Genomic DNA, 57,671 nt, shown 5'->3' on the forward strand with positions numbered 1-57,671 from the left:
AATCTTCGTGGCAAGTTAGATGAGATGCGTAAGCAACTAACTTTAATGAAGAATAAGCGTGAGACGTTAGTAGCTCGTTATAATGCGGCTAAAGCTCAAACTGAAATTAACAAAGCAATGACAGGCTTCAGTACGGATTCTGCAGCAAGTGGACTTAAACGTATGGAAGATAAGATGCTTCACATGGAAGCTCAAGCTGAAGCAAGCAATGAGTTAGCTTCTAGTGAGAAGTCCTTAGATGCTGAGTTTGAGAACCTAAGCAAAGATCAAGCTGTGGAAGACGAACTTGCAAACCTCTTGAAGCAATATGATAATAAGTAATACATTATAATTACAATTAAATAACTTGTTCTTAGCGAAGGAGACATCTTGTATTTCAGATCTCCTTCGCTTTTATATGACATGATGCTAACGCTAGGATGTAGTTCATGATGGGAGTGGAGGCAGGTAGATGGACTTTAATATTTTAGGTGTATTGGTCTGGACGGGTGTAGGTGCAGTTCTACTATTCATCCTCATGTTTGTAGATTCATTGTTTACGAGATACAAGGACTTTGAAGAAGTGAAAGCAGGCAACATGGCGGTTACCACCCGTATGGTCATGAAGCTGTTTGCTCAGGGATATATTTTATCAGTATCTATCTCCACCTCAAATGTGTTAATGGATGCCATAGTTGTATCTATCGTTTCTTTTATCTTACTTCTTATACTTGAAAGTATTGCACGGCTTATGCTTAGAGCATGGGCAAACTTAGAACTTGATATGGGCACACAACAAGGTAAAGTGGGTTATGGTCTATTTGCAGGCTCACTACATATTGTTGGAGCTCTTATTATCACAGCTTGTTTATAAGATGGATTGTTTAGCCCTATCGCACTTGGTTTGACAATCCGTCAATATCTAAAGTATGGTACGCGAGGAGTCATAGAGTATGAGTATATTCAAAAGAATTGGAAATTTATTCTCCAAACCAGAGCCTCCGATACAGGAGAAAAGCATGCTGAAACTCGCCGCTGGTGATATTTGTGAAGTTTCACTTGTTACTTATGAAGTGGTAGGAAGAGTGCATAACCGGGGCCGTAACGCTGTGGTGTTGACTTTGCAGGACGGACAACATATCGCCTATCTTCATATCGAGGAAAGAGAAAGAATACAGTATGCTCTATACACTCCCATAGACGGTAGATTGGATAATCCCGCGGAGGTTCCATCTATTTTAGATTTAGATGACAAGTCTTATCACTTAGAGGAAGAGTATGAAGGGAACGTCCTTGTGAAAGGAAGAGTACCCTTCTTGCAAGATGGAGAGCAGCATGTATGGCAGTATCAGTCCGATGATAATTTTCTCTTGCGGATCGAATGGCAGAATGGCCGGTTCATGATGTATGAAGGTGAAGATGTGATACCAGCAGATGTCAAAGTCATTCGAGCAACTTAGGAGTGAACCAAGTGAAGAAATCTTCTTTTCTTACAATTAAGCTGTTATTGGTACTGAGCTTGCTGGGCTCACTACTGAGTGGATGTGGGGCACCGAATGTTAAAGATACTTATCCGCTTGAATCCGTAAATCAGGATGGAAGTGCAACATCGTATGTGTATCGTGCAGCAGGTCAGACAGTACCTGAGGTAGCTAAGGCGCTATCTGACGAGAAGACACCGGATCAGGTTTCTAAGGAAGATTCTGAGCGGATGTTCCTAGTGTATAGCGACAAATGGTATCACTTGCAACAAGACCCGGATAACAAAGAAGATACACTGATCGAAGTGGATTCGAAGGAATATGTTCAGCAAAATTATAGTTCTAGCTTCTTACAGGGATATATTACGGCAAGTATATTAGGTAGTTTATTCGATTCTTTTGGAGGCTCGGGTTCTTATCGTGGATATTCTAGTAAAGATGTCTACAAGCCAAAGCAGGGATCATATCGTGCACCTACGGTAAGTGATAAGAAAATAGCACCACCCTTGACGGTTGAGAAGAAAGGATTGATTACACGACGTGGGAAGAGCAATAGCTCCGATAGTGCCGGATCAGGTGGAAGTATATTTAGCAGGAACTCAAATAGTTCCGATTCTAAAGGCGGAAGTATAACAAGAGGTAGTAAGGATGATTCTATATTTAGCTCTCCGAAGAGGTCGATTACGAAGCCTAAGACTCGTTCAGGTTCAGGTAGGATCAGCAGACGAGGTCGACGATAAAGGATCACCATAAACAAGAGCAGTGTGCGAAGGTTCGTAACTTTCGTACACTGCTCTTTATTCTGTACAGTGAATGGGAATGGTCACGGTAGGTTGCCATTGTATACGGTTATTGCTATAAATGAAGTAGAAACTTTATGGAAAATAAGGACGCTTTAACAATCTTAGGAGGTTACGACTTGGAACATTCATTAGATCATTCTAAATTTCAACGTAAAGCGATACAAGTGAATGAGGCACAGAACAGGATTGCTTCTTACATTCATCCTATAGATATTGAAAGTGTAGATTTGCAAGCGAGCCATGGTAGAACATTGGCCCAGACGATTACGGCCCCCCATCCTTATCCATCTTTTCGTCGTTCGAGTATGGATGGTTATGCGATTTGCTCCACGGATACTATTCAATGCAGCTCTGAAGCTGAAATAACTATATGGCTTGAAGTGATTGATGATATTCCTTGTGGATTAGTATCAAGTAAGACGATTATACCTGGAACAACAGCACGCATTATGACAGGAGCGCAAGTGCCCGAAGGAGCGGATGCGGTAGTCATGTTCGAGATGGTTGAACTTCGTGAGGAGAATGGGATAAAGTTGGCTGGACTCAGAAGACATATAGAGCAGGGGAAGAACATTACCCCGATAGGATTGGAACTACAGGCTGAGGAAGAAGTTCTGAAGCAAGGGGTTACAATTGCGGCTGGTGAAATATCTGTCTTGGCAACGTTCGGCATTCATAGCGTACAGGTATATAGACGTCCACGGGTCGCTATTTTCTCAACTGGATCTGAGCTATTGAAGATAGATGAACCGCTCCAATCGGGTAAAATCCGCAATAGTAATACATATATGATTGCTTCTCAGGTGCTAGAGGCAGGAGGGGAACCCGTGATTCTGGATGCTATTATGGATGATCTCTCCTTAGCCCAAAGAAAAGTAGAAGAAGCGCTCGCGCAGTATGATATGGTCGTAACGAGTGGGGGGGTATCGGTTGGTGATTATGATATTATGGGAGATTTAGTGCGTTCGGATCGCGTGACGATGCTGTATAACAAAGTAACCATGCGCCCAGGTAGCGTATCCACTGCAGCAGTTAAAGATAACAAATGTTTATTTGCTCTGTCGGGTAATCCCGGGGCTTGTTTTGTTGGGTTTGAATTGTTTGTCAGACCGAGTATTCGGATGATGATGTTAGATCCTAACCCTTACTTACCGGAATGGACAGCTACTTTAGGGGCAGATTATGATAAGGTTAACAACTTCACAAGATTCGTGCGTGCTAAGATACAAATTAAAGAGGGTGTAGTGTATGCTACTCCAACGGGTGTAGATGAATCTGGTGTTATGATTACCATTAAAGATAGTGACTGTTTAATTATTGTTCCACCAAGTCAAGAAGGTCTCCAAGCAGGTGTGAAGGTAAAGATTATGGTGTTAAAGAACTTTATTCATCCATTCTAAGCGAATCTAGCATCCCATTAAGGCTCATTACGTCGTTCAATGGCTTCAGACATCGTCTTGTCTGTAAGGTGAGCATAGACTTCAGTTGTTTCTGTGGAGGCGTGTCCTAACTGCTCCTTGGTCTTGTAGATATCATTCTGTAAATAATAATCGGTGGCAAAAGAATGACGCAGCTTATGAACGGTAAGAAAAGGCTTGCCGAACCGTTGGGCATATTTAATAATCATCGCTTGGATAGCACGTTTGGTCATACGCTTTCCTTCCTGCTGACCGTTAGGGATCGTTAAGAAGAGAGCTTTTTCTTTCTTTGGAGCTTTATATCTTGTTTGTCTTAGGCTAAGGTATAAGGTTACATCATCCTTCGCTTGTTCACGGAAATAGACAGGTGATTTGTAAGTTTCATCATTATTACCTTTACGGAAGATGTACAATAGCTTGTTGTTATAGTCTAAATCCTCTAGGTTCAAATTAATGATCTCAGAGACGCGCAGACCCGAATTCAATATGAGACTCGCAATACATGCATCACGTTCCTTATTCTGTTCGTAGGAATACAAAGCTTGTTTATTGCTTGCGACGTCAACTCCATAACCTTCGTAGATGTAGGCTATAAATTCAAATATCTCTTCATCCTCTAGTATTTTACCTTTTAGCTTGGCTGCTGTATCCTTAGGCTTATGTGTGCGTTTGACTTCCACTTTGGCCATAATATTGCGCTTAAGAAGAGGGTAGAAGTCTTCATCTTCCGCAATTTGACTCAAATAATGAAATAAGGAACGAAGTGAAGATAACTTGCGAGATAAGGTTACTCTACTGTTGGCCCCTTCACGACGAGTTGTTAAATAGAGCCTATAGCTCACGATATTCTCCATACGTAACATTTCGAGTTCTTGAAGCGTGATTTTGGTATTGTGATCTGCTTCGGACAGTAATTCTCCTCGTAACCAATTGAAGAAGGTTTGATAATCTCTTATATACTCAAGCAAGGTAGATGGAGATAGGTCAGGTAATTTATAATCAATAAATTGTTGTACAAACCAAGGCATGTCAAGTACCTTTTCATCTAGTTTTACGCGATCGCTTTCTTTCTGAATATTCATGGGTATCACCTCTTGATGGTTAGGATTCTACAACCATTCTACCATATTGAGGGAGAGACTGCCCTGTGTAGTACAGTAAAGTGTACGTATACATTAAGGTGAGTAAGATAAAGTTATATAATGAAATCAAGATAAGAAATAAAGAGGTGGTAAATATGGAAATGAGGCTAGATAGAGTTCCACTGGAACACAGAGAGGTCATTGATCATTTGATGCAGTTCTACTTGTATGATTTCACACAGTATCTTCAAATTGAGGTTAATGATAATGGGCTATTCCCAGCCTATCCTGAGCTAGATTCTTACTGGAGTAGCGGGAACGACAAGGTAGCATTTCTAATTAAGGTATCTAATAGACCTGCAGGGTTCGCATTAGTTGATCAATTGCACAACAGCTCGGAAGGCGAATATTATATGACGGAGTTTTTTATTATGAAGAAATATCGGCGTGGTGGAGTTGGAACATGGGCGGCGCATGAGCTTTTTCGTCAGTTCAAGGGGAGCTGGAAGGTGACTCAAGTGAAGAGTAATGCGCCGGCGCAAGTCTTTTGGCAGAAAGTGATTAGAGCTTACACCGACGGGAAATTTAGACAGAAAGTTCATCCAGAGCAGGGTAACTTGAGTCAATATTTCAATTCTTAAGTAGTCTGGATTATAGGCTCCTGTGTGAGAAAGATAACATCGGGCTCGCCACGATCTTGTGGAACAGACAGAATATCGACACTTTGAAAATGACGCTTCAATCTATCCACGAAGTCTGGGGATGAAGTAGCACTCCAAAAAGACAGATATCCACCCGGTTGCAAATGCCGAGCAAGTAGGGCAAGGCCATAATCGCTGTAGAGTGACTCGTTATCAGCATATACATTCCAATCAGGACCATTATCTATGTCTAAGCATATAAGGTCGAACTTATCATCATGCTCTGCTAACCAAACAAGGCAATCGGCATGTACGATGTTGCTTTTAGGATGGAACGAAGCTTCTTCCGATACCGCAGATAAAATAGTTCTATTCCATTCAATAATGACTTCTTCGATTTCAAGGACAGTTACCTGTTCTATACGAGAGTCTTTCAGTGCTTCTTGTAAGCTGAACCCTACACCAAGTCCTCCAATGAGAATATGACTAGGATGATGGTTACGTTTCAATGGCTCGCTAATGAGGAGCCTCTCAGATTCACCATTATATGTTGCCATAAGAAACGTCCCATTACTGATGATCTCATAATATGAACCTCTACGCTGTAATTGAATTACACCACGGGGTGTAGAATGCTTTTCAATGACTTCTGGGGGTAAATGATGATCGTTCAATAATATCCACTCCTTATAAATTGTAATCATAACGCTTTCTAAGTCGCATGTAATACAGCCATGTTCTGACCGAGAACGAACCCAAGGTAAGGATAACAAGCCCAACTGAAATGGTGTTCATCATTTGAATTTTATCTATGTTGTTAGTGAACATCCATTCTGTACTTGATCTTATATTTATAATATTAAGGATGACCAAAGGAAGAAAAAGACATGAGTAGGTAATTGCTAGGCGTCTTGCATGTTTTAAATGATGTGATTTGTCACTGTAGATCTGTGGTCGTTCTTCGCCCTCTGAATATTCCCGGCTCCATAAGGTCCATTTTTGAAAAGATGAATTGGAAATAAAAGCACTCTTCCAGCCGGAATCCCTGTGTATATCATTGTAGCTTTCATCTGCCATATTTTGAAAATCAGCACAATAACTTATCTTGCGTGGGCGACTCTTTAAGAAATAGAAAACGGTTCCCGTTTTACTTATACGATAAAGATGATGACCTTGTTCTTCCATGGTTTCGAGCCACTTTTCAAGCTTATCCGGAGCATACATCCATCCAAACTTTCGTTTAACAACCATTTGACCTGAGTGCTTCAACTTCTTTTCTGCATTCTTACTTAGTCTTTCCTCATCATGATCCACTCTGTGTAGTTTGTTTTGTTGTATGTTTTCATTGATCAATTTCTTGTTCGATTTATTAACTTTGATAACAGAATAGATAGACATAACTAATAGGACTAATAGAGCACTTATATAAATGTAAGTTAAAATCCAATAGGGGCTTTCAATAACTCTAAACGGTTCATCTTGAGAAAACGCAACCAAGCTAATTATGGTGCCAAATAAGATAGACATCGTTGTCAAATATATTAAAATACTACCAAAAATGTACATAATCACTCTATTATGTTTGATAATGCCTTCACGAACGGGGGAGGTTTTTATTTGTTCATGAGGATTCTCATTCGACAGTACATACCAATGCCTGCTTTGCAGAACCTTGGTCCAACCATCATGTAATAAAGCTTTTGACAGTGAATTTTCATGCATTTTATTGAACCCTATACGATACGTTATTCTCTTAGAATCGCCTTTTTCAAAGAAAAAATAACGTGTTCCTCGGTTCAATTTCACTAAATAATAACCCTTTTCCGCCATAGACGAGAGCCATTCTTCTGTTTTGTGCACATCGTAGCTCCAAAATGGCCTAAATACTTTTTTAAGCATAAAAATCCCCCTCGTATTTTAGTGCATTTTGGTGCAGCTCTTTGAGTCTGTGTATCTCAGCAGTAATTAATTTCTTGCCTATTTCAGTAATTTCATAAACTGTTCTTCTCTCTTCATCGGCAAATACAGTGATAATCCCATCTTTCTGCATTTTAGTTAGCGTTCCGTAAACTGTACCCGATCCTAATCGAATTCGTGATCCTGAAATTTCCTCTACATGTTTAACAATGCCATATCCGTGACGCGGTATTGTTAAGGACAGAAGTATATAGAATGCCGTTTCTGTCATGGGTACATACTTTTTCAGCACCTTTTCAATCATGTATAACCACCTCTCATGTAATACTATCATGTTGACTTTTTAAAATGATCGCAATGCAGAGCTATATCGTAATTAGATATGTCATGATATGACTATATCAAGTCGTGACCTATTAGTCAAAAATTACAAAGTGAAAGGAGGGGAAAGAAAATACCTTTTCCATACTTACAGTGTTAAAAACTCATCATATGAAAAATTCACAACAATAAAATAAGTGGAATCTACCCATTTTCATGATAATCATCATACTGAGGAATTTTGTTGTCACAAAGTGAAGTTACTTCCCTTCAAGATATAATAAAGATATGTATTTTAGTTTACATAATTAATGTTATGTAAACTAAAAGTGTGATATACAGGAGTTTCAGAAGTTTGAGTTACAAAAGAGGTAAAGTAAATTGTAGCGAGAGTCGTTGTATACGGGGAGTATCTTGATCCAAGAGTAAAAAAGTGTTCGAGATCGTAAGTAACGTTAATTATGGCGAGGGTAAATTACTTTAAAGTAGAAAAGGAACTACAGTAGACGAGGGGAAGAGGCGTGCTGAGTGACATCAAATCTTTCCGATTTTCGATTGTTAGGGCGGAAACATGCGTGTGGTCGTGGTAAACTAAGGTATAGTTGGTGATCATAAATATAAATAAGGGAGGTTCGTTCATGACCATAGGTTCTCAGAAGGATATCGATAGCCTTAAGGAAATCGGCAATATTGTGGCTTCAACGATTAAAGAAATGAAACGTAATGTACGTGTTGGAATGACAACACAGGAATTGGATGAGTTGGGAGGATTATTTTTGAAGAGCCGTGGTGCTATATCTGCACCCAAAAAAGCATTAAACTTTCCAGGCAACACTTGCATTAGTATTAACCAAGAAGTAGCTCACGGTATACCGAGTGACAGAAAAATTCAAGAGGGTGACTTAATAAACATCGATGTTTGTGCTGAAAAGGATGGCTATATTGCGGATACGGGGCACTCTTTTCAAATACCTCCATACAACATGTCTTTAACTCGTCTCTGCCAATACACTCATGATACGATGATGAAAGTCATATCCTCACTTAAACACGGAGTAAAGTTGAACGAAATTGGTAGGATCATTCAACTTGAAGCTGAAAAAGGAGGCTATAGGGTTGTTAAAAATTTGTGTAGTCATGGTGTAGGAAGATCTATACACGAATCACCAGAAATTCTTCCCTTTTATAACAAACATGATAAACGCATATTGAAAGAAGGTTTAGTCATTACGATTGAGCCATTCCTATCAACCGGTGCTGAGTATGCTGTTGAGCAGAATGATGGATGGACGTTAAGTGTTCCTGACAATAGTTATGTAGCACAGCATGAGCACACCATAATTATTACAAAAAACCAGCCCATCATCGTGACGGTTGCCTAAATAAAACGTTAAATAACCAGTACAGCAGTCTAAACCTTTGTTATAGGTTGTAGGCTGTTTTTGGTTATTTCGAATACAACCGCTGTAGACAATATATCATCATATGAAAAATTCACAATAGAAAAATAAATATGTATCTAGACATTACCAACATTTGCAACATATTATCGTATCAAAATTGAACAATGGAAGCTTCTAACACCTACATGAGAAAAAGGCAATCACTTCCGAAAATTTTCGGAAGTGATTGCCTCTGTTGTTCATTACTTTACTTTCGTTTAATAGGTATCTTGATCTAATAATACACGATACAGAATTATTGCTGCTTCTGCCCGTGTTAAAGTTCCCTTAGGGTTAAAAGAATGATTAGGATTTCCTTTCAAGTAACCTTTACTTACAACGAAGGCTACAGCGACACGAGCATCAGGGGAAATCGTTGCCTGATCATTGAAATCAAGCTGTTTAGTTACTTCCGATACGGTCTGACCAAGTGCTTTGTTTAACAGGACGGCTACTTGCTCACGAGTAAGTTCATCTCTTGCTCCTGACTCAGCCATACGCTGATCCCATGTCATGTTTGAAGAGAGTAGACGGTCAAGAAGAGTATTGAATTCCGCTTGATTTACATTGTCTTTAGGTCTAAATGTTGTGCCAGACGTCTTACCCGTTACTAAGAAGTGAGCTGCCAATACTTCAACCTCATGTTTAGCCCAGTGATTAGAAGTATCTGTGAAGCTCTTTAACGTTTCAATAGCGGTAAACGATCCTGGTGCAGATGTAGAGAATTGAACCGTGTTATTCTTACTGTTGGGACTCGGAATTCCGAAGTAAGACCACTGACTATCCTTGGATTGACTGTATATTCCCACTTTTAGTATATCTGTAACACCTGAAGTGCTCAGATTTAGCTTGATTTGAATAGGTGTCTTGAATTCCTTCGTCTGTCCATGAACGGTAAGGGTTGGTGCTGCAAATTTCGCTGATGCTCCTTCTGGAGCTTGAATCGCTCCGATGCTTTTAGACTCCGTCAATGGAATAAGGAATCCATCTTTTGTTACAAAGTCAACAATGGATTGTGAAGGGATACGTATTTCAAAGTTTAATCCAACAAGGACTAAATCTTTCTTAGATTGTTGCAGTTTCTCTGCTAATGCACTAGATATCGAAATATTCAAGGGATCAAAGGTATCAATGGATATATCCGATAAATCTAGCGTCACTGCCTTCGTATTAGTATTTGTGATTTGTTCTGTTAATAATGAAGGAGTAATAGTCAATATTCCAGTAAGTTTATCGTTGAGTTTAGATTCAATGATGGATCCAGCCTTGAATTTTTTTGAATTATCTTTAGGTGTAGATGTAGGATTACTACTATAAGATCCAGAATAAGATGGACCTGTACTAGGATTTGGCCCAGGTCCTGGATCTAGAGGAGTCGTAACCTTAACCGTTATAGGAGACATCCCATATACAGGAATCGAAGTGCCTTTTTTGTTCAATAATTTTACTTTTGAAATATTAATTGGATAGGAGCCCGCTTCTGTAGCTGTGAAATTAAATGATGCTAATGTACCTTTCAGTCTTCCTTCTGGAAGGGTGAGAGTATAATCCACTTGTTTCAGGCCGTTAGCAAGATCAGTAATAATAAGTTCTGGGTTGATCGTATTTAGACGTAGTTTCGTAGGATACGTTAAGCTGAAGGATGCAGAATAAACATCTTCAGTGACCGAATAGTTAACTCCTACATCGAATGCTTCACCCGCTAATACCTGAGATTTAGAGGAGGAGAGATTAACTTGGCTGCTATCAGGGTTATAATTGTAGTGAATGATTTTAGCAGGTATCTGTTTACCGTTGCCTACAGAATCGTAAGCAAATATATAGTAAGTATTCTCACCTTTATGAATAGGAACGTTTAGAGTAAAATGACCTGTCTTATCAAGGGTTCCATCAAATTGCTGAAGTCCCTGATCCGATTGTACGAGACCACTGATACCTATGAGTTCATTTAGGTTCGTACCATCATCCAAATAATCCAGATGTAAATCACTCGTGATGTCGCCTGTTATAGTACCTACCCCAGGTTGATCTTGGTGAAGAATCAAGCTCTCACTATCTAGAGAAATTTCAGGTGCTTGAAGATCCACCAAGAATGATTTGGCAGATTTCTCTAGAACTTCATTCGTATCAAGAATGACAGGAGCCATCACGTAAATACCATCTGTTAACGTGATCTCACTGTCCTCTGTAATCACAGTCCCATCCCACGTATAGTTATAATAGTTCTTGTCGTGGAGGGGTTTTACAGTTATTGAATCATAAGTGTATCCAATAGGGGCTCCAGTTATACCATCAAAAATGAAGAAGAGAAAGCTTTCTAGGTCTTGATTTACTGCGAAAGATACATCCATGGTATCAGATACTTCATCACCATTCGGAGAGAATACAGTCGATGAGAAATCAAGATCAGTGATTGGAGTCAAGTTGAAGCTCTCACCTACAAAAACACTGAAAGGAACTCTAAGTTCGTGTGAGGTTGTTGCTTCAGTGAGTACAATTTGACCATCATACATCCCATCAGGGGTTCCTTCAGGAATTGTTAAATTGACTGGAAATACAGTGTTTGGTGTTCCTTCATAAACATAAACCGTATCTATATTAGGCTGGATCGTAAGACCACTGTTACTATACCAATCTACAGAAGCGTGATAGATTTGGTTAGAATTACTGATATTATCGATAGTGATTTGTTTAGATACTTTCGTGTTAGCTCTTTGTTGTCCATAAGACAAGCTGCTAGTGTAGTAGTCAGAAGTTGTTTGGTTATTTATCTGAGTCGGGATAGGCTCCTTAACTTTGATAATCGAGTCAGCTTCAATACTTTTGACTAAGTCAACGCGACCGGCTCCTTGTTGGTTAACAGAATAAGGTCTGCCTTGTCGGTCACTGAGAGGAACCGAGTTATTACTTAAGATCGATTTAAGTTGATATGGATCTAAGTCAAGATTAGATTGTTTGGTTTGTTCAAGAATTAAAGCAACTGCCCCTGCAATATGTGGAGCTGCCATACTCGTACCATTTAAATTCTCGTATGCATTACTATAATCTCCATTATATGCAGGAATAGAAGAACGAATTCCCACACCAGGAGCTGAGAAATCAGGTTTAATAGAGTAGTTCGGAAGTGCAGGTCCTCTTGAGCTAAAGTCAGCTAACAGATCCTGCTCCTCAATAAGGGAGAAGGTGATTGTAGAATGACCTTGTTCTATTTTATTTTTTAATGTGAGGCCATCTTCCTGAGTAATAGTATAGGTAGGTACATAATTTCCTGGCTCACCTAAAGTCGCACCAAATTCTCCAGTCGTATTGTTGTGAATAATAAGTGCTTTTGCTCCAGCAGCTGTTGCATTGATGGATTTTTCTCCGAAACTCAGAACACCTCGAGAGACAACAACGATTTTACCGCTTACATCTAGATTGCTATAATCGCTCACTTGTCCAAAGTTAGCATAAACAAGATCAAGCTCTTGATTCGATTCACCCAGCTCAGGTGAGAACGTCGCTAGTTGAGCAAAAATATCACCTATCTCAGAAGATGAGAAGAGGGGGGTATGAGCTGGAGGAGTAGAGGCTCCTACAGAGATGGATAACTGCGATGCAGCAGGACTTCCAACGGTTTGATCATTTGGACCTTCATTTCCATTAGCTAATACAACGGTGACTCCAGCAAGTGTGGCATTATCTGCAGCAATGGAGTCAGGGCTATACTCATTGTTCAGACCTGAACCGAGAGATAGATTGATTACATCAAGTCCATCCGTTACACCAAGCTCAATTGCTGCGATAACATTCTCAGAATTCCCGCGCCCATATGGACCAAGAACACGGTAGACATATAAGTCAGCACCAGGAGCGACCCCTCTAACCCAACCTTTTCCATCGTGTGGATGTTTTGGATCACCTTGCCCAACCACGGTTCCTGAAACATGCGTCCCATGAGAGGTGTCATACGGTTTACCATCCTTTATAGGCTTTGTAGGATCGGGTAATGTTTCCATAGGATCAGAGTCGTTATCTACGAAATCGTAGCCGCCTTTATAAGCTCCTTTGAGACTAGGGTGATTATAATCAATACCGGTATCAATGACCCCCACTTTAATGCCAGCACCGGTGTACCCAGATTCCCAGAGCTTGTCAGCTCCAATGAAAGGTGCACTCACATCCATATAAGGTATGAAGCCTTCAGACATGGCATCTATTTCTAAAGCTTTATATTCGATATTAGGATATATTGCTTTAACCCCAGGTAACAACAGAAGTTGATCTACCTCATCAGCAGGTAGTGTAACGGAGTAACCATTAAATACTTCTGAGTACTCACGATTAATCGTTGCCCCAGAGTTAAGGATTGCAGCAGATTTGAATGTTGAATGTTCCTGACGAAGCGTATTACTATAACTGTTAATACTTGATTTCATACTAAATGGAGCAGTAGCCTCAAATACTTTGAGAGGATCGGAGGCCAACTCTACGATAACTGTAATAGGTTCATTACTGTCACTAGGTTCGACGAAGTTCTCAGCTTGCACAGAAGACTTCATACGCTTAGTATCCATTGATTGTTTTCCATGAATTTCAGGAAGTTGGAGCTTGGGAATTGGATGTTGTTGGAGTAAATCAGAATCGCTAAGAGGTTTAAGTTTCGATTGAATCTCAAGGGGTGGATTTGTTGATTCCTCAATAGCAGCATAGGACTGTGGTACGGCAATCCCTATCGCAAGAATAAAGCTTAGCAAAACAATAAAATAACTACGAATTATACGTATACGTTTCTCCAAAATACCGCCTCCTAGACCTAATATTAGATGAAACTAGCAATCCTAAATCTCTAATCTCTCAATCCTCCTTTGATAGTTATGTAAAAATTGAACACTAGTCAAATACACCTTCTATTTTACATTTTTAACATTATTTTGATATGAGACATAGAGACTAGCTATTTCAATTTGTTGTTTAGTGAATTAAGTCGAAAACTTATGTCGGATTGCGGGGAGGGGGAGTACATGCAAGGGGAATCTCGCGTTAAATATCGTTTCATCGTTTAATGGAAGTGCTTGATTAGCTCTTAATCGAAATATCCATAGGTATAACTACATAGTTTGAACGAATTATTAATAGTTTTAGTATAAATAGAAGTGAGGAAAAATTATGAAATAAAGCAGTATGGTTTTTATAATTGTGGGTAATAAAGATTTGATCTAGATACAATTTCCATATGTAGGTTGCCATTAATTTTAAATCTATAATGAAATCGTAAGGAGTGTTGGAGATTTATGTCTCAACGTATTGTGCTAACACCAGAACAACTTGAAGAAATATCTAGGAAATTCGGACATCATCCGAATCGAATTACATGCTATATCAGTTCAGTGGCATCTGTTAAGGACTGGAATCTGAAAGTTGGCGCGAAAGCTTCACTTAACAAATATGAGGGGGGGATCGATATTCCATTACCCTTTACGGATAAAGACCTTAATGTTGGTGGGTCTGCTTCTCTCGGAGTAGTCGGTGCATCTGCTGAAGTGGGTAAAGATGGTTTGAAATTCCATGTTCATTTCGATTATTTTCTCAGTCACAGAATAGCTTATTTCTATGAGATTAGGAATCACTGTCCCTAGCACGCCAATAACTGCTATGATGATCATGATCCTTTTAAACTTACTCAATTGACCCATACCCCTCTCGATTTAACAGATGTAGATCCTCCGACTCCAAATAAGCTTACTCCTGCAGTATAATAGTTCAATTACTGATGAAGGAGCAATAACTGTGTTTCTCGTAAGTTTTGCCTCAACGAGCGCGTTGCGAAACACAACCTATAGTTAAAAATACTAAAATAATTAAGGAGTTTATCTTATGGATATACATTATGTTACAGATTTATCATCAGAAGATTGTATATATGAATTATATGAGAATCTTGATTGGAATAAGTATTTACAACTAAACAAAGATCAGTTAATCACCGCTATGAGACAAAGTTGGTGTGTTATCTATGCGTATCACGAACATCGCTTAGTGGGTACTGGGAGAATAGTGTCTGATGGGATCATGAATGCTTATTTGTGCGGATTGGGGGTTCACTCCGATTTTAGAAGTAAAGGAATAGGATCTGAAATTACCCGTTTACTAGTGGAGCTTAGCCAAAAGCGTAACTTGCATCTGCAGCTATTTTGTGAAGAAGAATTAGTGCCGTACTATGAAGGTTTGAACTTTAATGTATTTGCAGTTGGAATGAGAAGTTAACAAGATCAGTTTTTATGAATCTTATGGGTACAACAGATAAACAATAATAATAGGGCGGCAGCTCAAAATGAAGTAACCCATGACGACTGTTAAAGATGATTGTATCGTGGTAGCAAAACCTACTTCAGGGAGAATAAGTTTCACACGAAGATGGGGCAGTCGATTATGGGTCGCAGCAGACGATAACTCAGCAAGAAGCGGCTGCAGTTGGGTCGCTTCTGATTCAGTTTATGCTGAAGGGAATGTGACAACGTATATAGTGCTGTTTTAGATAGCGGCCGTGTGCGATCTTTTTTTTGTCTAGTATCACAATCTGCCTCCCGTTGCTTGTACGAGATAAGACAAGGCGACAGGGCTAGGAGTTGCTGAAAAACTTGATATGCAAAAGTCAAGATTGCCCTCGGATCAGATGGACGAATCTTTAACTACGGCCTGAAATAAAGTTCTGATTTTTGGCGCCTAGGGGGCATGACCGCCGAGCCGTACATCAGCACTTGACACTGCCTCTCGGGGCAGTGTTTTTTTATATGAATATGAGGGAGAGAGGGAGAGATACATATGAGTTTCAGTCTATTTGAAGCGAGCAATGAAGAAAATCAAGCAGAATGGTTCGGTCTCAATGTACGTGAAGATCAACAAAAGTTCGTAACACCTATTGTATTGGATTTGAATTAAGATTTCTTCTGAAGAAGGGTAACTAAACGTAAAAAAAAGAATGGATGGAGAATCAGATAATATCTGACATCTCTATCCATTCTTTTTAGGCAGTTTATCTCACGGTCGCGGCTTTCATGCGAGGTTCTTTGGCTACTTCTGCTGCAAAATAATTTTGTAATTCTGCTAGTTTTCGAGGATCTGTAAAAGATATTTTGTCTGTAAGATAGTGCTCAAGAAGAAACTCCCAATTAGGCGTTATTTTTTGAGCTATCATGTTTCGGATTGCATTCTTCACCATTCGCCGTTCCTTGGCATTGGAGTACACATCTATATATTGTTGAATACGTTCGAAATCTAACGCCTCGAAGATCGTTCTAAATACTTCTGAGGTCATCTGAGCGTCATCTAATGCTCTATGTGCTGTCCCTGTCGCCGTTATATTGAGATCTATTAAGGCAGCTTCCACACTTACATCATTGGTTACATTTTTATAGCGTACAAAGCCCTTTAATAAATCAAAATAGTTCGCTGCCATCCACAATGAATCATCAAGCTTGTGCATCCGGGTATCGTACACGATACGTTTTAAATCTTCTCCGCCCCAAGTAACAAGTAGGAATTCTTCACTTTGATTGAGCCAACTTTGGAAATCTGTAATGACTTTGCGAAAACCTTCGGCTTGATCAATCCCTTCTTGAGGGATTCCAGTTTTTTTCTTAATAAAGCTATTTAGCTTAGAGAAATATACAGGTTTAATCAGGGATGAGAAGCTATCAATTTGACGCAAAGAAGAATCTAACTTCACAGCTCCGATCTCGATAACTTCCATAGGTAAATCACTGGCAAATTTGCGGCCGTTGAATTCAATATCTAGAATAATATAGTCCATAGTCATGGCCCTCCGTTCTGTAACATGTTCTATTCTAACAGAAAAAGCAAGTTTAGTAGAGTTTTACACTTCGTTAATAATAGCTACATTACTTATACGATGTTGATTTTATGAAGAATAAAAAGATAACTGCTGGGAATATCCTTTGGTTGAATCCTAGAATCTAAATTTTGTGAATGATTTTTACAATTAAGGTCATAATAAACATTGAAGTATATAAACAAAGGAGAGATATTAGTGGGAATATTAGATGGTAATCCAAAAGATGAACCTTTACATTATGGGGAGATCTATGAAGTTTGGTTATTTTCAATGAAAGCAAAAGGCTGCATCTCAGCATACCGGGCTTATCAGTATCATGCTGGAGATAAGGATCTTAGAAAATTATTAGGTGACGTAATTGATCAAGCTGAGCTGGAAGTCAGTGAATGTGATAAAGTTCTTACTCATAATGGAATCGTAACGTCACCTAAACTCCCTGAAAGACCAGAAGTTAAATTAGAGGATATTCCTGTAGGTGTAAGATTTACTGATCAAGAAATTGCTGCAATGGTTGCTGCAGATACCTCATTAGGATTAGTCTCATGTAGTGCGATTATGGGTAATTCAATAAGAGAAGATCTGGGTGCTTTGTTTGCGAAATATCATGTTACAAAAGCTGCTCTAGGGTTAAAGGTTCTTAAAATGACCAAGGAAAAAGGGTGGCTTATACCTCCTCCACTTCAAGTAAAGCGTGCTGATAAAGAAGTATAAAAAGTATATTTATTGATTTAAATAAAAAGCAGAAACTTCGATTTATGGAGATTCTGCTTTTTATTATTTCTTGTTTATTAAATAACCGAACTGCTACTGTTTTTATGAGTTGGTTCTAGGGTACGGCTTTGATTGAATAGAATGATACGAGCGTCCGTATTATTATTTAATTTAGAAAGATGGTGCTAGAACTTGGGCATACTATTCGGTTATATATTTTTGGGAATATCTTTATCAGCACCCATCGGGCCCATTAATGCGGCACAATTAGATGCAGGTATTAAAAAGGGATTCGGACATGCATGGTTAGTGGGATTAGGGGCAATGGTTGCCGATATCCTCTATATGATAATGGTGTATATGGGGCTTGTTCATTTCATATCCGTACCGTTCATACAAACTTTTCTGTGGCTTTTCGGCAGTTTTGTACTTATTTATACCGGGATTGAAAGTTTGATGGGAATTGGACAAGTTGTGGACAATAGGCAAAACAATAGGGACACCCGCTTTAAATCATTTTCCTATGGTTTCTTGATGTCATTAACTAATCCGTTAACTATCCTATTCTGGCTTGGAATTTATGGATCGGTACTAGTAGAGACAGCATCAAAATATGATGCTAAACATTTATTATTATATAGTTTTGCCATTATTTTTGGTATTTTTATTTGGGATCTTATCATGGCGAGCGTGGCCAGTTCTGCTCGAAAGTGGTTTACAGAAAATACCCTTAAAGTTATTTCAGCCATATCAGGTTTGTCATTACTCGGTTTTGGGGTTTATTTTGGATATAAAGCCGTTAAAATTCTATTTTTCCATTGAAGGTTATTCCTTTATGTTTTTCTTCCATTTTCTCCTTATTAGTAGCGTAACAATCGTAATTAGGAGAAGAAAGCCGAGACTTACAAAGAAACCAGGACGACTAGTATGGTGAAACAATGAACCACTAATAGCGGTAAGGAGTATGAGCATACCGAGAAACCGTTTCATTTTGCCCCACTTCGTCAATTGTAATATGCTACCTGATGTGATGAGAATGAAAAACCAGTTGTAAAGCAACATTAAACCAGCAGCAGTCGTGATATACACATACACTTTTCCAGGCAACAGCATAGCACATACAATCGATAGGATTAGCGCAGCGGTTGTTAATCCAATAGCAAAGAGAGGACGATTCTTCGTTTTCTTAGCAAAGAGTGAGGGAGCGTCATCATCTTCCGCTAATGTAACGAGCATGCTGGTTACGGCAAATAGAGAAGCGACCATGGTAGAGAACCCAGCAATGATCAGAATTCCAATAAAAAGATGTGGCACAAAAGGTAGTTCATATTGATGGAGAGCTTGCAGAAATGGGCTTTCTTTCGTGTTTAGGGTTTTCCATGAAATCATAATAATCGTGAGTGTAAGTGAAACTACATAAATAATGGCGATTAAACTTAACATAACTCTTCCTGATTTTGGAGCGTCTTTGGGCTCTTGAAGGCGGATAGCCATGATACCCATAATCTCAATTCCTCCAAAAGCATAAAAAGCAAAGAGCAGGGATGACCATAATCCGATGAACCCTTTTTCAAAAAATGTGTCGAACGGAAATGAAGGGTTAGACTTACCTTGTCCCAGAACACCACATAAAGCGAGCACGCCGAGCACGATAAACATGATGATAGCGGACACTTTGATGATGGCAAATACATTCTCCATACGTTCGAAACCTTTCGTACCTGCGAATATGATCGCTAACCCTAAAATGGCAAATACAGAGGCCAAAACCCACATCGGAATGTTTGGGAACCAAAAGCGAGAAAACAAGGATAAGGCAGTTAATTGACTGCCCGTTATCAATAATTCGGAGGACCAATAAACCCATCCGCTACTAAAGCCAGCCCAACGGCCATAAGCTTGTTTAGCATATGAACGAAAAGATCCCTTAACTGGATGTTCAGCAGTCATTTGTGCAAGAACGTCGAAGACGAGATAAGTGCCAATTGCAGCTATAACGAAAGAAATCAATACGGAAGGCCCACCAATTGTGATTGCTAACCCTGCCCCTAAGAAATAACCTGTTCCAATGGTACAAGCAACACCGAGAAGAGATAATTGCCACCAACGAAGTTTGTTTTCATGATCACTAGATGTTTGATTGTTATGTGGATTGTTATTCCTGGGCATTTACATAGTTCTCCTTTAGGTTAGAAAAACACACCTTCCATCATGCAAGTTACAGCTTATTTTAATTTGCTCTTAATGGTGAGAAATATACAGGATCAACAAAATGACGGTGCTCGGGGATTGGAACCAGAGTATATTCATTCATGATAAGGCAAGCGCTAGCATAGGCACATTGAATTCGTTATATGGGGATAAGGTCACTGAGACTTTCATATTAACGCGAAGCTATCGCTCGGCACGGCAAATAGTCGAGTTTACGCATGCATTAATCGAAGGAGGGGAGACGATTGAACCGTTCAACCGAGAAGGCAAAAAAGCAACCTTAAAGCAATTAGCCGATACAACGGAACTTGTATGCAAAGTTGCAGAAAGCGTTCAAGACTTTCAGGTGGAAGGGTATAGGACGATTGCGGTTATATGCAAAACAGCGAATGAGAGCAAAGAAGCTTACGAAGCATTGAAGGACATGATTAAGGTGAGGCTGATTGGGAAAGAAACGGATTCCTTTCAGGCAGGTATACTGCTATCTAGCCAAAGGAATAGAATTTGATGCTGTTGTTATTTTTAACGCTTCTCAAACGCATCTAATGAATGTTAATTGTAATTTAGTTTACATAAAAATAATTATGTAAACTCATGTTCGCTAGAATCTTTTTTTGAGATAACTCAGAGCAACGTCTAACACTAAAGGGTATCCTCCATTAATGGAAGATACCCTTTAGTGTTGTTATCAAAATTATCCACTTACCTCTTTATCTTTAGGTAGAAATATCGCTAAAATACCGAGTAACGGTAGGTAGGCTGAGAGATTCATAATAAAATCGATACTTGTCTGATCTGCTACCTTACCCATGACGGCGGAACCTAGTCCACCAAGACCGAAGGCTAATCCGAAAAATAGTCCCGAAATTAAACCGATTTTATTAGGTAATAGTTCCTGAGCATAGACTACAATAATCGAAAAAGCTGACGATAATACAAAGCCTGCACAAATACTAAGCAAGGTAACGTAGACTAAGGAAACATGTGGCAGTAAAAGAGAGAAGGGGGCAGTTCCTAAGATAGACAACCAAATAATATTACGTCGCCCGAATCGATCAGATAATGGGCCTCCTATAAAGGTACCTGCTGCTGATGCTGCTAGAAAGGCGAATAAAAACCACTGTGCGTGCTGTACCGTCATCCCGAATTTATCAATTAAGAAGAATGTGTAATAGGAAGAAATACTCGATATGTACACATGCTTGGAGAAAACAAGAAATACAAGGATGACGATAGCCCATATGACTTGTGAGCGACTTAATCCCGTCTTAGAGGTTTCTGTCGTTTTAGTCTTTTTGATGGAGCGTGTGATCACAGGTTGAATACTATACCATTTCGCAACGTAATATTGGATCGCAATGGCAGCAACGGCAGCTATCGTAAACCAAATCACGCCGAACTGTCCTAAATGGACAAAAATGAGTGCCGTCATGATGGGGCCTAACGAAGATCCAATATTTCCCCCAACTTGGAAAATCGACTGTGATAGACCTCTTCTGCCTCCACTAGCTAAATAGGCAACACGAGATGATTCTGGGTGAAAAATAGCTGAGCCAATACCCATCGCAATGACTGCAAGCACAACAATGAGGAAATTAGGAGCTACGGATAAAGCTATGATTCCGAGTAAGGTAAAGCATACGCCAAAAGGTAATATGTAAGGTCGCGGTCGAATGTCTGAATATATCCCTACAACAGGTTGCAACATAGACGCTGTAATATTCATAGCGAATGCAATTAAACCGATTTGACTGAACGTTAAGTTCATGGAATCTTTAATGATGGGAAATAGGGCAGAGACGGTTGATTGCATAGAGTCATTCAATAAATGAACAATACTGATAGCAAACAGAATCGGATATACGGTTGTTGAAGGTGAAGCAATAGGTGCTGTCTGTGTGTCTGATCTGGCCAAAACGAATACCTCCTGAATGATGTTACATTTACCTATTATCCTTAAAATCGTTGTTTTTGTCACTCATTATATTTAGTGATATACGAATTTCATAAGTTAAAAAACAGCGTATAACATAAATTATACGCTGTTTCGATTGTGAGCAATCAGAATGCTCATCGTCGGACAAGAGATAAGCTTATTCGGTGCAAAAATAAGTATATAAATACAAATACTAGATGTATAAATTGATGGCTATTTTCTTTGATTAAAATTGGAGATAAGAAAGTGGGTTAGAGATTCAAAATATCGAAAAGACTTAATAGAGAATTTCAGATTAGGGGGAACGAGAAGAAGGGGTAGCGAAGATGAGAAGTTCTGAATTTTAGGAATAAAAGGAAGTCGTATATTCTCATAAGTCATTCGTAATAATTTTGAGCATATAAGTAAAACGAACAACATAAAGTTTACATAATATATATTATGTAAACTTTATGTTGTTCCGATCTCAATTTATAGGGATGATCAAAGAAATTCGGGAAAAGTCCGCTGTTGTTTTGCTTGTTCCAGATCATGTCCAAAGAAAATAAGTGAAGGTCGTATCTCTTGTGCTTTTTGTTTCATATTACGGATCGACTGTATTGCCAATTCAAAATCAGACGAAGCGAAGGGGACTAGATGTTCATAATTTTCTTGGGTATAGGCGAGATCAATCGTAAGTAATACCGGACCGGACTTCTCTGTAGTGACAAGTACAGACTGGTGTCCTGGCGAATGGCCTGGAGTAAATAATAACTGGATACCTGGCGCAACTTCATAATCTCCTTCAATTGGATGATATTGCAAATCCGGTTGAATACACTCAGGTGGAGCATAGTTTGGATTATTAATAGCTGCTTCCAGCTCTGCTTTTTGCACATAAATAGGTGTATTCGGAAAATAAGGGTTGCCTCCTGCGTGATCCATATGTAGATGAGAATTAATCACGGCTTGAATATCACTAATCTCGTAACCGGCCTTTTTGATGAGGTTTCTTATATGATCTTTTTGCTCCATTTCGGGAAGGAATTGGCCTTCTAAGGGAGTTCCATTAAAATAATCCGGATTCCCAATAAACGAATCTGGCATTCCAGTATCGACTATAATGGGTCCATCCTTAGTCTCAAGCAGAAAGGACCAGATCGGGAGTTTGACCATCCTACCGGGTGAAAGATTCACATTTAGCGCAGAGTGATCTAAAAATAGATATCCTGACGGTAACCAGTGCAATTTTTTTATCATTGGATATTCACTGCCTTTCTTGGAATGATGATTAGGGTACTTCATTTACCTATATTTAGTATGTTAATTAATTACATAATAACATACTTTTATTGTAAATGATCGTTTATTGGATGTCATTGGCTGGAATCAATTTTCTGCATATTACATCGGTTAATTCTAAAATTTGTCACATTATAAAACCGCTGAATTCTCTTGAATGAGTGTAGAAAATCTAACAGTTGCATATGTGAATTAAGAAGTAAGCAAACAACCACAATAGACCTTGTCTTTCAAGGAACTTCGTGCGGTTGGTTGGCGTTTATCTACTTTCCTTGTCATTTGTTCTAGAGTATCAGATAATAGATTCATTGAAAAAATAGAATGATCGGAATCATATCCATACGATAAACCGATGATCTTTCCTAATTAGGAGGTCCATACTCGGTACATAGGTTGTCATAAACTAGGGGAGGGGCGATGGCGTGAACGATCTGAATGAAGACTACGACGAAGAACTGGATGCTTTTCTGATCTGGATGAAGGATGCCGGCTACACCTCCTATACGCAGAAGTCCTATCTGGCTGACGTGAGGCAGTTTCTGGAAAGCCTGAATGGCAAGAAGCTGGAAGCTGTTAAAAAGCTGCATGTGGTATCTTTTCTTTCCTCTGTACGTGAGCGTGGGGTAAGCGACACTACACGTAACCGTAAACATGCTTCAGTTAGCTGTTTCTTCAAAGCGCTGATTGAACTAGAGCTCCATACAGGGAATCCTGCGGAAGGAATTAAGAAGTCGAAGACTGATAAGAACCGTGCCCCTGTGTTTCTCGATGAAAGTGACTTAGCTAACTTTATACATTCTATTGAAGGAAAGTACAAGCTGAGGAATACAGCTATTTTTCTCCTTATGGGTTATATGGGGCTTCGTGTAGGTGAAGTGAATGCCTTGAATGTCAATGATTTCAATCCAGAGAGAAGCACGCTTGCCGTATTTGGTAAAGGGCGTAAGTGGCGAACACTTCCAGTTCCTGAATTTGTGAACAATATATTGCAACAAGCTTTAGCGGAGAGGTTAGAACCATGGCGAGCGAAGGAAGATGGAATGTTCGTATCCCAAAAAGGGCGGAGACTTTCCATACGTAATATTCAGCAGATTGCTGCTGACTCTTTTGACCATTTTCAAAGTGGAACGCCTCAATTTCAAAGAATCCCTTATTCGAGCCATAAGCTACGACATTCTTTTGCCACTATGTTACTACGTAAAGGTGCTGACCTGCGCACGGTGCAGGAGTTACTTGGGCATTCCTCAATTCAAACAACGACTGTGTATACACATATTACGAGTCGTGAGAAGGAAGAGGCCATGGCTAGATTGAGCGTAGAGCTTCCTATATTACAGTCTAATCATTCTAATAAATAGTTTGGTTAGAGTCATGGTTAACATAACTAATATTATGTAATCTTAAAATCGTGCGCTAATTCTTTTCGCTCAATAGAAAGGCGGAATTCCGTGCTAAGGGATTTCTGTGAAATACGGTTTTTCAACGTCGAATTATTCAGAAAAGGGAGGCGTTCATAGTTATGAAGGACACGGATAAAATTTACAATACCGCCGTTGAGGTGACACTAGAGGTCATCGGTGGGAAATGGAAGCGTAGATTGCAATAACCATGGCAAGATTCATTGGATTACCAAGAGAGAAGCCGCATACGACAGAGGGACGGAGCGCAGACCACGTCCAGGTTTTTCCTTTTTGCCGTTTTTCTAGAAAATTTTGCTGATCGACATTAAATTCGGGTGGCATATGGTGAGCATCTGTCTCACGGGCCGGAGTCTTGAATGGACCTAGATGTGCGCCGTACACCTTGTAACCTTGCATCAGACTGATATGTTTCAGACCAGGTGGATCGCTTCGACTACGTTCACTAGCATGGCTAGATTGGGTGGAACAAGTTCTGCCCAAGTGGGTCGGTCCTGGTAGGCGGCATAGAAGATATGTGTAACTTCAGTTAGATTACTTAATTTTTTGATACTATCTTCTTTATCGAGTAGATCGACCACGACATATCGGATACGGTCTTTGGACTCTCCGCTACGACGCGATATGCCGATTACGTCCCAAATCGTTAAGAGTTGCAAGGTGTTCGATGAGGTTGCGACCAATAACGCCATTGGCGCCAACGACCAATGCAACTTTCCTAGTTGCTGTGTTGTCATTATTCATAGTGCTTCAACTCCTTATGTGAGTAGTTGGGAAGTAAGCACTTTGAAGTACTATAGGCACCTTTAGGTAATCCAACACAGTTTAATGAAACATACTATCTACTATATTAATCATTGGAATCGTGGCAAACATATTGTAAAAAAAGTTTGCGGTTTATCAGTGGATGAAATATGCTGTAATACTAAAGTATGATCGAACGCGAGTAAAAGGAGTTTTTGGGATGAAATTTGATGTGCAATATTTATCTTTTTTTGTAATAAAGGTAGAAAGTAAGGAAGGGCAGACTGATAAATCTTATAAGCATTATCAGACCATGGATGGATATGAATATCTAGACAGCGATATTAAGAAGTTTTTGGATGGTGAGTTTACTAGGATTAGTAAGCGTAAGGTAGAGAAGAACCCGAATACGGAACAATCTCCTACCAAAATTGGCCGTTTCATCGTTGAACCTGGTCATGAACTCACCAGTAATCCGAACTTTAATATGTTGGTTCGTCTGCGCACAGTAGATGACAAAGATGATTACAAGAATGCCTGTGATGATCTAGTGAGAATTTATTTGGATACCAGCTCCGTACGAGGTGGCGCTTTAATTATCGTTCAAGCGGCGCTGACAACTCATCCGGAAGATCCTTTTATTTTCGTACTAAAATGTGATTTCGAGAATAAAATCGCTAGGATATCTGAGAAAAATCTAGTTAGAGAAATTGAGATGGCTATTAGTGCACGTAATATGAAATCTATTCAATATCCATATATGCCTGAAGAAGGATTGTTTGAGGAATGGGAATTGAAGATCCATCAGTCATCTCATGCTAGATACTTTGAAGAATTTTTGAAATTTATCACCTACGAGCAATCCATTCCTGAAATTGTGAATGAGCATGTGATGGAATTTGTACAGACGTATGTAGAGAACAAATGGCCTGATGCTAGTCATGAAGAGCGCCATCAAGAAGAGCGAGAGCTAGAACTGTGGGCAGCAAGTGACAAACGGACGTTGCAGGAAAAATGGGAGCCAGATCAAGTCGTAGAGGCTGCTAGCCGAATTGTTGACATTAAACCCGAAATTGAAATCAAATTTAAGCTGGGAGATACTTATATCAAAGGATTTCTAGCGGATTATGGCAATAAAATTCATCTCACGAAATTACGTGATGGGTATGCGGTTGTGATTGAAGGCGATGCCTTCACCTTCGATAAAAGCTATTCACCTGTAGAATTACTTCAACCTGAGAGCTTCCGGTCAGTAGCTGAAAGATTGCTTCAATCTCAGAATGAAGAATTACATGAAGAAGATGATCAATAGACTCAAATGGTATTCTGTAACCAAGGAATAATAATTTAATATCAGCTCATTAATACCTCTTATTTGCTCTGTTTAAGAGGTATTTGGTGATAGCATTGAACAATGACTTTGTTTTGTTATTATTTCAATGTATAATCAACTATATGTAATTATTTATATCATCATTATTAAAAGGAGAAGATGTAGTAGTGGATAGTGACAGGACAGGCTTAGGTACAGGAATGAGTTTATTTTTAATCGCTATTTTGATAGCTTTAACAGCTTTTTTCGTAGCGGTAGAATTTGCAATGGTGAGGCTTCGTTCTAGCCGAGTAGATCAGATGATCAGTGAAGGTCGGAAGAACTCGCTTGCAGTGAAGAAGGTTATAACCAATCTTGATGGTTACTTATCCGCATGTCAGCTTGGGATAACGATAACTTCGCTAGGATTAGGGTGGCTTGGGGAGCCAACGGTAGAACATATTCTCCATCCGTTATTTGTGAAAATGCAAATATCAGAATCTATCAATAGTTTTCTTTCATTCATCATTGCATTTGTAGCTATTACTTACTTACATGTTGTAGTAGGTGAATTGGCACCTAAAACAGTAGCTATTCGTAAAACAGAGGCCATTGCGCTCATGACTGCGCACCCGATTATATGGTTTGACAAGGTAATGAGACCTTTTATATGGACACTTAATGGTTCAGCAAATCAGTTAGTTAAGTTATTCGGTATCAAACCTGCCTCAGAACATGAAGAGGCTCATACGGAAGAAGAAATTCACTTTATCATAAATGAGAGTTATGAAAGTGGCAAAATCAACAAAAATGAATATGGTTATGTAAACCGCATTTTTGCTTTTGATAATTTGCTGGCCAAGGATATCCTTGTCCCTCGTACTGATATGGTGTGCCTATACAGTGATAAATCGCAGCAAGAGAACATGGAGATTATAAAGACAGAACAATATACAAGATTCCCTATTGCGCTTGAAGACAAAGATAACATTATAGGGACAATTAATACGAAGCAATTCTTTTTAGCTTATAATGATAATCCAGATGTAGAAGTTGAATCTTTGATTCAACCTGTGATGTCAGTACCTGAGACGACACCGGTTGATGCTTTATTGAAGAAGATGCAGAAGGAAAGTACACATATAGCAATTCTAGTAGATGAATATGGGGGTACCTCGGGTATGGTGACCATCGAAGATATCTTGGAGCAGATTGTGGGCGAGATCCGAGATGAATTCGATAGTGACGAGGAACAAGAAATTGTTCGTATCGCAAGTAACCATATTGTTGCTGATGGCAAAGCATCATTGATGCATATCAACAATATGCTTCCCTTTGATTTCGAGACAGAGGAATGGGATTCAATCGGTGGTTGGTTATATGGCCATCATTCCGAATTAGAGCAAGGTGAACAATGGCAATACGATAATATAACTTTTACTCTTCTTGAGAAAGATAAGAATCGGTATTGTAAAGTTGAAATCATTGTTAATTAAGTGAAAAGTTAATAGCCTTAAAAAACAAAAACAGTCGAGATTCGACTGTTTTTGTTTTTTACGCTACTATCATTATGATATAATGGTTACTTTATAGGGATCGTATAGATTAGGAGGACTATATTTGACAATAAGACAGGCATATCTATGGATCATATTCTTAGTAAGTATCATTCTAAGTTCTTGCTCTTCCCCTTCCTCGAATATTGGAGCTAACACCACGCCAGAACAAGTGGATGACTTGGGTGAACAAGGACAGGTACTGAATGTAGTTACACCGGATACAATTACTTCTAAAAGCGATAATGTTACTAAAAAATATCAAATTCAGACACGCCTGACTGATTTCCACATGATTAACGGAACTACAGGTCTTGCTTGGGGCTTAACAAAGAACGCTCTGCGGATGTATCAGACAAAGGATAACGGAAAGTCATGGATTAATATCTCACCTGCTGCAAATGTTAAATTTGGTGCGAATATTAAATATGGATCTAATGTTTTTTTCATAGATTCACAGAATGGCTGGATTATTCGTAATGCTCAAGGAAAAACAGAGACGGTGTTATTACGTACAGTAAATGGGGGACGTAATTGGAAAATCTCCTCTATTACAGGTGTGGAGAACATTGTTGATATTTACTTCACCTCTATAGATCGTGGTTGGATTATGACTTCGACTCAAACATCGATGGGGAAGGAAGAAAAGGCATTATTCCATACAGACGATGGTGGAGATAAATGGAAAAAGGTTATGCAAAATGCTGGAACGAAAGCTACTGCTAACAATATGCGTGAATCTATACCTCATAGGGGTTATGTTATGGGTATGGATTTCATAGATTCTACGAATGGGTTTATAACGACGAAAGATCTTGGTATCCCTAAGTTATACAGAACAGAGGATGCGGGTACGACTTGGTCTGATGAATCCAAATTCTTCGATAGAAATAAATTTGGAAATTGCAGCAACTATTTTACAGAGGGACCTCAATTTTTTGCAGGTGATAGCTCAAAAGGTTGGATGTCTATAGGCTGTACTCTAGGTAGCAGTTCTAAATTTAATGGCTATTTCACAATAGATGGTGGACATAGCTGGGAATTCACGCCGTTTAATCTGAAGTGGTCTAAAGGTGTGAATCAATTCCTTCAACCTGTATTTATTAATGAAAACGAAGGTTGGATATTACAAGACGTTTCTTTATTCCATACGTATAACCGAGGAAAGTCATGGAGTAAATTACCTCGAAGCCCTATACTTGAGGAGCAGCTAGCGATCCATCCTGTAGTCGTTAAATTAGAATTTATCAATTCATATATGGGTTGGATTTTATTAGAGAATAGTGATACCAAACGTTCCCTTTTACTACAAACCATTGATGGAGGAAGTAGTTGGAAGGTACTGTGAATACGACAAAGGCAGTGTGTATTTTAGGAACACTGCCTAAACACTAAAATAGAATATTGAAAATAATTAAATAAAAATTAAAACTTTTCATTATAATGTGAAATTAATCACAATCATTGTTTGGAATGTATGGTATCTTTAGAGTGTAAAGAAGAAGTGTACACAAGATTGAAACTAAGAGGGAGTGTTACAGATGACAACTTTCGATAATAACGTAGACTTAACTAGTAAAAAACTACTTCAATTTTGCTATACATGTGAAGATGCTCATGCTTGTGATTCTGAAGAGAAATGCAAAAGTTGTTGGGAAGAACATGGAATGCTAACAGAGCAAGAAGCTAACGTGACTGAGACTCAGAAATTTCTACAAATGATGCATGCTTAATGGATTGTATATAAGAAACTATTTATTAAATAGATCGTATTAAGAAGAGGCAAAGGGAAATATTTCCTAGTCTCTTCTTTTGTTATCTATACATACATAAGAAGTATTCAATTTTCAGTACAAGTGGCATATACATTGAGAAGAGACAAGGACAGAAGCTTATCTAAAGTATGTGTACAAGGGAGAAAGGGGGATATCAACTTGGGGATGGATTCATTTTGGATGTTTGATTTCGTTGGAACGGTGATACCGATCTTTGTCGTTGTTTTTATTGGAATTATCTTATTAAGTATCGGTAAGGGTGTGAGACAGTGGGGTCGGAATAACAAACAGCCAATACTTACCGTAGGCTCTCAAATTGTGAGTAAAAGGAATGAAGTGAGGCACCATCAACGGTCGAATGATCAAATGTCCAGCTATACCCGTACTTCTTATTATATAACGTTCGAGGTAGAAAGCGGTGATCGGATAGAGTTCACCGTAGATGGTGAAGAATACGGGATGTGTGCGGAAGGAGATACGGGACGCTTAACCTTCCAAGGGACGCGATACATGGGGTTTCAGAGGAAACCCAAATTCACACCACAAGAGGATGCTTAATCATTTTCATTCGTCACAGGTACTTATCTCGTTCTAGATGGGGGTATGACGCGTTAAATGATTTATGAGGAATAAAACCCCGATGACCACCGCAATTGCGTGATCATCGGGGTTAAGAATGTAATTTTTCCTTACTATTTGCTAACCGTCTGATTATATTCTTGAATTTTAAGTGTAATCTCCTTGGCAGCGTTATCTAGCGCTTGTTCGGGAGATTTATTATTGTTAAGCACTTCTTCAATGGCCGTCTCTGTTAATTGACGAGCTTCAGGAAAGACCCCCATGACGGCTCCTTGTGTAGCTTGACTTGGGATGGTATTATGCAACTGATCTACAGCTGTTTGAAATTGTGGATACTTCGTAAGATTATCTTTCACAATCTGCTCGTCATAAGCTTTTAATGTGATGGGGAAGTAGCCTGTGTTTACATGCCAGTAAGCTTGAGTTGTAGGATTAGCTAGAAATTTAATGAATTCCCAAGCTCCCTGTTGTTCTGATTCTGAACGATTGTTCAGAATCCATAAGCTTGCTCCTCCGACGATTACTCCGCCTTTCTTACCTGCTTCTGGTCTTGGCAGAGTGGTCGTTCCGACTTCGAATTTACCTTCCGCTGCCGTTACAATTCCACGGAGAGATGCTGTTGAATCAAGCGTCATGGCGATTTGACCTGCTGCAAAAGCCTTCTTCGTATCGTCTGTTTTACGCCCCAGATTAATGAGTGACTTATCATCTAACATTTGCTTCCACCACTTTAGTGTGCTAACTCCTGTCTCGTTATTCAACAAGGAAGAGGTAGCTGGACTTGTTCTGCCGTTCCCATTGTCAAGAAGGTCTTGCCCTTGATTCGCGAATAATTGTTCCATGAACCATCCATAAATGGCGAAGGAGGCTCCTGATTGGCCCTTTTTCGTAAGTTTCTTAGCTGCTACAGCTACTTCTTCATAAGTTGTAGGCGGATTCTCTGGATCAAGTCCTGCATCTTTGAATGCATCCTTGTTGTAGTAAAGAATTGGGTTAGAGGTATTGAATGGCATCGAATACAACTGTTTGTCAAAAGTATAGTAGTTCAGTATATTCTGTTCCAGACCAGATATATCATATTGTTCCTTATCTATGAACGTTTGTATTGGAGTAATAGCTTTCGTATCGATCATGTAACGACTACCAATTTCGTAGACTTGCATTAGCGTTGGACTACTCTCGGAATCCATGGATGCTTTGAGCTTGTTTAAGCTCTCATCATAAGTTCCTTGAAAGACCGCTTCAACCTGTACTTTTTCTTGAGAAGCGTTAAAATCAGAGACGAGCTTTTTGAGTGTAGTTTCCAATTCACCACTCATCGAATGCCACCAGATAATTTTAACAGGTTCTACAGGTACTATCCCTGATTCGGTAGAAGCTAATGCTGCTTCACCCTTAACCTCATTATTACCAGCTGATCCACAGGCAGAGACAATCAGCATTACCCAAATGAATACTAATAGTACTAGTGGTTGCTTACGCATTGATTTCAATTCCATGATTTCACAATCTCTCCCTTTTTGAATCATATTTATCTGAAATCAGAAGCAGTCAGGTTCAAAAGCTTCTAATATCGGAACAAGTTGAAGCATGAGTGGATTCTCGTCTAACTTCCTTCTATTTAACTCATGAACAGAACCAAGTAATGCTATATCTAACCTTTAAGTGCTCCAGCCGTAATTCCTCGTACGAGCGGTTTCAGTCCAAGGACAAGCAGTAGCAGGGACGGGAGAAGAACCATAATGATGCCGGCAAAGACTAGATTCCACGCTGTCATCTCTTCAAATTGAAGCATGCTAATGCCAATTTGGACGGTTCTCATCTCCTCTTTATTCGTAATCAACAGTGGCCATAGATACATATTCCAATGATTTAAGAATGAATATACGCCAAGTGTAGCAAGCATAGGAGTGGATAAAGGAAGAACTAAGGATGCAAAGATACGGATATGTCCGCATCCATCGATTTTGGCTGCTTCAAATAGTTCACTAGGTAATTGTAAGAAGGATTGTCGCAGCAAGAATGTTCCAAATGCAGAAGCAAGGAAAGGTAAAATTAATCCAGTATAACTATCTAGCAGATTCCAATTTTTAATCGTTAGATAGTTAGGGATCATCGTCACTTCCCAAGGAATCATCATCGTAGATAGAAAAATAGAGAATAGGACAGTCTTACCTGGAAACCGTAAAAAGGCGAAAGCGTAAGCGGCAGTACTTGCTGTAAGGAGTTGTCCAAACATAATGAGTGATGAGACAACGAAGCTATTCTGAATGAAACGCATGATGGGTATCGTGTTCAGTACCTGACTATAGTTCTCAAAGCGTAGTACCTCAGGGAATAGCCTTGGAGGATAGGCTGCTGATTCGTTACTTGTCATGAATGAGGATGTTAATGTATATAGCAACGGGAACAGTAATAGGCATGAAGCAATAATGAGGATGAAATATAGGAGACTTTGGTTCATTCTGTTCATCCTCATTGATAATGCACCTTCTTCTCAAGGAATTTAAATTGAAACAGAGTAAGCACAAGAATAATGAAGAATAGAATAAGTGCTTGTGCACTTCCAATGCCAAATCTGTAATTTACAAATGCATCCTGATAAATGTTATAGACCATAACATCGGTGCTATTCATAGGACCACCCTTCGTTAGAATGTTGATCTGTCCGAATGACTGAAATGCTCCAATGATAGATACAACAAAGACAAAGAAGAGGGAAGGTGTAATGAGGGGTAAGGTCAAGCTAATAAAAGTACGAATGGGACGGGCTCCGTCTATTTGAGCACTATCATAAATATCTTGGGGCACACTTTGCATCCCGCTCAGTAATACAATAAATTGGAACCCAATATTCATCCAGATGGTCATAAGAGCGATTGATATAAGGGCCCAATTGGGGTCAGTTAACCACTGAATAGGCTCAATACTCAGTAGTCCTAGAATATAGTTAAGCATCCCTAAAGTCGGATGATATAGGATCATCCAGATAATAGAGCCTGTACCAACAGAGATAGCCATGGGCAATGAGAAGATGAAGCGAAAGATCCTGATCCCACGTAATTTGCTTTGAGCCAGACCTGCAAGGAGCAAGGCAAGGAGGATTCCTGTTGGCACGGTATAAAGAATGAATAGTAAGGTGACTTGAATACTTTTGTAAAATAGTTCAGATGTTAATAGGTTCGTGAAATTATCTAAACCTACATACTGAGCGACCCGGCCTCGCGGATCTGTTAGATACAAACTCAAATATAGAGATTTTACAAGCGGGTAGAAAAGGAAAATTCCGAATAAGAGAAGAGAAGGGGCTAGAAATAAGTATGCAAGTAGACGTTCAAACCACATCAAACGACGTAGAGACTTCTTATTAACTTTGTGCTTAACAGAGGGTGTGAAGGTAGGATTTAGGGTGACCTCTTTATTCATGAATAATGTTACCTCGCTTTCGGCTGTTCATTCTTATGAAGAGTATAAAATTTACATGTTAGAGGGGATTACCCTTTTTGTTAAATGATTGTTTATTTATGAAAAAGTCACCTTACTGGGCGAATGAACATAAGATGGGGTTAAGAATGAGAAATACTTGTTGGTAGGGGAGGCGGAGCGGAAGATGGCTGTTATTAAAACAAACTCAGAAGAGGCTAGGTTATTAGGTAGGTTAATGAGAGCCGAAGCTGAGGGAGAAGGAGAGCAGGGCATGTTAATGGTTGGAAACGTAGGCGTTAATCGTGTATTAGGAGATTGTTTGGACTTTCCAAGTATTCGCACGATTACGCAAATGGTATACCAAAGCCCTGGAGGATTTGAGGCAACGCAAAAAGGATATTTTTATCAAAAGGCACGAGAAAGAGATGTTAGGTTAGCTACACGAGTCATTAATGGTGAACGAATATGGCCTGCTAGTAATGCTCTTTGGTTTTTCAGGCCTGAAGGAGCTTGCCCAAGTACATGGTACAATCAACAAAATACAGGTAGGTTCAAATCGCATTGTTTCTTTAGCCCAACGGCAGGGGATTGCCCTACAGTGTATTAAAGATGAACTGAAATGAACTCTTATAAGTATAGAATTAAATCTGCTTGTATTATAAGGAGGAAATATATAACGTGATTACACAACAACCTTATCAACCCCAACTGGTAAATTATAGAATTGGAAATGGTAATGATCGTGGACTGCATAATAATAATATGCCTTATATGGGAATGGGATCGGGCATGATGCCTCCCCAATCAGGTGGGATGCCACCTCAATCGAGCATGATGCCTCCCCAAGTCCCTAGTGGGAGTCCTATGACACCGTCAGGAACTATAGCGAGTACGACTCCACCGCCGGTCTTTGAGCAATCCTATGTTGAGAACATTTTACGTGCAAACTTAGGGAAAACAGGAACATTCTACATGACATACGAGAACAATTCGGAATGGAATGCCAAGATATTCAAAGGGGTCGTCGAAGCTGCTGGTCGTGACCATATTATTATTAGTGACCGGGCTACGGGTAAGAGGTTTCTACTTTTAACTCTCAACTTAGATTACGTAACATTTGATGAGCCTCTTAATTATTCATATCCTGGAGTGATTGGTACTTCAGGCCAAGGTAGTAGATAACATTTCAATATTTAATATCAAGTAGGGGACGCTCTTTTCTTCGCAAATGACGAAGGCGTCCCTTTAGGCGTGTTAAATCGCTGTTTTTCCATGAAAACTCATTGTTTCTGTATGATATAGTCATACGTCGACGTTTGACTGTGTATTGTAGAACTATATAATTAAATGAATAAGTTAAAATCATACTGAATGGAGATGAGTCGCTTGGGAAGTTGATGCTGTCTAAACAATCCATGGATATGAACAATCAAATTACTCTAAGAATACGAAGGAGGTGTACCTATTCGTCAAAGAAGGATATCGACGAATAGGAATAAGATTGGATGACCCTTTACCGAGTTTATTTTATTTATTATGGTTATTTATTTTAGTTGTATTGAATGGATTTTTTGTATCCGCTGAATATGCTATGGTTAACGCAAGAAGTAATCGAATCGAAACATTAGTTGCAGAGGGACGGAGAGGTGCATTATTTGCACAGAAAATTACCAACAACCTGGATGCTTATCTTTCTGCTTGCCAGCTTGGTATTACACTCGCCTCTATAGGATTGGGTTGGATTGGCGAAATTGCAATTTCAGGGTGGATAAGGCCTGTATTGAGTATTTTAGGGTTCAACAATACGATAGTAACGGTGGTTTCTATTGCGCTTGCTTTTCTATTTGTCACGATCGTGCACATCGTTCTAGGTGAATTAGCACCCAAAACATTCGCGATTCGGAAATCAGATACGGTAACTTTATTATCAGCAGCACCGATGACTTTATTCTATACGATCATGTACCCGCTTATATGGTTATCCAACAGACTGGCTAATGGTCTAATGAGAATGCTACACATCGAACCAGTATCAGAGCAGGACTCAGCTCATACGGAGCAAGAAATACGCATTTTGATGAAAGAAAGCAATAAAAGTGGACTTATTAACAATACAGAACTTGCGCTTGTCGATAATATATTTGGCTTTGCGGAGACGACTGCAAGGGAGATCATGATCCCTAGAACGGAAATGATCTGTTTATACAATCATATTCCAAGAGAAGAGAACCTGGAAATCGCATACGATGGAATGCGAACACGCTATCCGATATGTGAGGGAGATAAAGATAATATCATCGGATTTATTCATATCAAAGACTTGCTTAGAGCTAATGACATCGAATATCCTCACATCGTCCGCCCAATTATAACGGTTCCAGAATCGATTCAGATCAGTGAATTACTTAAGCTGATGCAACGTGGTAAGACTCAGATCGCCATATTAATTGATGAATATGGGGGTACTTCAGGACTTGTAACGTTGGAAGATATTATGGAGGAGATCGTTGGGGAGATTCAAGACGAATTCGATGAAGAACGACCCGGTATAGAGAATATAAGAGATGACGAATATTCCATTGATGGATTAATGCTCATTGATGAAATTAATGAACGTTTTGGATTAGATATGGACACCACCGATTACGATACTATAGGTGGCTGGCTCTATTCACGACTTGAAACGATCCCTCCTCAGAAGGGCCAATCAGTGGAATTCGACAACTATATATATATAGTGGAAGAGACGGACAACAAGCGGATCGCAAGAATACAACTGCTTAAGAAACAATTCATGGTGGAAGAAGCAGGAGCATAACTTAAAGGCACGTATAAAAAGACAAGGTGAGATCGAGCACCTTGTCTTTTTGTGTGAACATTATAGCGGCAGGAATCGGATGGTACAGCTGTTTGATTAAATATTGCGCGTGACGTCTCTTATTTCCCAATCTGTACATAATAATTTCTTGATGCGCTCTCTAATGCGAAATAGTCTTTGTTTGATAATTTCTTCACGAGTGTTGAGTAGCACAGACATTTCCTTGTATGACAATCCGTATTTCCATCGATACTCAATGATAGCTTTAGATTCGGGTTTGAGTGTATTGATGTATCTTATAATGGAGTCCTCCATCATTTTCGTTTCAACAATATGTTCAACAGATATTGGGGAAACGGACAGTTCTTCTAAACAGATGGAGTCACTGCTTAGGGTTATTTGATTCTGAAGATGTTTTTTGTTTTTTCGTAAATAATTCATACAGGTATTTCTTGTCACTACTTTTAGCCAAGCTCTTAACTTCACTTCATTCTCAAATTTTGGCTTGTTCTCAATGATTTTAATGAATGATTCTTGAATGATATCTTCTGTAGAAGAACGATCTTTGACAATACAGTAAACTAAACCATAAACATATTCATAGTATTCATAATAAACTTTTTGTTGGATGGATTGACTAAGTATATTGAAATTTGCTGTCACCAACAATTGAAGCGTATTCGACATGGTACTTCCCTCTCAATCTATCATCTTACTATGTCACCATAAAAGAGTACTTATGTATACCCATCTATATTACCATTTAATTCATGAATGAACTTAACTATTTCATATTTGGATATTTAATGTGGAAATGGACATCTAGAAGGTTAAGGCAATCTCTCTGACATCGCCCCTTTGGAATGTATATGGCATGATATGATATGATATAAATGAATGAATTTAAGCGATTTCACAGGAGGAAGTAATGGATAATCCAAATGCAGCATTTGAAACTAATTTTCAAGGAGAAACCGCCATATGGCTTACGCATGGGCGCTATGAGGCAGCCGTGCTGCCTGAAATGGGCGCTAATCTAATTCTATTTAGAGATAAGGAGAAGGGTTACCACTTCTTGCGTGAACCGAAGGCAGAAGAAATGGATGATTTCAAGGCAAGTCCCGGAATCTATGGGATTCCTGTGTTATTCCCACCGAACCGCTATGAAGATGGTAAATTTCCTTGGGATGGGCAAGTCTATCAATTGCCAGTGAATGAGCCTGTTACAGGTAATCATTTACACGGTTATATGCATACGCTACCATGGACTGTAGAACGTTATACATCGGATGTATTGGAAAGTGTGGTCATTCTTTCACAGAGAGTAAGCGAGGGGCATCTGTACAAACAATACTTTCCTTTCGACTTCACCATTAGACTGCGTTATACCTTGAGTGATGCGGGCCTTCAGCAACAGGTTACAGTAATCAATGAAGGTACGCAGCGTATGCCGAATCTAATTGCATTCCATACGGCTATCCATGCTCCGTTTGCACCTGATAGTAAAGCTTCTGATTACCGTGTTAAGATCACCATCGGTGAACGTGTTGAACTGAACGAGCGCAATTTGCCAACAGGTCAATTCCAGCCCTTATCGCCTGATGAAGTACTAATGAAGGGGGATGGGGTGAATCCTTATTTTGCAGGGATGGATAACCATTACACGGCAATGCCTCAAAATGGGCGTAATCATATGGAGTTGACGGATACTCGGACAGGCGACAAGCTCATTTATGATGTAGGTACGTCATATAAGTATTGGATGATTTGGAACAATGGTGCAAATGGCCGATACTTCTGTCCTGAACCGCAAATGAACTTAGTGAATGCGCCTAATATAAGTGGCAAGGACGCTGAGGAGATCGGGTTAATCGGAATAGAACCAGGAGAGATCTGGGAACAAACCAGTCGTTTATACGGCATTAATAATTAATTTCATTAATTAAATGAATTAGGTTGAACTAACAATAAAAAGCACATATCTTTATCGTAGATATGTGCTTTCATATACTTGGTTCCAATAGTCGGGTTAGTTAAGTTGTTGACCACAGTTACGACAGTATTGGTCTGCTGTAGCTGATGCTGTGCCGCAATGTGTACAGTGATTGCTCTTTACTTCGGTATTGTATGGAGAGGCGATAGGGACTGTTTTCACCTTCATGAGATGGAATTGCTGCCCACAGAATGGACAATATGTTGCATCAGTAGGGAGCATTTTGCCACAACCACATTCTTTGAGATTTTGACTATGTTGGAGTTTGCGCTGCATTTGTTCAATTTCATGTTCTAATCGCTGAATAGCTTGTTGATATTTCTGTAAAGATACAGTTGGAATTACACTCTCCTTGCGCTTCACACAGGCATAGATAACCCGTCCAATGTCGGTGTAATTCTTTTCTATTTCTCTTTCTTTCGTAGTTAATTGAATTTTTAATGTTGTAGTTTCAACGGTATTGTGTGCTTTTTTGCTAACGTCAGAGACACCTTGTTTCAGTTTAAAGAAGAACTGGGACATACATTTCCTCCTTCATGGGTTGTACCTTGGAGGGTTACTCCATGATTTTTGCAGTCAATATAAAGATTCTACTTATAGTGTATGGTCTTACACGGTTGTGTATGACCTTGGTTAGATTTATAACAATCCTACAATTAAACCTTTTTAAGGGGTGAACTTATGGCGAATCTAGATCACAAAGAAATCATTATACATACTTATGATGAAGCAGTTAAGCTTATCGAGCAGATAGGTATTTTACCACTCGCTTCCATGATTCCAGGGCATCCTTCGCTTGTTAGTGTGACAGCTCCTAATCAGTGGCATTCAGACACAGACAATGACCCATGGAAATGGCGGACGCGATTTCCTGGAGATGGAGCCGCAGCATATGGAAAAATGATGAAGAAGAAAGCCGTCCTGATCTCGCGCGAATGGTTCCCTTATGTGCTAAAAGTAGTTAGTCACACCGATGATCCAAATACTCGTTATCACAACGGATTAATGTCTAAAGCAGCCGTTGAGGTCTATCGATGCATTCAGGAGCAAGAAGGTATTGATACACGAGCGTTAAGAGGACGTGCTGGGATGAAAGCCAAAGAAATGAAAACTGCTTTTGATAACGCAGTACTTGAGCTTCAAGGAAATCTAGATATTGTGATCTCGGGCGTTAAGGAGAAAGTAAATGAACTTGGAGAACAGAATGGCTGGAACAGCACTTCTTATGAAACGGTAGGCCATTGGATGGAGGGGGCAGGCATGAAGACACTAACACTTAGTCGTGAAGAGGCCAGCTTTGAATTAAGTGATAGACTTGAAAGCGTCTGTAGTGCCGAGGCTGTTCTATTTCTACGTAAACAGTTTCAAATGAAATCCTTCCAATAATATAATAGGGTATGATATGTATTTGAGAAGAGGGGCAAGAGATGGTAGAAATATATGCAATGTCTATTGAAGGTATAGATGATACGTTATATTCACAGCTGATCATGTACGTTGGTGATGAACGAAGAAAGAAGAGCGAACGATATAAGTTCTATAACGATAGACTCCGAAGTGTTGTATCGGAATGTCTGGTGCGTGCTGTCATAGGTCAGAGAATCGATCCAACAACCGTTCCCATTATTTTTAATGTGGGTCCTTACGGAAAGCCTTTCGTGGAGGATGCTCCCGCGTTCCATTTTAATATTAGTCATTCAGGGACGTGGGTCGTGTGTGCGGTAGATAATCAGCCTGTAGGAATAGATATCGAGGAAATCAAACCGATTAATACTGAACTGGCACGTCTCGTATTCTCAGATGAAGAAAAGGCAACATTAGAGGCTCTAACCGGCACTGAGCAACTTCATTATTTCTATCATATATGGACCTTGAAAGAAAGTTATGTAAAGGCAATAGGATTAGGATTATCACATCCGCTTCGGTCATTCTCCTTTCAACTTCATGATGGGGGAGCTGCAAGTATTGAGCCTTTACATTTACAAGAACGGTATTCATTTCATAGGATTGATTTTCAAGAGAAATATAAGTTATCCTTGTGTACTTCTAATTCTGATAATGCTGATAACAAGGAATATTCCGTCATTGTGAAGGAACCGGACTTTTTAATCAAGGCTTTAGGAAGACTGTAAATGGGGTATTACTTTTAGAGAGGTTTGAAAGTAATACCTCGGATACAGGAGGCGGTTTATATGAATCAAGCTAATTTTGACGAGGCCCGCAAGGCTGAAGCGAATTACCATAATGAACTTTATAGTGATCATGAGATTTTAGAACCGGGTACATGGATGGCCCAACCGATTCCCATTGTAATGGAACTATTAGATCGTTTACTACAGCATCAAGATCATGTGACTGTTCTAGATCTTGGCTGTGGAGCAGGGCGTAACACGATTCCACTTGCGGTGCGGCTTAAAGAGACGAATAGTAGGGTTGTTGGCGTTGATCTACTGGATGAAGCTATAGAAAAGCTACGTGATAATGCGAAGAAATACGATGTAGCGAATGTTATCGAAGCTAGAAAGGGGGATGCGGAACAGGTAGATATACTGGAAGACTCTTATGATTATATCGCGGCATGTGGCTGTCTAGAACACGTCTCCTCAGAAGAAGCGTTCATAAAGGTGTTAGAACGAATGAAGCTGGGCACGAGGTTGGGCGGCATCCACTGTATTACGATGAATACAGAGGTTCAGGAGGTCGATCGAGATACGGGGCGTGAGTTAGAAACGCTAATTGAGCTCAATTTGTCCACGGAGAAGGCATTTACAATTCTTGAAAAAGTCTATCACGAATGGAATGTGCTTGATCAGAAAACGACACTTCTATCTATCGATGAGGAAAAGTATGATAAGCCCTCACAATTTCGCGGCCAGTCGATTACGTTTGCTGTTCAGAAGATTTCCTAGAGTACTAAATATGTTTATGTACAGAACGTCAGTTGAAAGAATTCAATTTATGAAATATTCAGCAATTCAAGTAGAATTCGTCGCTAAAGCCCGCTCCTATTTATTGAGGAGCGGGTTTTAGACTTGCTAGGACTATTCTTTTGACGATGACTTTACGTTACTAAATGCAGAAGGTTTGGCAACCCATTCATCGGCTTGTGGCTCAATATCGACGCCATTCTCCATCTTTTTTCTTTCAGCCAAGGAATCGCCACTTTTGTTTTCTTTGTTGCGGACCTGATCTTCCGTTTGATGATCCAAGATTGATTCCTCCATTCACCAGCAGATTGATTTTTGTCATGCTATCTTATATTGCCCGTAAAAGCTCTTTACAAACATCATTTCGGTACGCGTATCGTTTACAATCGCAGAATAAAAATATCTCCTTACTCAAATTATTGATATCCTTATGCTGTTCATTAGGAATACAGGTTCCGATCCCCTATGATGGAAGATAGAGAATGTTGCGGATATAGTAGCTTAGGGGAAAATTAAAATCGAGTGCGTTTTATTTTAAGGAGAATGGGTATAGTATATTACGACACGGCAAGAAGACTAAATGTGGAGGATTGAACATAATGGGTAAAGATTTTTTGAGCGCAATCAAAGATAGACGTTCGTATTATGGGATTAGTAAAGAAAAGGTAGTCCCCAATTCACGTATTCAGGAACTTGTCGAGCATGCAGTGAAATATACACCGACTTCTTTTAACTCTCAGACTTCTCGGGCAGTTCTTTTACTTGATGAACAACATGATAAACTATGGAACTTGACCGAAGACATCCTACGTGTAGTTGTAGGAGATGATAAGGCCTTTGCCTCTACATCAGAGAAGATGGCTAGTTTCCGAAGTGGTTATGGTACGGTATTATTCTTCGAAGATACGAGTGTGGTTGCTGGTATGCAACAAAAGTATCAAGCGTATGCTGACAATTTCCCAATATGGTCTAATCAGTCTAGTGGCATGCTTCAACTTGTGGTGTGGACAGCGCTTGAACAAGAAGGATTAGGAGCTTCCTTACAGCACTACAATCCATTGATCGATGACAAAGTTAGATCGGAGTGGAACATACCAGAACATTGGAAGCTAATTGCTGAAATGCCGTTCGGTAAACCAACTTCCGAGCCAGGTGAGAAACAATTTCAACCCCTTGAAGAACGAGTTAAAGTATACGAATAAATCAAACTCAATACAACGTGGGTAGCCGTCCTCTATTTAACGATGAGGAGGGGCTACTTATTTGTGCTCTTCAATAGCTCTCTGAGCTAACTTTCGAAGAGTCACATCATCCATTGGGGGATTGTGTAAACCGAAACGAACATCACGATACATCCTCTGTAGGGGATGAGACATGGCTAGGCTATGCACACCGACAATGCGCATAGCCTTGTCTACCACGGATATAGCCGTGTTGACTGCAAATGATTTAACAGCTGCAAGATCAGAACTGACAAAAGCGTGATTGTCTGGATGAGTGGCGTCGTCCTGTTCCCAGCGTGCCGCTACTGCGTACATATAGTGCCGGGCTACAGATAATTCTAATTCGATTTGTCCCATACTTTGTTGAATGTTGGGTAGCTGAATAATAGGATGTGTTAGACTATTGGGTTGATATTGAGCAGCAAATGTAATGGCTTCCTGTCTTGCCGCCAAGGCGATACCTAAATAGCAGGCGGGTATACTCAACAGATAAGGATTGATTTTGCCCGGATTCACTTGATCAGGTCTTGTGTATACATGGGATTCTAGCGGAACAAGAACATCATTAAAAACAAGGTCATGACTTGCTGTTCCTCGCATTCCAAGCATGTTCCAAGTGTAATCGATGACAAGTCCTGGGGTTCCTTTCGGTATAAGAAATTCAAAGATGGCATCCGTTGTTTCTTCTCTTGCTGAGACAATGAAATAATCTAGTGCGGGAGAAAGAGAGGTAAAGGTTTTACGTCCGTTCAGTACATATCCTTGGATAGTTTTTGTAGCACGAGATTCTGGCTTTCCTCCTCGTGTTGGACTTCCTGTAGCGGCCTCTGTCTCTGCTCTATTGACGAAAGCGCCTTGTTCAACAATCGATTTACATAAGGCTGTAAAGGTAGTACTATCCCAAGTATTATTTCGCGTTAAATCAAGCACCGTGATCATGTGCCATCCAATAGCTAATGCCGTAGGAGCATCTACTTGAGCTATTCGTTCTTGACAGAGCAGCAGTTCCGTTAGTGAAAGGTCTTGTCCTCCAAGATCACTAGGCACAGCGAAGGATGGATATCCACTTGTTCTCAATTCTGAGACTAGCTCTTCGTTGAATCCGTTAGTTTCATCTGTTTCTTGAACTGCTAATGGTTGTCTGTCCACGATGTCCCCGATGTATTTCAATAGATGCTGCTGCTTCTCAGTTACAGCGAACCAATTCTGAATGTTAGGCATATGTTATTCCTCCTATTATATCTCAGAATATCATTCTTTTTTGATTAAGCGCAAATAAACGAAGCTAATGAAGGATCAGCTTAAATGAATCATGATCATGATCATGGGATTAGCTTACATAGGTTTATCATTGTAGTTCTGGTATGTATAATAAGATGTTGATATACTGATACATAGGATAGTGAAATGGAGTGTTGAGATGAGTAAAGGCAGAGTATGGAACCAAGGCAAACGAAATGGTGGACCCCCAAAAGGTAGTAAGGGCAAACCACTAACTAGAACCAACGAGGGCATTCCCACTGTTCAGCCAATAGAAGCGATTGTAGCTGAAATTAATCGTGAGATCGATATTCCTATTAACAGCGTTAAGCGGATGAACCGCGATAATTGGGTCCAAAGACCAGTTCGTGAAATCCGCAAAGAGGCTAAAGCTATGAATAATGACCCGGGAGAAGAGGGTTCTTCTAGTCTATAGTACAGTACAATCGAAAAAGTCTTTCCGTTTACAGGAGCGACAATTTACGAAAGATTCGAATCGACTGATACAACCAGCGCGTGCCGATATTCAATCGGTGCGCTTGTTAAAAATGTAATCAAAGTATAAGGAATTATAATAAAAGAGAATAAGTCTAAAAGAAAAGGTGTCATATATGAGCATATTAAACGTAGAACGACTAAGCCACGGTTTTGGTGACCGTGCTATCTTTAACAACGTATCATTTCGCCTCCTCAAAGGCGAGCACATCGGACTGATCGGAGCCAATGGCGAAGGTAAGTCCACCTTCATGAATATCATTACAGGTAAACTTCAACCGGATGATGGCAAAATTGAGTGGTCAAAACGCATGCGTGCAGGTTATCTTGATCAGCATGCTGCTCTAAGCAAAGGTTTGACAATTCGTGACGTCCTACGGGGAGCATTTCAGTATCTATTCGATATGGAACAAGAAATGAACGATATGTACGGTAAGATGGGGGAGGTTACCCCAGAAGAACTGGAGCAGCTACTTGAGGATGTAGGTACGATTCAGGATATGCTGACGAATCAGGATTTTTACTTAATCGATGCCAAAATCGATGAAACCGCTCGCGGACTGGGATTAACGGATATTGGACTGGACAAGGATGTCAACGATCTCAGTGGTGGTCAACGTACGAAAGTATTACTAGCCAAGCTTTTGCTCGAAAAACCGGATATTCTGCTTCTCGATGAGCCGACAAACTATTTGGATGAGCAGCATATTGAGTGGTTAAGACGTTACCTGCAAGAGTATGAGAATGCATTCATTCTCATCTCACACGACATTCCGTTCCTTAATAGCGTTATCAATCTGATTTACCACATGGAGAATCAGGATTTAACCCGCTATGTCGGTGATTACGACTACTTCGAGCAGGTTCACGAAATGAAAAAGCAGCAGCTTGAATCAGCGTACAAGCGTCAAAAGCAAGAAATTGCAGAGTTGAAAGATTTCGTTGCCCGGAACAAAGCAAGTGTCGCTACGCGAAATATGGCGATGTCCAGACAAAAGAAACTGGATAAGATGGATGTCATTGAACTGGCCAAGGACAAACCGAAGCCGCAGTTCAATTTCAGGGATGCGAGAACTTCAAGTAAGCTGATTTTTGAAGCTAAAGAACTTGTCATTGGTTATGAAGATCCTCTATCTAGATCACTCGACCTCCGTATGGAACGTGGCCAGAAGATCGCATTAGTCGGTGCGAATGGGATTGGTAAAACGACATTATTACGAAGCATACTAGGTGAAATCCAGGCTTTGTCCGGATCGGTTCACCTTGGAGAGAATCTGGAAATTGGTTATTTCCAACAGGAAATGAAGGACACCAATTACAATACATGTATCGAAGAAATTTGGAAGGAGTTCCCTTCCTATACCCAATTTGAAGTCCGCTCCGCCTTGGCCAAGTGTGGACTCACCAACAAACATATCGAGAGCAAGATAGCTGTTCTAAGCGGTGGTGAGAAGGCAAAAGTACGACTCTGTAAGCTGATTAACAACGAATCGAATTTACTTGTGCTGGATGAGCCTACAAACCATTTGGATGTGGATGCCAAGGAAGAGCTTAAGCGTGCTCTCCAAGCATATAAAGGCAGTATTCTGTTGATCTCTCACGAACCGGAATTTTATCGTGATGTTGTGACGGATACGTGGAACTGTGAGTCATGGACGACTAAGGTCTTTTAAATAGTGATCCAATAAGGTTCACTAAGATACATGATATGAGAGGGTACCCGAAAGATGGACACTTAGACAAAAGTGAACTCTATCGGGTCTTTTCGTTTATAATCGATCTATAAGAGTTTAGAACCTGGTACTAGGAATTCGTGCTATAATAATACGATATAGTATCAATTATTTATCTGATCAACAAAGGAGACGACTCAAATTGGATTATAAACAATGGATCTCACCTGAATATTACAATCTGACTTCAGAAATGGAGCGTTTCGATTCCGCTAAAACTGCGCTTAAGTGGCTGGATGAGAATGGTGATTACGAAGAGATCACATACGGAGAACTCCTTAAGCAAGCTAACCAACTCGCTAATGGGCTAGAAGGTCTTGGACTTCGCAAAGGAGACCGAGTGCTGGTTATGGTACCACGGAGAATCATTGCTTATGTCATATATCTTGCTTGTTTAAAGACAGGACTAGCTATTATTCCTTCTTCGGAGATGCTACGGGCCAAGGATCTAGCTTATCGTCTACGTCATTCTGAGGCTCGAGCTGTTATAGTATGGTCTGACGCTACTCAGGAAGTAGACAAGATTGATGAGGACATCCCTTCTTTGGATTACCGCATCGCAGTTTCAGCGGAGGGAGCTGAAATGAAGGCTGGTTGGTTAGGGTTGGAGGCAACGATGAAAGGTCAATCGGATACCTTTGATGCTGTGCAAACCCACCGAGATGATATGGCGATTCTTGCTTATACGTCTGGAACAACTGGTAACCCTAAAGGTGTGGTTCATAGTCATGGCTGGGGTTATGCTCACTTACGAATCGCTGCATCTCTCTGGTTGGATATTCAGGAATCAGACACGGTATGGGCAACGGCAGCACCAGGATGGCAAAAGTGGATTTGGAGCCCGTTCTTGTCCGTCCTTGGAAGTGGAGCAACTGGATTCGTCTATAACGGTTCGTTTCAGCCGAACCGTTATTTGGAACTCATACAGAGTTATGGTGTTCAGGTATTATGTTGTACGCCAACGGAATATCGGTTAATGGCGAAAACGGATGGATTGGATCAATACGATTTATCTAACCTACGAAGTGCTGTATCAGCGGGAGAACCGCTGAACGAGGAAGTGATTAACGAATTCCAACGGCATTTCGATTTGACTATTCGTGACGGTTATGGGCAAACAGAAAGTACTCTTTTAATCGGAACTTTGAAGGATGCTCCCTCACGTACTGGTTCCATGGGCAGGTCTATTGCTGAAGGACTTGTAGAAGTCATAGACGAAGAGGGTACACCGCTAGCTCCTGGAGAAGTGGGTGATATTGCTGTTCACTCAGATATGCCAGCATTGTTTCAAAGTTATTACCAAGATTCTGAACGCAAAACAGCCTCGATACACGGGAACTATTTCGTGACAGGCGATCGGGCAAAGAAGGATGCAGAAGGATACTTCTGGTTTGAGGGTCGTGGAGATGATATCATCATTAGCTCGGGATATACGATAGGTCCCTTCGAAGTAGAGGAAGCTCTCATAAAGCATCATGCGGTAAAAGAATGTGCCGTTATAGCTAGTCCTGATGAGATCAGAGGCCATGTGGTGAAAGCGTTCATCGTACTAAAAGAGGAAATAGCAGGTTCACCAGAACTTGTCAAAGAGCTTCAGAACCATGTCAAAGAATGGACAGCTCCATACAAGTATCCACGAAAGATAGAATTTATTAAGGATCTCCCTAAGACAAACTCAGGTAAGATCCGAAGAGTAGAACTGCGGCAGCAGGAGCAACGGGCTTCGCAGGAGTAAGGCTCGCTGCAATCATAGAATCAAATAAACCCTGAAGAACCCAAACGATGCATAATGGGACCTTCAGGGTTATTTGATCATGTTACAGTGTAACTTGACCATACCATCCGGCTATTTCGCGTGAGGTTTAACGAATATCTCGTATTTTAACATTCGTACTGTACACCATAGAATTACTTGATAATTTAAAAGAAGGATAATTAGGGTCTGCGTCAAGTCGCATGAATTCTTCGTAATAAATCTCTTGCTGGGGGTTAATTAGTAAAGGGATCAAGCCAGCCTCGACTTTAATATCGCCGCTATCGGGTTCGTTTATGATCAACAGTACTGTTATTCCGTCACACCCACAACCTTCTGTATCATAGAAAAGTTTAACGTAACCTGGTCGAACTCCAAGACTTGTATTTAATCTTTCTTTTGCCAGTGGAGTTAATTGAATGTTCATAGTATATATACGCTCCTTAAATATCTTGGTGTAGGTAGAGAATGCTAGCGTAACAATCGTCATTATGGCTCCTGCTAAATGGATCGTCATCATAAATATACACTAAGTACCAAATGGGGGATAGGAGAATGAAATCCGGTATAGCAAATAGAACCGAGATCCAACGTACTAGCACAATGACTCCAAAGAAAGTAAGGAATAACAAACCAAGGAGATAGCTGATGGTGGACAAGTGTTAATGCCATTATCGGCCACACCTGTGAGTGAGAAGTTTGGGTGGGTCACAGATAAATATGGTGTCTCTTGGCAATTAAATCTTGCAAAAAGCGAATAAAATAAGGAAACAGCTCTGTCGCAACGATGCGATCAGAGCTGTTGTATTCTTGATTGAATCATCAATTATCAAACATCTAAGAGAATTATTGCTCTTTTTACGATTCTGCGATTGGATTAGCTGCTACAATGGCGTTATATACATCATCAGGTGTAACAGGGAAAGGTATATTAACCATTGGATCATTAGCCGCACAAGACAATTCAGCCACTTGACGCCACTCGGATTCTCACAAACTTATCGACACCTAGATCTTTCACACCATCGATAGTGTTATTGCCCAATACGATATAGTAATTGTCTTCTTATGACATGATCATTCTTTTTTTGCCCTTATAGAGATGGTTATTCTTTTGCCTATTCTTTATCTACAGGATGATTCAATTTATCTTGATAATAATCAAATACAAGATTCCCGGTTGTCGTTTTTACGGCATAAAAAATGTCGTGAACTTCTTTGCCTTTATTAAATATTTCTTTCATCAGCCATTCCTCCGATATATTATTTCCTATTAAATTTCTATGCATGATTGTTCCATCCATAACTAATTCAATTGGAAAAATGGAATGATCTGATGCGATATGTAAATCTTGTTTGGTTACGGTTAGATATTGATCTTTTTTCTTTACTGATAGCCTTCCATTCGTCTCCAAAATCGCATAATCTACCTCATCCAGATTAAATACATCCTTTTCTCTCAATGATTGATTAAGGGAGTCCAACGTGTAATGGATTTTTCGCATGTTCCCTTCAAGTAGATTCCCTTTATCAATAACTACAGTTGGTGCTCCTGCAATCCAATGTCTTGTTCTTTGATATTTAAGAGCTACTCCAGATGAAATATAGGAAGTAAGAGTTAATACAACTAAACACATGAGAAAATATAAAACATGAAATTGTCTATTGAAAGCTAAATTCGCTGCAATCGCTCCCATCGTAATTCCTGTTGCAAAATCATGGAAAGTCATATTCGAGATGGTTTGTTTTCCCAAAATTCTTGAAATTAATAGTAAAGCTATAAACGCCAGAACTGTTCTTCCGATTAAATCCAAATATTCAAGCACTTTTCATTGTCACCTCAGTCGGTAGAAATACTAAGCTATCTGCCTATTCATTTCCTAAATGGCTTAGACGCATACTTTTGCTACAGGATACATTTTAGAAAAGGAAGTCGAAGCACAAGAGCCTATAAGACCTAGCATAACAATCTCTTATGCAGAGGCACTAACAAAGCAGGTGAATCTTTAAATTAAATGAATTTTGTTGGATTTATGTTTTCTTTTACTGGAAAAAGGTTACGCTGTTGAGGTGAGGTAACCCCAATCCAATAAAGGAGGCACAAGCGTAATGAAAAAAAATGTTGTGTTTGTCTGTCTTGGTTTGCTTAGTTTACTCCTAGTCGCTGCCTTCGTGATTCCAGCAGCCTTCGCCCGATCGGAAGAGGCGCAGCAGGTTAAAGCGAATATAATAAACACTAAGGGTGAAGAGATAGGTACTGCTGTAATAACCCAAAAAGCCGACGGGGTTCAGCTACATATCGAAGCAAAGAATCTTACACCTGGTGTACATGGCATACATTTCCACGAAATAGGGAAGTGTGATGCGCCTGACTTTAAGACAGCAGGGGCGCATTTGAATCCTAATCATAAGCAACACGGATTTAACAATCCAGAGGGATATCATGCTGGCGACTTATTGAACCTTCAAGTGAAAGAAGATGGAACCGTAAGAGCTGATTTGGAGAGTAATACGGTGACACTAACCCAAGGCTTATCCAATTCTTTACTAAAGCCTGGCGGATCAGCCCTCGTGATCCACGAGAAGGAGGATGATTATGTTACGGACCCATCTGGTAATTCCGGTAATCGGGTTGCCTGTGCAGCCATTCAAAAGTAATAATTTTATGCTTTAGACGATCGATATAGCTAGTCATGTTCATGTAAGCCACATCAATGTACGTATACACAATGGCAGAAGACCCGCAGATGGAAACACGTCTACGGGTCTTCTTTTGAGTTACGTACTATCCTCTATACGATGTATATTAGGGTTAACTCATCTTATCTTTTTGGGACGGGTCAAAATAGAGCTCAAACTTGCCGTCAACTTCGGGTTCACTTTCTGCTGTAATGGTCATTATATTATCTTCCTTTCTCATTAGCTGGTAGTGGGTCTCTAGCTGAATTCTAATATTTCAATAACATTGCCAAATGGATCTTTAAACGCGCTGTAGTATCCCGGAGGGCAGGGCTGTGGCGTATTATAAATCATTTCTATACCTTGGGATGACAGTTCGGCAATCGATTGCACTAGATTATCCGTCTGTAAGCCCAGAACCACTTGGGCCTGCCTCGGATAGTTCGCTTGAGTGGGCTGCTCTACCTGGCACAGAATAATTGGGATTTCTTCATGATTCAAGCCCACAAGTGTCTCGTCGTACTCCTGTGAAACTTCAAATCCTAATCTTTCGCAATAAAATTGTTTTGCTAGTTCCATGTTAGAGACAAAAATCGATATTACGCATATTTTTTGCATGTTTCAATCCCCCCATAGTGTTGTACATAACTTGTATTATATAGGGAGAAAGAGGTGGGAAATTCTTCTACTTTGCTATTTTTTTCCTTTCTGTTCGAATAATAAAAGGGGGAGGTTAACAACAATTGGCGGATCACAAGGTAGTGGCTCTCTTAATTGGATCGTCATATTCATTTCTGTCTTGTCCGTCACATGAATGGGCGATGGGTATTTGCCACGTAAGGAATGATCAAGCACAAAGTAATCTTTGGGGTTCAGACTCCAAGGTATCCCCGCAGCTAGCACAAAATATGTTCCTTCTGGAACTTTGGTCAAGATACACGTTCGATTCTTCCGATTCAATGCCGTACCAGCAATTGGCCTCTGGTCTGGTATAGGTCGAGGAAAGAGACCTACGAAAATTATTCCACGAAACGAATCCGGAGTCTCGATATGACAGCAAATCTTCTGAACTGAGTTCAGCTCACATGTAATTAGCCCCAATTCTTGAAACTCATACTGATTCATATAATTGGATAATGCTTTCGAATGATTGCGAAATTTTTTCGGTGTAACACCCACCGTTTGCTTGAATCGTGTGTTAAATGAACCGGCACTTCGGAACCCAATAGCAAGCAACACCTTTACAAGTAGCGACGGGGCTTTGAGCAGTTCTATTTTCCCAGATTCGATTCGTAAGGCAGAGAGATAATATCGAGGGGATATACCGGTTACATTTTTAAATACTCTAGTAAAATGATAAGCGCTATAACCAACGTGGGCAGCCAACTGTTCAGATGTAATATCTTCATCCAGATGACACTTCATATAATGGATCGCTTGTTCTGCAGCTGCGATATGATTGTCTTTCATATGTATTCACCTGAATCTATATCGTGGTAATGATTCACAGTTTGCGATAACAAGGTACTCGCCTCCCTGAGTTTCTAGCCGTATTTCTATATTACTAAAAAGGAATTAACATCACAATGATTGATGCTAAGACAATATTCACAGTAAAAGGGAAGGTAGAAGGGAGCTGATCCTCCATTTTCATTTCATCAAGAATTTTCTATTGCAGTGGACACCCCTCGTTCTTGAGAACAATGAAATCGCGTTCAATACAGGCCTGTTAGATAAATCTATCGTAATCAATGTTAAAGACTACCTGCAGGTGGTTTAGCCACGTGTCATATTAGATATTTCAAATGGTTAACCAGTAGAGTGCAAAGTGATATGAAAAATCTTATATGCACGATCAACAATAGATGTCTTGGAGTTAATAATAAAATGGAAACAATCATTGCTTCATTTTTTCAAGATAATGTTCAGCATTTAAAAACATTTTATTAAGCAGTTTTAAAGCATAGGCCTGTTCATCCTCAGACGATTTATTAGTAGGTTCGTATTAGCGGTAGCGCTTGATAAGGGAAAGAAGGGACTCAAGACAGCATCGTTAAATTGAGGAGAATAATAAGATAAAAGTTATCATGGGCGAATAAACGTTTTTCCATGGGATGCTGTACTAGCAGAGCTAATGGCAGTCTATTCAACTCTATAGGGTTGAATAGACTGCCATTAATCTTTATTATTTACTTCAAGAGATAATTAAAACGATTATCTTAAAAGGAGAATGTAATTACATATGAAACGAGTATCACGAATGATTGTGAGTTTTGGTGCTATCATAATTATCTTCCTAGGGTTAAATGCTTATATTGGTTGGAACGTCTACTTATTCCTATCCCATTATAACTCCACAATGTCCACTGTATGGTTCTCTCTCGTGTTCTGCATTCTTGTTTTCTCTTATTTATTAGGTCGGTGGGGTAACAATAATGCTGTAGGTCGCTTATTTAAAGTGATGGGTTCATATTATTTAGCAATCATGGAATTTTTGATTATCATATTACCGCTCGCAGATATCTCAGCATGGTTGTTGAAAAGAGTAGGGTACTCTGAATCCTTCTATATTCCAGTTGTCGGATGGACGACGATGGTCTTGTTGGTCATTCTCATTGTCTGGGGATCGTATAATGCTTGGAGTCCTATCCTCCGGACTTACCGCCTACCTATCTCTAAACAAGGTAGTGGTAAACGTAAGCTAACCATTGCCGTAGCATCAGATATTCACTTGGGTAATATTGTGGGAAATCGCCATCTCAAACGTCTCATTAAAGGAATGAATCAAATGGAACCTGACCTGATTCTTCTACCAGGAGATATTATTGATGATTCGATTGAGCCATTTATGCGCAATAAGATGGCAGATAGTCTGAAACAGTTACATGCAACTTTCGGAGTTTATGCGGTATTAGGTAACCATGAGTATTATGGTGGAAATATTGAACAATACATCACTGAAATGAGCGCCATTGGTATCCGTGTTCTACGCGATGAAACGGTTAGTATTGATAATGATCATGTGGTTATCGCGGGCAGGAAAGATCGAACTGCGGAAAGTGTGGATCCAAATGGACGCTTAAGTATAGAGGAGCTACTTGATCATGTAGACAAATCGAAGCCGATCATTGTCATGGACCATCAGCCCTATGGATTCCAACAAGCAGCTGAAGCTGGTGCGGATATTCTACTGTGTGGACACACACATCGTGGACAATTCGCACCTAATCATTGGGTTACAGGTCGACTATTTGAGTTGGACTGGGGTTACATGCTTAAACAACATTTACATGTTGTCGTATCCTCTGGATTCGGCACATGGGGACCCCCAATTCGACTTGCTAGCCGCTCTGAAATCATCCGGTTAGATGTGGAATTAGAAGGGTAACTGAGAACATAGAAAGAACCTGATGATACACATCAGGTTCTTTCTATGTCTAAATCATGTTCTCCATAAAACCATTGTGGAATATAAGTATTGGATTCAGTCTTATTATTTCTTGCATACTTCTTGACGTAGATATAATATATAAGCATATGCTTATATACGAAACGGAAGGAGGAGTAACTGTGGAGGAACTTTCGAATGTGGCAGACAACTTGAAGCTTCTAGGTGATAAAACACGTCTCGCCATGTTATCGCTTCTGAAAGAACGGGAATGGTGTGTATGTGAATTTGTGGCGATTTTTGAAATCTCACAACCTGCTATTAGCCAACATCTGAGGAAGTTGAAAGCACAAGGCATAGTGAAAGAGAATAAACGCGGACAATGGGTATATTATTCATTAAACATTGCAGACAAACCTTATATCCAAGCTGTTCTTGATCAAATGCCTGATTCGAAGACAATACTTTCTAGTCTGAACAAAGAACAGATTAACGCTGTTTGTGAGTAACTAAAGTGATTCGCACAATTGGAGGTTTAGGTCGTGGGTTCAGTCATATTAGCCATTATCATATTTGTAACAACATTAGTTTTTGTAATCTGGCAGCCTAGAAACTTATCCATTGGATGGTCCGCCTGTGGCGGAGCTATACTTGCATTACTCTTAGGGGTAGTGAGCTTCAGCGATGTTGTGGATGTCACCTTAATTGTGTGGAATGCAACTCTAGCTTTTGTCGCTATCATTCTGATTTCTCTAATCCTAGACAAAATCGGATTTTTCGAATGGGCTGCTTTACATATGGCCAGAGCTGCTAGAGGTCATGGGATTCGGATGTTCGTCTATGTTACTATTCTTGGAGCAATCGTTGCCGCATTTTTCGCAAATGATGGGGCAGCCTTAATATTGACACCGATTGTACTAGCTATGGTACGAGCACTGAATTTTGATGAGAAAAAAGTATTCCCGTTCATTATTGCAAGTGGATTTATTGCGGATACAACTTCGCTACCCCTAGTGGTCAGTAACTTAGTGAATATTGTATCTGCGGATTTCTTTGGCATTACATTTATGGAATACGCCGGCCGTATGATTGTACCGACACTCTTTTCATTGGTTGCTAGTATCTTCGTACTGTACTTCTTCTTCCGAAAAAGTATTCCGAGAACGTTCGATGCTACACAGCTTAAAAGTCCGGTGGATGCAATCAAGGACAAGAAAATGTTCAAGTTATCATGGATTGTTCTGACTGTACTCTTAATTGGGTACTTTATTAGCGAGTTCATGCATATTCCAGTATCGGTTGTAGCAGGAATCATTGCGATTCTATTCTTGCTTATGGCGAGAAGAAGTCCGCACATAGTGACCACAGAAGTTATTAAAGGCGCACCGTGGGCGATTGTATTCTTTTCTATCGGGATGTACGTTGTGGTATATGGATTACGAAATGCAGGACTGACCGATCTGTTATCCAATGCGATTCAGGCGGCTGCCGACCAAGGGATATTTGTAGCAACGATGTCCATGGGCTTTATCGCAGCGTTCATTTCATCGATCATGAATAACATGCCTACGGTGATGATTGATGCACTGGCTATAGATGCTACGAATACAACCGGTGTGATGAAGGAAGCTTTAATCTACGCAAACGTCATCGGTTCCGATCTGGGTCCGAAGATTACTCCGATTGGTTCACTAGCCACGCTATTGTGGCTCCATGTCCTATCATCTAAAGGCGTGAAGATTTCCTGGGGAACGTACTTCAAAACTGGAATTATATTAACCATCCCAACGTTGTTTATTACACTTTTAGGTCTTTACCTGTGGTTAATTATTCTTTAAATGAGGTAGGCGTTGATATATCCGGACAGACCTCCGATATCATTGATTCCCAATTGCTCAATCATGCTGATTTGGTAATAACGTTATGTGGGGATGCAGCCGACAAATGTCCAATAACGCCTCCACAAGTGAGACGCGAACACTGGGGATTTGATGACCCTGCGAAAGCACAGGGGACGGTCGAAGAGAAGTGGTCTGTATTCCAACGAGTGCGTGATCAGGTTGGAGAAAGAATTCAATTGTTTGCTGAAACTGGTGAATAATAACTTAACATACAAGAAACCACTTCTCGTCGAAGTGGTTTCTTGTATGTTAAGGAGGTCTACCCCTTTTTTTTCTAGATCTATGAATTAATACAAAAAGGCTGTTTTCTGATAAAGTTAGTATTTAGAATCATTCATTAAAGTCCCTTATATTGTGAATCTTTAATGATTTGTCATAGAAGATGAAAAGAGGAAATAAAAAAATGAGAAGAATCCTTGTTGTAGATGATGAAAAAAAGATAAGGGATGTAATATCTTCTTATCTTCTGAAAGAAGGATATGAGATTGTTGAAGCACAAACAGGTAAGGAAGCCATAGAATTGGTCAATCGTGGAACTATAGATTTTATTATTTTAGATTTAATGTTACCAGACATTTCAGGTGAAGAAGTTTGCCAAGTATTAAGGCAAGAGCATTCCACACCTATATTAATGTTAACTGCAAAAGTTATGGAGAAGGATATGATCTATGGGCTATCCATAGGTGCAGATGATTATATGATCAAACCATTTAGCCCAAGAGAATTGGTAGTGCGTGTGAAGACTATTCTTAGACGAGCAAATGAGGGACAACTCCTAGCAGATTATATTTCATATAATAACGGGGAATTGATCATTGATAATGTTCAACAAGTGGTTAGATTTGAAGATGAAGCGATAAATGTAACTCCAATCGAATTCAAATTACTTGTGGTGTTAGCGAAGCATCCAGGAAGATCATTTACTAGAGAAGAATTGGTTGAGAAAGTTATTGGTTTTGATTTTGAAGGAGATTCAAGGACCATTGACCAACATATTAAGAATTTACGCCAAAAAATCGAAAAAACTCCCAAGGAACCAACTTATATCACCACTGTATATGGGGTAGGTTATAAGTTTGGGGGAGGAAAAAAATGATTAAAGGATTACATGCTCGCCTTGCTACTAGTTTTATTATTATAGCTTCTACTGTTCTTGTTATAGCTAGCATTGTCATCATGTTAGAAATTCATTACCATTTTCAAATGTTCCAAAGTGAGTCTTCAATCACTAATAAGATGAATGTCATTAATTATCATCTAGAAAGAGCTATGCTGGAATCTATATTGTGGACAGCTTTAGGTGCGATAATGTTCGTATTTATCGTTAGTTATTTTGTAGCCAAAAAAATCTCCCAACCCTTAATACAAATGAGACAAGTTGCTGAACGGATGTCAAAAGGAAAATGGGACGCTCGAATACATGTGGATGGCAATGATGAAATAAGTGAACTAGCTACATCATTCAATCATTTAGCTCATCAACTACAGCAACAGGAAGTTGTGCGTAGAAATATGAGCGCTGACATTGCACATGAGCTTCGAACACCTTTGGCAACATTGAAAAGTCATATGGAAGCATTTGAAGATGGTATATGGGAACCCACGCCTTCACGATTAAATTCTTGTACGGAAGA

General features: G+C 39.7%; 55 protein-coding genes and 4 pseudogenes (2 of these 59 only partly in view). 37 read left to right on the forward strand and 22 right to left on the reverse strand.

Going from position 1 to position 57,671, the window contains the following annotated elements; all coding sequences use genetic code 11:
• The 5 genes from UB51_RS07640 to UB51_RS07660 form a co-directional block, all read left to right on the forward strand.
• Positions 1-321 carry the 3' portion of a PspA/IM30 family protein gene (locus UB51_RS07640; protein ID WP_044876800.1) on the forward strand. Its footprint begins 348 nt before the window's first position, so only the last 321 of its 669 coding nucleotides appear in the window; the start codon falls outside the window, past its left edge; its stop codon occupies positions 319-321.
• A 130-nt stretch (positions 322-451) separates the two neighbouring features.
• Positions 452-853 carry a DUF350 domain-containing protein gene (locus UB51_RS07645; RefSeq protein WP_044876801.1) on the forward strand — a complete coding sequence of 134 codons (402 nt, stop codon included), beginning with the start codon at positions 452-454 and terminating at the stop codon, positions 851-853.
• A gap of 79 nt (positions 854-932) precedes the next feature.
• Entirely contained in the window at positions 933-1,439 is a 507-nt protein-coding gene (locus UB51_RS07650) for a DUF4178 domain-containing protein (RefSeq protein WP_044876802.1), read from the forward strand.
• An 11-nt stretch (positions 1,440-1,450) separates the two neighbouring features.
• The gene (locus UB51_RS07655; RefSeq protein WP_044876803.1) at positions 1,451-2,200 is read left to right on the forward strand and encodes a DUF4247 domain-containing protein; all 750 of its coding nucleotides are present in this window, start codon (positions 1,451-1,453) and stop codon (positions 2,198-2,200) included.
• 137 nt (positions 2,201-2,337) lie between these two features.
• Complete coding sequence (locus UB51_RS07660) at positions 2,338-3,663, forward strand: molybdopterin molybdotransferase MoeA (protein ID WP_082063070.1); 1,326 nt, start codon at positions 2,338-2,340, stop codon at positions 3,661-3,663.
• 17 nt (positions 3,664-3,680) lie between these two features.
• Here UB51_RS07660 and xerS read toward each other — a convergent pair whose 3' ends face one another.
• Positions 3,681-4,763, reverse strand: a complete 1,083-nt coding sequence (gene xerS, locus UB51_RS07665) for a tyrosine recombinase XerS (RefSeq protein WP_044876805.1) — start codon at positions 4,761-4,763, stop codon at positions 3,681-3,683.
• Positions 4,764-4,918: 155 nt separating this feature from the next.
• Here xerS and UB51_RS07670 point away from each other — a divergent pair, with 155 nt between their 5' ends.
• The gene (locus tag UB51_RS07670; protein WP_044876806.1) at positions 4,919-5,404 is read left to right on the forward strand and encodes a GNAT family N-acetyltransferase; all 486 of its coding nucleotides are present in this window, start codon (positions 4,919-4,921) and stop codon (positions 5,402-5,404) included.
• Here the strand turns inward: UB51_RS07670 and UB51_RS07675 are convergent.
• From UB51_RS07675 to UB51_RS07685, 3 genes are read right to left on the reverse strand one after another with little or no spacing between them, the layout of a single operon-like run.
• Positions 5,401-6,078: a spermine/spermidine synthase domain-containing protein gene (locus tag UB51_RS07675; protein ID WP_234405560.1), complete on the reverse strand. Its 678-nt coding sequence runs from the start codon at positions 6,076-6,078 to the stop codon at positions 5,401-5,403. The two genes, UB51_RS07670 and UB51_RS07675, sit on opposite strands and share 4 nt — an antisense overlap.
• 13 nt (positions 6,079-6,091) lie before the next feature.
• Complete coding sequence (locus UB51_RS07680) at positions 6,092-7,303, reverse strand: DUF2812 domain-containing protein (protein WP_044876808.1); 1,212 nt, start codon at positions 7,301-7,303, stop codon at positions 6,092-6,094.
• A complete protein-coding gene (locus UB51_RS07685; RefSeq protein WP_044876809.1) occupies positions 7,296-7,625 on the reverse strand; it encodes a PadR family transcriptional regulator in 330 nt (109 codons plus the stop codon). Before UB51_RS07685 ends, UB51_RS07680 begins: the two co-directional genes overlap by 8 nt.
• Before the next feature lie 655 nt (positions 7,626-8,280).
• On the opposite strand from UB51_RS07685, the gene map reads away from it, so the two are divergent.
• Positions 8,281-9,024, forward strand: a complete 744-nt coding sequence (gene map / locus UB51_RS07690) for a type I methionyl aminopeptidase (RefSeq protein WP_044876810.1) — start codon at positions 8,281-8,283, stop codon at positions 9,022-9,024.
• Between the two features lie 278 nt (positions 9,025-9,302).
• Here map and UB51_RS29395 read toward each other — a convergent pair whose 3' ends face one another.
• On the reverse strand, positions 9,303-13,862 hold the full coding sequence (locus tag UB51_RS29395; protein ID WP_052675800.1) for a S8 family serine peptidase: 4,560 nt from the start codon (positions 13,860-13,862) through the stop codon (positions 9,303-9,305).
• Positions 13,863-14,357: 495 nt separating this feature from the next.
• On the opposite strand from UB51_RS29395, the gene UB51_RS28785 reads away from it, so the two are divergent.
• Both UB51_RS28785 and UB51_RS07705 read left to right on the forward strand, forming a co-directional pair.
• Positions 14,358-14,702 (forward strand): hypothetical protein, encoded by a 345-nt coding sequence (locus UB51_RS28785; protein WP_052675801.1) that lies wholly within the window; start codon positions 14,358-14,360, stop codon positions 14,700-14,702.
• Positions 14,703-14,940: 238 nt separating this feature from the next.
• A complete protein-coding gene (locus tag UB51_RS07705; protein WP_044876811.1) occupies positions 14,941-15,330 on the forward strand; it encodes a GNAT family N-acetyltransferase in 390 nt (129 codons plus the stop codon).
• 769 nt (positions 15,331-16,099) lie between these two features.
• On the opposite strand, the gene UB51_RS07710 is transcribed toward UB51_RS07705, so the two are convergent.
• Positions 16,100-16,876, reverse strand: coding sequence for a 3'-5' exonuclease (locus tag UB51_RS07710; protein ID WP_044876812.1), 777 nt, complete (start codon positions 16,874-16,876; stop codon positions 16,100-16,102).
• 237 nt (positions 16,877-17,113) lie between these two features.
• On the opposite strand from UB51_RS07710, the gene UB51_RS07715 reads away from it, so the two are divergent.
• Positions 17,114-17,629, forward strand: a complete 516-nt coding sequence (locus tag UB51_RS07715; protein WP_044876813.1) for a DUF3231 family protein — start codon at positions 17,114-17,116, stop codon at positions 17,627-17,629.
• Positions 17,630-17,821: 192 nt separating this feature from the next.
• Positions 17,822-18,451: a LysE family transporter gene (locus tag UB51_RS07720; RefSeq protein ID WP_044876814.1), complete on the forward strand. Its 630-nt coding sequence runs from the start codon at positions 17,822-17,824 to the stop codon at positions 18,449-18,451.
• A gap of 3 nt (positions 18,452-18,454) precedes the next feature.
• On the opposite strand, the gene UB51_RS07725 is transcribed toward UB51_RS07720, so the two are convergent.
• A complete protein-coding gene (locus UB51_RS07725) occupies positions 18,455-19,798 on the reverse strand; it encodes an amino acid permease (protein WP_044876815.1) in 1,344 nt (447 codons plus the stop codon).
• A 103-nt stretch (positions 19,799-19,901) separates the two neighbouring features.
• On the opposite strand from UB51_RS07725, the gene UB51_RS07730 reads away from it, so the two are divergent.
• Positions 19,902-20,348, forward strand: coding sequence for a hypothetical protein (locus UB51_RS07730; RefSeq protein WP_044876816.1), 447 nt, complete (start codon positions 19,902-19,904; stop codon positions 20,346-20,348).
• Positions 20,349-20,534: 186 nt separating this feature from the next.
• Here the strand turns inward: UB51_RS07730 and UB51_RS07735 are convergent, their stop codons facing one another.
• Together UB51_RS07735 and aiiA are read right to left on the reverse strand one after the other, a co-directional pair.
• Positions 20,535-21,755 carry an MFS transporter gene (locus UB51_RS07735; RefSeq protein WP_044876817.1) on the reverse strand — a complete coding sequence of 407 codons (1,221 nt, stop codon included), beginning with the start codon at positions 21,753-21,755 and terminating at the stop codon, positions 20,535-20,537.
• 504 nt (positions 21,756-22,259) lie between these two features.
• The gene (aiiA, locus tag UB51_RS07740; RefSeq protein WP_044876818.1) at positions 22,260-23,015 is read right to left on the reverse strand and encodes a quorum-quenching N-acyl homoserine lactonase AiiA; all 756 of its coding nucleotides are present in this window, start codon (positions 23,013-23,015) and stop codon (positions 22,260-22,262) included.
• A 464-nt stretch (positions 23,016-23,479) separates the two neighbouring features.
• Between aiiA and UB51_RS07745 the strand changes: the two genes are divergently transcribed.
• Positions 23,480-24,415 carry a tyrosine-type recombinase/integrase gene (locus tag UB51_RS07745; RefSeq protein ID WP_044876819.1) on the forward strand — a complete coding sequence of 312 codons (936 nt, stop codon included), beginning with the start codon at positions 23,480-23,482 and terminating at the stop codon, positions 24,413-24,415.
• A gap of 222 nt (positions 24,416-24,637) precedes the next feature.
• Here the strand turns inward: UB51_RS07745 and UB51_RS29400 are convergent.
• Positions 24,638-25,219 (reverse strand): annotated as a pseudogene (locus UB51_RS29400) (NAD-dependent epimerase/dehydratase family protein); the annotation flags it as partial.
• 220 nt (positions 25,220-25,439) lie between these two features.
• On the opposite strand from UB51_RS29400, the gene UB51_RS07755 reads away from it, so the two are divergent.
• The 5 genes from UB51_RS07755 (at position 25,440) to UB51_RS07775 (ending at position 30,420) form a co-directional block, all read left to right on the forward strand.
• Positions 25,440-26,531: a DUF3900 domain-containing protein gene (locus tag UB51_RS07755; RefSeq protein WP_044876820.1), complete on the forward strand. Its 1,092-nt coding sequence runs from the start codon at positions 25,440-25,442 to the stop codon at positions 26,529-26,531.
• 188 nt (positions 26,532-26,719) lie between these two features.
• Entirely contained in the window at positions 26,720-28,027 is a 1,308-nt protein-coding gene (locus tag UB51_RS07760; RefSeq protein ID WP_044876821.1) for a hemolysin family protein, read from the forward strand.
• A 124-nt stretch (positions 28,028-28,151) separates the two neighbouring features.
• Positions 28,152-29,435 (forward strand): YCF48-related protein, encoded by a 1,284-nt coding sequence (locus UB51_RS07765; RefSeq protein WP_044876822.1) that lies wholly within the window; start codon positions 28,152-28,154, stop codon positions 29,433-29,435.
• Positions 29,436-29,628: 193 nt separating this feature from the next.
• Positions 29,629-29,820, forward strand: coding sequence for a hypothetical protein (locus tag UB51_RS07770; protein ID WP_044876823.1), 192 nt, complete (start codon positions 29,629-29,631; stop codon positions 29,818-29,820).
• 201 nt (positions 29,821-30,021) lie between these two features.
• On the forward strand, positions 30,022-30,420 hold the full coding sequence (locus tag UB51_RS07775) for a DUF2500 domain-containing protein (protein ID WP_044876824.1): 399 nt from the start codon (positions 30,022-30,024) through the stop codon (positions 30,418-30,420).
• 134 nt (positions 30,421-30,554) lie between these two features.
• Here the strand turns inward: UB51_RS07775 and UB51_RS07780 are convergent, their stop codons facing one another.
• The 3 genes from UB51_RS07780 to UB51_RS07790 all read right to left on the reverse strand — a co-directional run bounded on the left by UB51_RS07780 (position 30,555) and on the right by UB51_RS07790 (position 33,786).
• Complete coding sequence (locus UB51_RS07780) at positions 30,555-31,940, reverse strand: ABC transporter substrate-binding protein (protein ID WP_044876825.1); 1,386 nt, start codon at positions 31,938-31,940, stop codon at positions 30,555-30,557.
• A gap of 155 nt (positions 31,941-32,095) precedes the next feature.
• Complete coding sequence (locus UB51_RS07785; protein ID WP_082063288.1) at positions 32,096-32,914, reverse strand: carbohydrate ABC transporter permease; 819 nt, start codon at positions 32,912-32,914, stop codon at positions 32,096-32,098.
• A gap of 2 nt (positions 32,915-32,916) precedes the next feature.
• Positions 32,917-33,786 carry a carbohydrate ABC transporter permease gene (locus UB51_RS07790; RefSeq protein WP_234405640.1) on the reverse strand — a complete coding sequence of 290 codons (870 nt, stop codon included), beginning with the start codon at positions 33,784-33,786 and terminating at the stop codon, positions 32,917-32,919.
• 265 nt (positions 33,787-34,051) lie between these two features.
• Here UB51_RS07790 and UB51_RS07795 point away from each other — a divergent pair, with 265 nt between their 5' ends.
• From UB51_RS07795 to UB51_RS07805, 3 genes are all read left to right on the forward strand, one after another.
• Entirely contained in the window at positions 34,052-34,474 is a 423-nt protein-coding gene (locus UB51_RS07795; RefSeq protein WP_044876828.1) for a cell wall hydrolase, read from the forward strand.
• 71 nt (positions 34,475-34,545) lie between these two features.
• Positions 34,546-35,049 carry a spore coat protein GerQ gene (gene gerQ / locus UB51_RS07800; RefSeq protein ID WP_082063071.1) on the forward strand — a complete coding sequence of 168 codons (504 nt, stop codon included), beginning with the start codon at positions 34,546-34,548 and terminating at the stop codon, positions 35,047-35,049.
• A 319-nt stretch (positions 35,050-35,368) separates the two neighbouring features.
• Entirely contained in the window at positions 35,369-36,685 is a 1,317-nt protein-coding gene (locus UB51_RS07805; protein WP_044876829.1) for a hemolysin family protein, read from the forward strand.
• Between the two features lie 96 nt (positions 36,686-36,781).
• On the opposite strand, the gene UB51_RS07810 is transcribed toward UB51_RS07805, so the two are convergent.
• Positions 36,782-37,372 carry an RNA polymerase sigma factor gene (locus tag UB51_RS07810; RefSeq protein ID WP_044876830.1) on the reverse strand — a complete coding sequence of 197 codons (591 nt, stop codon included), beginning with the start codon at positions 37,370-37,372 and terminating at the stop codon, positions 36,782-36,784.
• A gap of 241 nt (positions 37,373-37,613) precedes the next feature.
• Here UB51_RS07810 and UB51_RS07815 point away from each other — a divergent pair, with 241 nt between their 5' ends.
• A complete protein-coding gene (locus tag UB51_RS07815) occupies positions 37,614-38,618 on the forward strand; it encodes an aldose 1-epimerase (RefSeq protein WP_044876831.1) in 1,005 nt (334 codons plus the stop codon).
• A 96-nt stretch (positions 38,619-38,714) separates the two neighbouring features.
• On the opposite strand, the gene UB51_RS07820 is transcribed toward UB51_RS07815, so the two are convergent.
• Positions 38,715-39,200, reverse strand: a complete 486-nt coding sequence (locus UB51_RS07820; protein ID WP_044876832.1) for a double zinc ribbon domain-containing protein — start codon at positions 39,198-39,200, stop codon at positions 38,715-38,717.
• Positions 39,201-39,359: 159 nt separating this feature from the next.
• Between UB51_RS07820 and UB51_RS07825 the strand changes: the two genes are divergently transcribed.
• Genes UB51_RS07825 through UB51_RS07835 form a run of 3 tightly spaced genes read left to right on the forward strand, consistent with a single transcriptional unit; the run spans position 39,360 to position 41,587 of the window.
• On the forward strand, positions 39,360-40,064 hold the full coding sequence (locus UB51_RS07825) for an AlkZ-related protein (protein WP_044876833.1): 705 nt from the start codon (positions 39,360-39,362) through the stop codon (positions 40,062-40,064).
• Between the two features lie 41 nt (positions 40,065-40,105).
• Positions 40,106-40,810, forward strand: a complete 705-nt coding sequence (locus UB51_RS07830) for a 4'-phosphopantetheinyl transferase family protein (RefSeq protein ID WP_052675802.1) — start codon at positions 40,106-40,108, stop codon at positions 40,808-40,810.
• Positions 40,811-40,870: 60 nt separating this feature from the next.
• On the forward strand, positions 40,871-41,587 hold the full coding sequence (locus tag UB51_RS07835; protein ID WP_044876834.1) for a class I SAM-dependent methyltransferase: 717 nt from the start codon (positions 40,871-40,873) through the stop codon (positions 41,585-41,587).
• Between the two features lie 132 nt (positions 41,588-41,719).
• Here the strand turns inward: UB51_RS07835 and UB51_RS07840 are convergent, their stop codons facing one another.
• Positions 41,720-41,887: a hypothetical protein gene (locus UB51_RS07840; protein WP_162484579.1), complete on the reverse strand. Its 168-nt coding sequence runs from the start codon at positions 41,885-41,887 to the stop codon at positions 41,720-41,722.
• 317 nt (positions 41,888-42,204) lie between these two features.
• Between UB51_RS07840 and UB51_RS07845 the strand changes: the two genes are divergently transcribed.
• Positions 42,205-42,807: a nitroreductase family protein gene (locus tag UB51_RS07845; protein WP_044876836.1), complete on the forward strand. Its 603-nt coding sequence runs from the start codon at positions 42,205-42,207 to the stop codon at positions 42,805-42,807.
• Positions 42,808-42,864: 57 nt separating this feature from the next.
• Here UB51_RS07845 and UB51_RS07850 read toward each other — a convergent pair whose 3' ends face one another.
• Positions 42,865-44,049, reverse strand: coding sequence for an acyl-CoA dehydrogenase family protein (locus UB51_RS07850; RefSeq protein WP_052675803.1), 1,185 nt, complete (start codon positions 44,047-44,049; stop codon positions 42,865-42,867).
• 199 nt (positions 44,050-44,248) lie between these two features.
• On the opposite strand from UB51_RS07850, the gene UB51_RS07855 reads away from it, so the two are divergent.
• The 3 genes from UB51_RS07855 (at position 44,249) to UB51_RS07865 (ending at position 48,051) form a co-directional block, all read left to right on the forward strand.
• Positions 44,249-44,524 (forward strand): hypothetical protein, encoded by a 276-nt coding sequence (locus UB51_RS07855; protein WP_044876837.1) that lies wholly within the window; start codon positions 44,249-44,251, stop codon positions 44,522-44,524.
• Between the two features lie 175 nt (positions 44,525-44,699).
• Positions 44,700-46,256 (forward strand): ABC-F family ATP-binding cassette domain-containing protein, encoded by a 1,557-nt coding sequence (locus UB51_RS07860; protein WP_044876838.1) that lies wholly within the window; start codon positions 44,700-44,702, stop codon positions 46,254-46,256.
• Positions 46,257-46,509: 253 nt separating this feature from the next.
• The gene (locus UB51_RS07865) at positions 46,510-48,051 is read left to right on the forward strand and encodes an acetate--CoA ligase (protein WP_044879968.1); all 1,542 of its coding nucleotides are present in this window, start codon (positions 46,510-46,512) and stop codon (positions 48,049-48,051) included.
• A gap of 127 nt (positions 48,052-48,178) precedes the next feature.
• Here the strand turns inward: UB51_RS07865 and UB51_RS07870 are convergent, their stop codons facing one another.
• Positions 48,179-48,559, reverse strand: coding sequence for an iron-sulfur cluster biosynthesis family protein (locus UB51_RS07870; protein ID WP_234405563.1), 381 nt, complete (start codon positions 48,557-48,559; stop codon positions 48,179-48,181).
• A gap of 163 nt (positions 48,560-48,722) precedes the next feature.
• Between UB51_RS07870 and UB51_RS26945 the strand changes: the two are divergent.
• Positions 48,723-48,830 (forward strand): annotated as a pseudogene (locus UB51_RS26945) (VOC family protein); the annotation flags it as partial.
• Between the two features lie 97 nt (positions 48,831-48,927).
• Here the strand turns inward: UB51_RS26945 and UB51_RS27635 are convergent.
• Together UB51_RS27635 and UB51_RS07875 are read right to left on the reverse strand one after the other, a co-directional pair.
• Positions 48,928-49,090: pseudogene (locus UB51_RS27635) on the reverse strand (glycerol dehydrogenase); the annotation flags it as partial.
• Positions 49,091-49,187: 97 nt separating this feature from the next.
• Positions 49,188-49,895 carry a DUF421 domain-containing protein gene (locus UB51_RS07875; protein WP_044876839.1) on the reverse strand — a complete coding sequence of 236 codons (708 nt, stop codon included), beginning with the start codon at positions 49,893-49,895 and terminating at the stop codon, positions 49,188-49,190.
• Positions 49,896-50,178: 283 nt separating this feature from the next.
• Here UB51_RS07875 and UB51_RS07880 point away from each other — a divergent pair, with 283 nt between their 5' ends.
• Positions 50,179-50,727, forward strand: a complete 549-nt coding sequence (locus tag UB51_RS07880; protein WP_044876840.1) for a superoxide dismutase family protein — start codon at positions 50,179-50,181, stop codon at positions 50,725-50,727.
• 279 nt (positions 50,728-51,006) lie between these two features.
• On the opposite strand, the gene UB51_RS07885 is transcribed toward UB51_RS07880, so the two are convergent.
• Both UB51_RS07885 and UB51_RS07890 read right to left on the reverse strand, forming a co-directional pair.
• On the reverse strand, positions 51,007-51,366 hold the full coding sequence (locus UB51_RS07885; protein WP_044876841.1) for a VOC family protein: 360 nt from the start codon (positions 51,364-51,366) through the stop codon (positions 51,007-51,009).
• A 75-nt stretch (positions 51,367-51,441) separates the two neighbouring features.
• Complete coding sequence (locus tag UB51_RS07890) at positions 51,442-52,218, reverse strand: helix-turn-helix domain-containing protein (RefSeq protein WP_044876842.1); 777 nt, start codon at positions 52,216-52,218, stop codon at positions 51,442-51,444.
• A gap of 772 nt (positions 52,219-52,990) precedes the next feature.
• Between UB51_RS07890 and UB51_RS07895 the strand changes: the two genes are divergently transcribed.
• The 6 genes and pseudogenes from UB51_RS07895 to UB51_RS07920 form a co-directional block, all read left to right on the forward strand.
• Complete coding sequence (locus tag UB51_RS07895) at positions 52,991-54,136, forward strand: metallophosphoesterase (RefSeq protein ID WP_044876843.1); 1,146 nt, start codon at positions 52,991-52,993, stop codon at positions 54,134-54,136.
• Between the two features lie 182 nt (positions 54,137-54,318).
• On the forward strand, positions 54,319-54,645 hold the full coding sequence (locus UB51_RS07900) for an ArsR/SmtB family transcription factor (RefSeq protein WP_044876844.1): 327 nt from the start codon (positions 54,319-54,321) through the stop codon (positions 54,643-54,645).
• 33 nt (positions 54,646-54,678) lie between these two features.
• Positions 54,679-55,974, forward strand: a complete 1,296-nt coding sequence (locus UB51_RS07905; protein WP_044876845.1) for an arsenic transporter — start codon at positions 54,679-54,681, stop codon at positions 55,972-55,974.
• A pseudogene (locus tag UB51_RS07910) lies at positions 55,968-56,237 on the forward strand (arsenate reductase/protein-tyrosine-phosphatase family protein); the annotation flags it as partial. The gene UB51_RS07905 and the pseudogene UB51_RS07910, both read left to right, overlap by 7 nt.
• Positions 56,238-56,440: 203 nt before the next feature.
• Positions 56,441-57,133, forward strand: a complete 693-nt coding sequence (locus UB51_RS07915; RefSeq protein ID WP_044876846.1) for a response regulator transcription factor — start codon at positions 56,441-56,443, stop codon at positions 57,131-57,133.
• Positions 57,130-57,671, forward strand: partial view of a sensor histidine kinase gene (locus tag UB51_RS07920; protein WP_044876847.1) — the 5' portion only. 532 nt of this gene lie beyond the right edge of the window; only the first 542 of its 1,074 coding nucleotides appear in the window; its start codon is at positions 57,130-57,132; its stop codon lies beyond the right edge, outside the window. Before UB51_RS07915 ends, UB51_RS07920 begins: the two co-directional genes overlap by 4 nt.

Origin of the sequence: Paenibacillus sp. IHBB 10380, from assembly GCF_000949425.1 — a bacterium.
Taxonomy (GTDB): domain Bacteria; phylum Bacillota; class Bacilli; order Paenibacillales; family Paenibacillaceae; genus Paenibacillus_AQ.

What these genes read in the sequence shown, in the direction of transcription:
- UB51_RS07645 (WP_044876801.1), top strand. Translation starts at nt 452, where the DNA reads ATGGACTTTAATATTTTAGGTGTATTGGTCTGGACGGGTGTAGGTGCA.
- UB51_RS07650 (WP_044876802.1), top strand. Translation starts at nt 933, where the DNA reads ATGAGTATATTCAAAAGAATTGGAAATTTATTCTCCAAACCAGAGCCT.
- UB51_RS07660 (WP_082063070.1), top strand. Translation starts at nt 2,338, where the DNA reads ATGGAAAATAAGGACGCTTTAACAATCTTAGGAGGTTACGACTTGGAA.
- xerS (WP_044876805.1), bottom strand. Translation starts at nt 4,763, where the DNA reads ATGAATATTCAGAAAGAAAGCGATCGCGTAAAACTAGATGAAAAGGTA.
- UB51_RS07670 (WP_044876806.1), top strand. Translation starts at nt 4,919, where the DNA reads ATGGAAATGAGGCTAGATAGAGTTCCACTGGAACACAGAGAGGTCATT.
- UB51_RS07680 (WP_044876808.1), bottom strand. Translation starts at nt 7,303, where the DNA reads ATGCTTAAAAAAGTATTTAGGCCATTTTGGAGCTACGATGTGCACAAA.
- UB51_RS07685 (WP_044876809.1), bottom strand. Translation starts at nt 7,625, where the DNA reads ATGATTGAAAAGGTGCTGAAAAAGTATGTACCCATGACAGAAACGGCA.
- map (WP_044876810.1), top strand. Translation starts at nt 8,281, where the DNA reads ATGACCATAGGTTCTCAGAAGGATATCGATAGCCTTAAGGAAATCGGC.
- UB51_RS28785 (WP_052675801.1), top strand. Translation starts at nt 14,358, where the DNA reads ATGTCTCAACGTATTGTGCTAACACCAGAACAACTTGAAGAAATATCT.
- UB51_RS07705 (WP_044876811.1), top strand. Translation starts at nt 14,941, where the DNA reads ATGGATATACATTATGTTACAGATTTATCATCAGAAGATTGTATATAT.
- UB51_RS07710 (WP_044876812.1), bottom strand. Translation starts at nt 16,876, where the DNA reads ATGGACTATATTATTCTAGATATTGAATTCAACGGCCGCAAATTTGCC.
- UB51_RS07725 (WP_044876815.1), bottom strand. Translation starts at nt 19,798, where the DNA reads ATGCCCAGGAATAACAATCCACATAACAATCAAACATCTAGTGATCAT.
- UB51_RS07730 (WP_044876816.1), top strand. Translation starts at nt 19,902, where the DNA reads ATGACGGTGCTCGGGGATTGGAACCAGAGTATATTCATTCATGATAAG.
- aiiA (WP_044876818.1), bottom strand. Translation starts at nt 23,015, where the DNA reads ATGATAAAAAAATTGCACTGGTTACCGTCAGGATATCTATTTTTAGAT.
- UB51_RS07755 (WP_044876820.1), top strand. Translation starts at nt 25,440, where the DNA reads ATGAAATTTGATGTGCAATATTTATCTTTTTTTGTAATAAAGGTAGAA.
- UB51_RS07770 (WP_044876823.1), top strand. Translation starts at nt 29,629, where the DNA reads ATGACAACTTTCGATAATAACGTAGACTTAACTAGTAAAAAACTACTT.
- UB51_RS07780 (WP_044876825.1), bottom strand. Translation starts at nt 31,940, where the DNA reads ATGGAATTGAAATCAATGCGTAAGCAACCACTAGTACTATTAGTATTC.
- UB51_RS07785 (WP_082063288.1), bottom strand. Translation starts at nt 32,914, where the DNA reads ATGAACAGAATGAACCAAAGTCTCCTATATTTCATCCTCATTATTGCT.
- UB51_RS07790 (WP_234405640.1), bottom strand. Translation starts at nt 33,786, where the DNA reads ATGTGGTTTGAACGTCTACTTGCATACTTATTTCTAGCCCCTTCTCTT.
- UB51_RS07795 (WP_044876828.1), top strand. Translation starts at nt 34,052, where the DNA reads ATGGCTGTTATTAAAACAAACTCAGAAGAGGCTAGGTTATTAGGTAGG.
- UB51_RS07810 (WP_044876830.1), bottom strand. Translation starts at nt 37,372, where the DNA reads ATGTCGAATACGCTTCAATTGTTGGTGACAGCAAATTTCAATATACTT.
- UB51_RS07815 (WP_044876831.1), top strand. Translation starts at nt 37,614, where the DNA reads ATGGATAATCCAAATGCAGCATTTGAAACTAATTTTCAAGGAGAAACC.
- UB51_RS07820 (WP_044876832.1), bottom strand. Translation starts at nt 39,200, where the DNA reads ATGTCCCAGTTCTTCTTTAAACTGAAACAAGGTGTCTCTGACGTTAGC.
- UB51_RS07825 (WP_044876833.1), top strand. Translation starts at nt 39,360, where the DNA reads ATGGCGAATCTAGATCACAAAGAAATCATTATACATACTTATGATGAA.
- UB51_RS07830 (WP_052675802.1), top strand. Translation starts at nt 40,106, where the DNA reads ATGGTAGAAATATATGCAATGTCTATTGAAGGTATAGATGATACGTTA.
- UB51_RS07835 (WP_044876834.1), top strand. Translation starts at nt 40,871, where the DNA reads ATGAATCAAGCTAATTTTGACGAGGCCCGCAAGGCTGAAGCGAATTAC.
- UB51_RS07845 (WP_044876836.1), top strand. Translation starts at nt 42,205, where the DNA reads ATGGGTAAAGATTTTTTGAGCGCAATCAAAGATAGACGTTCGTATTAT.
- UB51_RS07850 (WP_052675803.1), bottom strand. Translation starts at nt 44,049, where the DNA reads ATGCCTAACATTCAGAATTGGTTCGCTGTAACTGAGAAGCAGCAGCAT.
- UB51_RS07855 (WP_044876837.1), top strand. Translation starts at nt 44,249, where the DNA reads ATGAGTAAAGGCAGAGTATGGAACCAAGGCAAACGAAATGGTGGACCC.
- UB51_RS07860 (WP_044876838.1), top strand. Translation starts at nt 44,700, where the DNA reads ATGAGCATATTAAACGTAGAACGACTAAGCCACGGTTTTGGTGACCGT.
- UB51_RS07865 (WP_044879968.1), top strand. Translation starts at nt 46,510, where the DNA reads ATGGAGCGTTTCGATTCCGCTAAAACTGCGCTTAAGTGGCTGGATGAG.
- UB51_RS07870 (WP_234405563.1), bottom strand. Translation starts at nt 48,559, where the DNA reads ATGACGATTGTTACGCTAGCATTCTCTACCTACACCAAGATATTTAAG.
- UB51_RS07880 (WP_044876840.1), top strand. Translation starts at nt 50,179, where the DNA reads ATGAAAAAAAATGTTGTGTTTGTCTGTCTTGGTTTGCTTAGTTTACTC.
- UB51_RS07885 (WP_044876841.1), bottom strand. Translation starts at nt 51,366, where the DNA reads ATGCAAAAAATATGCGTAATATCGATTTTTGTCTCTAACATGGAACTA.
- UB51_RS07890 (WP_044876842.1), bottom strand. Translation starts at nt 52,218, where the DNA reads ATGAAAGACAATCATATCGCAGCTGCAGAACAAGCGATCCATTATATG.
- UB51_RS07895 (WP_044876843.1), top strand. Translation starts at nt 52,991, where the DNA reads ATGAAACGAGTATCACGAATGATTGTGAGTTTTGGTGCTATCATAATT.
- UB51_RS07915 (WP_044876846.1), top strand. Translation starts at nt 56,441, where the DNA reads ATGAGAAGAATCCTTGTTGTAGATGATGAAAAAAAGATAAGGGATGTA.